62 protein-coding genes (2 of these 62 only partly in view) are annotated in these 56191 nt (G+C 65.8%); 24 read left to right on the top strand and 38 right to left on the bottom strand.

Annotation, left to right across the window (positions count from 1 at the left end; all coding sequences use genetic code 11):
- On the top strand, positions 1-320 hold the 3' end of the coding sequence (locus tag BST47_RS05535; protein ID WP_083124185.1) for an SDR family oxidoreductase. Its footprint begins 439 nt before the window's first position; the window shows 320 of its 759 coding nt (coding positions 440-759); its start codon lies beyond the left edge, outside the window; its stop codon occupies positions 318-320.
- Between the two features lie 90 nt (positions 321-410).
- Here the strand turns inward: BST47_RS05535 and BST47_RS05530 are convergent, their stop codons facing one another.
- Both BST47_RS05530 and BST47_RS05525 read right to left on the bottom strand, forming a co-directional pair.
- A complete protein-coding gene (locus BST47_RS05530) occupies positions 411-1709 on the bottom strand; it encodes a L,D-transpeptidase (protein WP_083124184.1) in 1299 nt (432 codons plus the stop codon).
- Positions 1710-1724: 15 nt separating this feature from the next.
- Entirely contained in the window at positions 1725-2780 is a 1056-nt protein-coding gene (locus BST47_RS05525; protein ID WP_083124183.1) for a UDP-N-acetylmuramate dehydrogenase, read from the bottom strand.
- Between the two features lie 26 nt (positions 2781-2806).
- On the opposite strand from BST47_RS05525, the gene BST47_RS05520 reads away from it, so the two are divergent.
- From BST47_RS05520 to BST47_RS05505, 4 genes are read left to right on the top strand one after another with little or no spacing between them, the layout of a single operon-like run.
- The gene (locus BST47_RS05520; protein WP_083124182.1) at positions 2807-3319 is read left to right on the top strand and encodes a DUF2505 domain-containing protein; all 513 of its coding nucleotides are present in this window, start codon (positions 2807-2809) and stop codon (positions 3317-3319) included.
- A 57-nt stretch (positions 3320-3376) separates the two neighbouring features.
- Entirely contained in the window at positions 3377-4168 is a 792-nt protein-coding gene (locus tag BST47_RS05515; RefSeq protein WP_083124181.1) for a class I SAM-dependent methyltransferase, read from the top strand.
- Between the two features lie 19 nt (positions 4169-4187).
- Positions 4188-5024, top strand: a complete 837-nt coding sequence (locus BST47_RS05510; RefSeq protein ID WP_083124180.1) for a carbon-nitrogen hydrolase family protein — start codon at positions 4188-4190, stop codon at positions 5022-5024.
- Complete coding sequence (locus BST47_RS05505) at positions 5021-5983, top strand: LmeA family phospholipid-binding protein (RefSeq protein ID WP_083124179.1); 963 nt, start codon at positions 5021-5023, stop codon at positions 5981-5983. The genes BST47_RS05510 and BST47_RS05505 overlap by 4 nt, the downstream gene beginning before the upstream one ends.
- Positions 5984-5986: 3 nt before the next feature.
- Here BST47_RS05505 and BST47_RS05500 read toward each other — a convergent pair whose 3' ends face one another.
- The 9 genes from BST47_RS05500 to BST47_RS05460 form a co-directional block, all read right to left on the bottom strand.
- Positions 5987-7789: an NOB1 family endonuclease gene (locus tag BST47_RS05500; RefSeq protein WP_234809577.1), complete on the bottom strand. Its 1803-nt coding sequence runs from the start codon at positions 7787-7789 to the stop codon at positions 5987-5989.
- Positions 7786-9417 (bottom strand): S53 family peptidase, encoded by a 1632-nt coding sequence (locus BST47_RS05495; protein WP_083124305.1) that lies wholly within the window; start codon positions 9415-9417, stop codon positions 7786-7788. Before BST47_RS05495 ends, BST47_RS05500 begins: the two co-directional genes overlap by 4 nt.
- The gene (locus tag BST47_RS05490; protein ID WP_083124177.1) at positions 9374-9646 is read right to left on the bottom strand and encodes a hypothetical protein; all 273 of its coding nucleotides are present in this window, start codon (positions 9644-9646) and stop codon (positions 9374-9376) included. The genes BST47_RS05495 and BST47_RS05490 overlap by 44 nt, the downstream gene beginning before the upstream one ends.
- Before the next feature lie 99 nt (positions 9647-9745).
- On the bottom strand, positions 9746-10453 hold the full coding sequence (deoC, locus tag BST47_RS05485) for a deoxyribose-phosphate aldolase (protein WP_083124176.1): 708 nt from the start codon (positions 10451-10453) through the stop codon (positions 9746-9748).
- Positions 10453-10902, bottom strand: coding sequence for a DUF2599 domain-containing protein (locus BST47_RS05480; RefSeq protein ID WP_083124175.1), 450 nt, complete (start codon positions 10900-10902; stop codon positions 10453-10455). Before BST47_RS05480 ends, deoC begins: the two co-directional genes overlap by 1 nt.
- Positions 10859-11155, bottom strand: coding sequence for a DUF2516 family protein (locus tag BST47_RS05475; RefSeq protein WP_083124174.1), 297 nt, complete (start codon positions 11153-11155; stop codon positions 10859-10861). Before BST47_RS05475 ends, BST47_RS05480 begins: the two co-directional genes overlap by 44 nt.
- A 73-nt stretch (positions 11156-11228) precedes the next feature.
- Positions 11229-11867, bottom strand: coding sequence for a heparin-binding hemagglutinin (locus tag BST47_RS05470; protein ID WP_083124304.1), 639 nt, complete (start codon positions 11865-11867; stop codon positions 11229-11231).
- 85 nt (positions 11868-11952) lie between these two features.
- The gene (locus BST47_RS05465) at positions 11953-12402 is read right to left on the bottom strand and encodes a helix-turn-helix domain-containing protein (RefSeq protein WP_083124173.1); all 450 of its coding nucleotides are present in this window, start codon (positions 12400-12402) and stop codon (positions 11953-11955) included.
- A 91-nt stretch (positions 12403-12493) separates the two neighbouring features.
- On the bottom strand, positions 12494-13810 hold the full coding sequence (locus BST47_RS05460) for a DUF445 domain-containing protein (protein ID WP_083124172.1): 1317 nt from the start codon (positions 13808-13810) through the stop codon (positions 12494-12496).
- Positions 13811-13916: 106 nt separating this feature from the next.
- Between BST47_RS05460 and BST47_RS05455 the strand changes: the two genes are divergently transcribed.
- Positions 13917-14621: a TetR/AcrR family transcriptional regulator gene (locus BST47_RS05455; RefSeq protein WP_083124171.1), complete on the top strand. Its 705-nt coding sequence runs from the start codon at positions 13917-13919 to the stop codon at positions 14619-14621.
- Positions 14622-14625: 4 nt separating this feature from the next.
- Positions 14626-15489, top strand: a complete 864-nt coding sequence (locus BST47_RS05450; protein WP_083124170.1) for a polyphosphate kinase 2 family protein — start codon at positions 14626-14628, stop codon at positions 15487-15489.
- Between the two features lie 32 nt (positions 15490-15521).
- Here BST47_RS05450 and BST47_RS05445 read toward each other — a convergent pair whose 3' ends face one another.
- The 3 genes from BST47_RS05445 to BST47_RS05435 form a co-directional block, all read right to left on the bottom strand.
- Positions 15522-16376, bottom strand: coding sequence for a 3-hydroxybutyryl-CoA dehydrogenase (locus tag BST47_RS05445; protein WP_083124303.1), 855 nt, complete (start codon positions 16374-16376; stop codon positions 15522-15524).
- A 95-nt stretch (positions 16377-16471) separates the two neighbouring features.
- A complete protein-coding gene (gene aceA, locus BST47_RS05440; protein ID WP_083124169.1) occupies positions 16472-17758 on the bottom strand; it encodes an isocitrate lyase in 1287 nt (428 codons plus the stop codon).
- Positions 17759-18015: 257 nt separating this feature from the next.
- Positions 18016-18828 (bottom strand): acyl-[acyl-carrier-protein] thioesterase, encoded by an 813-nt coding sequence (locus BST47_RS05435; protein ID WP_083124302.1) that lies wholly within the window; start codon positions 18826-18828, stop codon positions 18016-18018.
- A gap of 88 nt (positions 18829-18916) precedes the next feature.
- On the opposite strand from BST47_RS05435, the gene ramB reads away from it, so the two are divergent.
- The 4 genes from ramB to BST47_RS05415 all read left to right on the top strand — a co-directional run bounded on the left by ramB (position 18917) and on the right by BST47_RS05415 (position 22346).
- Positions 18917-20344 (top strand): acetate metabolism transcriptional regulator RamB, encoded by a 1428-nt coding sequence (gene ramB, locus BST47_RS05430; protein WP_083124168.1) that lies wholly within the window; start codon positions 18917-18919, stop codon positions 20342-20344.
- Between the two features lie 14 nt (positions 20345-20358).
- Positions 20359-20910: a carboxymuconolactone decarboxylase family protein gene (locus tag BST47_RS05425; protein ID WP_083124167.1), complete on the top strand. Its 552-nt coding sequence runs from the start codon at positions 20359-20361 to the stop codon at positions 20908-20910.
- Positions 20911-21033: 123 nt separating this feature from the next.
- The gene (locus BST47_RS05420; protein WP_083124166.1) at positions 21034-21990 is read left to right on the top strand and encodes a TerC family protein; all 957 of its coding nucleotides are present in this window, start codon (positions 21034-21036) and stop codon (positions 21988-21990) included.
- Positions 21991-22019: 29 nt separating this feature from the next.
- Positions 22020-22346 carry a winged helix-turn-helix domain-containing protein gene (locus tag BST47_RS05415; RefSeq protein WP_083124165.1) on the top strand — a complete coding sequence of 109 codons (327 nt, stop codon included), beginning with the start codon at positions 22020-22022 and terminating at the stop codon, positions 22344-22346.
- Between the two features lie 28 nt (positions 22347-22374).
- On the opposite strand, the gene BST47_RS05410 is transcribed toward BST47_RS05415, so the two are convergent.
- The 6 genes from BST47_RS05410 to adh all read right to left on the bottom strand — a co-directional run bounded on the left by BST47_RS05410 (position 22375) and on the right by adh (position 26950).
- The gene (locus BST47_RS05410) at positions 22375-22683 is read right to left on the bottom strand and encodes a hypothetical protein (RefSeq protein WP_083124164.1); all 309 of its coding nucleotides are present in this window, start codon (positions 22681-22683) and stop codon (positions 22375-22377) included.
- Positions 22644-24038 carry a dihydrolipoyl dehydrogenase gene (gene lpdA / locus BST47_RS05405; RefSeq protein WP_083124163.1) on the bottom strand — a complete coding sequence of 465 codons (1395 nt, stop codon included), beginning with the start codon at positions 24036-24038 and terminating at the stop codon, positions 22644-22646. The genes BST47_RS05410 and lpdA overlap by 40 nt, the downstream gene beginning before the upstream one ends.
- Positions 24039-24048: 10 nt before the next feature.
- Positions 24049-24555 carry a hypothetical protein gene (locus BST47_RS05400; RefSeq protein ID WP_234809576.1) on the bottom strand — a complete coding sequence of 169 codons (507 nt, stop codon included), beginning with the start codon at positions 24553-24555 and terminating at the stop codon, positions 24049-24051.
- Entirely contained in the window at positions 24545-24823 is a 279-nt protein-coding gene (locus BST47_RS05395) for a putative holin (RefSeq protein WP_083124162.1), read from the bottom strand. Before BST47_RS05395 ends, BST47_RS05400 begins: the two co-directional genes overlap by 11 nt.
- Positions 24824-24849: 26 nt before the next feature.
- Positions 24850-25341, bottom strand: a complete 492-nt coding sequence (locus BST47_RS05390) for a DUF779 domain-containing protein (RefSeq protein ID WP_083124161.1) — start codon at positions 25339-25341, stop codon at positions 24850-24852.
- 85 nt (positions 25342-25426) lie between these two features.
- A complete protein-coding gene (gene adh, locus BST47_RS05385) occupies positions 25427-26950 on the bottom strand; it encodes an aldehyde dehydrogenase (RefSeq protein ID WP_083124160.1) in 1524 nt (507 codons plus the stop codon).
- A gap of 26 nt (positions 26951-26976) precedes the next feature.
- On the opposite strand from adh, the gene BST47_RS05380 reads away from it, so the two are divergent.
- Entirely contained in the window at positions 26977-29025 is a 2049-nt protein-coding gene (locus tag BST47_RS05380) for a prolyl oligopeptidase family serine peptidase (RefSeq protein WP_083124159.1), read from the top strand.
- Here the strand turns inward: BST47_RS05380 and BST47_RS05375 are convergent.
- Together BST47_RS05375 and BST47_RS05370 are read right to left on the bottom strand one after the other, a co-directional pair.
- Positions 29018-30289 (bottom strand): Dyp-type peroxidase, encoded by a 1272-nt coding sequence (locus tag BST47_RS05375; RefSeq protein ID WP_083124158.1) that lies wholly within the window; start codon positions 30287-30289, stop codon positions 29018-29020. The two genes, BST47_RS05380 and BST47_RS05375, sit on opposite strands and share 8 nt — an antisense overlap.
- Positions 30286-31212 carry an EfeM/EfeO family lipoprotein gene (locus BST47_RS05370; RefSeq protein WP_083124157.1) on the bottom strand — a complete coding sequence of 309 codons (927 nt, stop codon included), beginning with the start codon at positions 31210-31212 and terminating at the stop codon, positions 30286-30288. The genes BST47_RS05375 and BST47_RS05370 overlap by 4 nt, the downstream gene beginning before the upstream one ends.
- A 98-nt stretch (positions 31213-31310) precedes the next feature.
- Between BST47_RS05370 and BST47_RS05365 the strand changes: the two genes are divergently transcribed.
- Positions 31311-32207, top strand: coding sequence for a crotonase/enoyl-CoA hydratase family protein (locus BST47_RS05365; protein ID WP_083124156.1), 897 nt, complete (start codon positions 31311-31313; stop codon positions 32205-32207).
- Here BST47_RS05365 and BST47_RS05360 read toward each other — a convergent pair.
- From BST47_RS05360 to BST47_RS05330, 7 genes are all read right to left on the bottom strand, one after another.
- Positions 32194-33171 (bottom strand): DUF2889 domain-containing protein, encoded by a 978-nt coding sequence (locus tag BST47_RS05360; RefSeq protein ID WP_083124155.1) that lies wholly within the window; start codon positions 33169-33171, stop codon positions 32194-32196. The two genes, BST47_RS05365 and BST47_RS05360, sit on opposite strands and share 14 nt — an antisense overlap.
- Positions 33172-33203: 32 nt before the next feature.
- On the bottom strand, positions 33204-34058 hold the full coding sequence (locus BST47_RS05355; protein WP_083124154.1) for a hypothetical protein: 855 nt from the start codon (positions 34056-34058) through the stop codon (positions 33204-33206).
- A gap of 28 nt (positions 34059-34086) precedes the next feature.
- Positions 34087-34950, bottom strand: a complete 864-nt coding sequence (gene ppk2, locus BST47_RS05350; RefSeq protein ID WP_083124153.1) for a polyphosphate kinase 2 — start codon at positions 34948-34950, stop codon at positions 34087-34089.
- A 71-nt stretch (positions 34951-35021) separates the two neighbouring features.
- A complete protein-coding gene (locus BST47_RS05345; protein WP_083124152.1) occupies positions 35022-36548 on the bottom strand; it encodes an aldehyde dehydrogenase family protein in 1527 nt (508 codons plus the stop codon).
- Between the two features lie 9 nt (positions 36549-36557).
- Positions 36558-37130 (bottom strand): phosphatase PAP2 family protein, encoded by a 573-nt coding sequence (locus BST47_RS05340; protein ID WP_207568532.1) that lies wholly within the window; start codon positions 37128-37130, stop codon positions 36558-36560.
- The gene (locus tag BST47_RS05335) at positions 37127-37654 is read right to left on the bottom strand and encodes a mycothiol transferase (RefSeq protein ID WP_083124151.1); all 528 of its coding nucleotides are present in this window, start codon (positions 37652-37654) and stop codon (positions 37127-37129) included. The genes BST47_RS05340 and BST47_RS05335 overlap by 4 nt, the downstream gene beginning before the upstream one ends.
- Before the next feature lie 18 nt (positions 37655-37672).
- Positions 37673-38062, bottom strand: coding sequence for a VOC family protein (locus BST47_RS05330; protein WP_083124299.1), 390 nt, complete (start codon positions 38060-38062; stop codon positions 37673-37675).
- A 46-nt stretch (positions 38063-38108) separates the two neighbouring features.
- On the opposite strand from BST47_RS05330, the gene BST47_RS05325 reads away from it, so the two are divergent.
- From BST47_RS05325 to BST47_RS05315, 3 genes are all read left to right on the top strand, one after another.
- A complete protein-coding gene (locus BST47_RS05325; protein ID WP_083124150.1) occupies positions 38109-39836 on the top strand; it encodes an N-acyl-D-amino-acid deacylase family protein in 1728 nt (575 codons plus the stop codon).
- Positions 39833-40207: a hypothetical protein gene (locus tag BST47_RS05320; protein WP_083124149.1), complete on the top strand. Its 375-nt coding sequence runs from the start codon at positions 39833-39835 to the stop codon at positions 40205-40207. The genes BST47_RS05325 and BST47_RS05320 overlap by 4 nt, the downstream gene beginning before the upstream one ends.
- 76 nt (positions 40208-40283) lie before the next feature.
- Entirely contained in the window at positions 40284-41111 is an 828-nt protein-coding gene (locus BST47_RS05315) for a DUF559 domain-containing protein (RefSeq protein WP_083124298.1), read from the top strand.
- 125 nt (positions 41112-41236) lie between these two features.
- On the opposite strand, the gene groL is transcribed toward BST47_RS05315, so the two are convergent.
- Together groL and BST47_RS05305 are read right to left on the bottom strand one after the other, a co-directional pair.
- Complete coding sequence (gene groL / locus BST47_RS05310; protein ID WP_083124148.1) at positions 41237-42862, bottom strand: chaperonin GroEL; 1626 nt, start codon at positions 42860-42862, stop codon at positions 41237-41239.
- A gap of 180 nt (positions 42863-43042) precedes the next feature.
- Positions 43043-43606, bottom strand: coding sequence for a TetR/AcrR family transcriptional regulator (locus tag BST47_RS05305; RefSeq protein ID WP_083124147.1), 564 nt, complete (start codon positions 43604-43606; stop codon positions 43043-43045).
- 98 nt (positions 43607-43704) lie between these two features.
- Between BST47_RS05305 and BST47_RS05300 the strand changes: the two genes are divergently transcribed.
- The 3 genes from BST47_RS05300 (at position 43705) to BST47_RS05290 (ending at position 46930) form a co-directional block, all read left to right on the top strand.
- On the top strand, positions 43705-44613 hold the full coding sequence (locus BST47_RS05300) for an SDR family NAD(P)-dependent oxidoreductase (protein WP_083124146.1): 909 nt from the start codon (positions 43705-43707) through the stop codon (positions 44611-44613).
- Between the two features lie 28 nt (positions 44614-44641).
- On the top strand, positions 44642-45151 hold the full coding sequence (locus tag BST47_RS05295) for a cupin domain-containing protein (RefSeq protein ID WP_083124145.1): 510 nt from the start codon (positions 44642-44644) through the stop codon (positions 45149-45151).
- A gap of 93 nt (positions 45152-45244) precedes the next feature.
- Complete coding sequence (locus tag BST47_RS05290; RefSeq protein ID WP_083124144.1) at positions 45245-46930, top strand: DEAD/DEAH box helicase; 1686 nt, start codon at positions 45245-45247, stop codon at positions 46928-46930.
- On the opposite strand, the gene BST47_RS05285 is transcribed toward BST47_RS05290, so the two are convergent.
- The 7 genes from BST47_RS05285 to BST47_RS05255 are packed head-to-tail and all read right to left on the bottom strand — an operon-like array spanning position 46931 to position 52254.
- Positions 46931-48064: a BTAD domain-containing putative transcriptional regulator gene (locus BST47_RS05285; protein WP_083124143.1), complete on the bottom strand. Its 1134-nt coding sequence runs from the start codon at positions 48062-48064 to the stop codon at positions 46931-46933. It lies immediately after the preceding gene.
- A gap of 31 nt (positions 48065-48095) precedes the next feature.
- Entirely contained in the window at positions 48096-48599 is a 504-nt protein-coding gene (locus BST47_RS05280) for an SRPBCC family protein (protein WP_083124142.1), read from the bottom strand.
- A 36-nt stretch (positions 48600-48635) separates the two neighbouring features.
- Positions 48636-48917, bottom strand: coding sequence for an addiction module protein (locus tag BST47_RS05275; RefSeq protein WP_234809575.1), 282 nt, complete (start codon positions 48915-48917; stop codon positions 48636-48638).
- A gap of 2 nt (positions 48918-48919) precedes the next feature.
- The gene (locus tag BST47_RS05270; protein ID WP_083124141.1) at positions 48920-49735 is read right to left on the bottom strand and encodes an HAD-IIA family hydrolase; all 816 of its coding nucleotides are present in this window, start codon (positions 49733-49735) and stop codon (positions 48920-48922) included.
- A 47-nt stretch (positions 49736-49782) separates the two neighbouring features.
- Positions 49783-51243: a PH domain-containing protein gene (locus BST47_RS05265; protein WP_083124296.1), complete on the bottom strand. Its 1461-nt coding sequence runs from the start codon at positions 51241-51243 to the stop codon at positions 49783-49785.
- A gap of 41 nt (positions 51244-51284) precedes the next feature.
- Positions 51285-51761 carry a PH domain-containing protein gene (locus BST47_RS05260; protein ID WP_107528872.1) on the bottom strand — a complete coding sequence of 159 codons (477 nt, stop codon included), beginning with the start codon at positions 51759-51761 and terminating at the stop codon, positions 51285-51287.
- Positions 51762-51780: 19 nt separating this feature from the next.
- On the bottom strand, positions 51781-52254 hold the full coding sequence (locus BST47_RS05255) for a nitroreductase family deazaflavin-dependent oxidoreductase (RefSeq protein ID WP_083124140.1): 474 nt from the start codon (positions 52252-52254) through the stop codon (positions 51781-51783).
- Between the two features lie 53 nt (positions 52255-52307).
- Between BST47_RS05255 and BST47_RS05250 the strand changes: the two genes are divergently transcribed.
- The 5 genes in view from BST47_RS05250 to BST47_RS05230 are tightly spaced (at most 40 nt apart) and all read left to right on the top strand, a layout consistent with a single transcriptional unit that may run on beyond the window.
- A complete protein-coding gene (locus BST47_RS05250) occupies positions 52308-53219 on the top strand; it encodes an SDR family NAD(P)-dependent oxidoreductase (protein WP_083124139.1) in 912 nt (303 codons plus the stop codon).
- Positions 53219-54412: a molybdopterin molybdotransferase MoeA gene (gene moeA, locus BST47_RS05245; RefSeq protein ID WP_083124138.1), complete on the top strand. Its 1194-nt coding sequence runs from the start codon at positions 53219-53221 to the stop codon at positions 54410-54412. Before BST47_RS05250 ends, moeA begins: the two co-directional genes overlap by 1 nt.
- 40 nt (positions 54413-54452) lie before the next feature.
- Entirely contained in the window at positions 54453-55190 is a 738-nt protein-coding gene (locus BST47_RS05240) for a phosphatidylserine decarboxylase (protein ID WP_083124137.1), read from the top strand.
- On the top strand, positions 55187-56038 hold the full coding sequence (pssA, locus tag BST47_RS05235; protein WP_207568531.1) for a CDP-diacylglycerol--serine O-phosphatidyltransferase: 852 nt from the start codon (positions 55187-55189) through the stop codon (positions 56036-56038). The genes BST47_RS05240 and pssA overlap by 4 nt, the downstream gene beginning before the upstream one ends.
- 1 nt (position 56039) lies before the next feature.
- Positions 56040-56191 carry the 5' end (the start) of an AAA family ATPase gene (locus BST47_RS05230; RefSeq protein ID WP_083124136.1) on the top strand. The gene runs 2068 nt beyond the window's last position, so the window shows 152 of its 2220 coding nt (coding positions 1-152); its start codon is at positions 56040-56042; its stop codon lies beyond the right edge, outside the window.

Here is a 56191-nt window from a genome sequence, read left to right as displayed (position 1 = left end):
GCGGCTACACCTCGGCCAAACACGCCCAGGGCGTACTGCATCGCACGCTGCGCAGCGAGCTGCTCGGAAAGCCGGTGCGGCTCACCGAAGTTGCGCCGGGCATGGTGAAGACCGACTTCTCACTGCGCCGGTTCGACGGTGACGAGGAGCGCGCCGCCAAGGTGTACGAAGGTGTCACACCGCTGCTGGCCGAGGACATCGCCGAGGTGATCGGATTCGTCGCGTCACGCCCGTCGCACGTCGACCTCGATCTGATCGTGGTGCGGCCGCGTGACCAGGTCAGCGGAGCGAGCGGATCGCGGTTCAACCGCCGCACCTAAGTCATCCGATCACAATGTCGGCCTGAGAGCGTCGCCGTGCACATATAGCCTCGACCGCGCTGTCAGCACGACATTGCGTCGGAGCCAGACCTAGCCGCCGGGGCGGCCTGCGCCGGCGGGCTCAGGCGCACCTGACGGCGTGGCAGGAGCGGTGCTGGGAATTCCCGCCGGTGAAGCCTGGTCCGACAGCGCGGACATTGACGTCCACTCGTCCCAGGAGACCGCCCAGTCCCAGATGTCGCCGTCGGCATAGGACAGCTGGATCCGCGTCCCGGTGACCTCGACCGGATCGCCGTAGATCGCACTGTTGAAATACTGCTGTGCGTCGGACTCGGACAGGTTGATGCAGCCGTTGGTGACGTTCGAGTTGCCCTGCGAACCGAGGCTGGCCGGATTGGCATGGATGAACTCGCCGTTGTTCGAGATCCGAACGGCGAACCGCTCGCGGATGTTGGCGTATCCGGCTGCGGGGTTGGTCATATAGAAGTCTTCGTACTTCTCGGTGACGACGTGCACGCCGCTGCGCGTCACATTGCGATCCAGGTCGCCCTCGCCGTAGCTGCACGGGAAGTCCATGATGACCGCGCCGCCGGCGTCGAGCACCTGGATGCGGTGCGACGACGCCTCGGCCTTGACCACCTGACGGCGGCCGATCTCGAACGTCAACGTCGAATCCGCCGCGCCGAACGCGCCGTCGCCGAACGGAACCCCGTAGAGCTTCGCGTCGACGTGCACCTTCGTGCCCGCAGGGTAGTAATCCTTGGTACGCCAGTGCATGCGCGAGCCGCCGACCTCGTCGGGCAGCCATGCCCAGCTGCCCTCGACGGCCGGTTCGGTGGTGACCTTGACCGCCTTCTCGACGGACGCCTTGTCGCTGATCGACGCGTCGAACTGGATGATGATCGGCGCCGCGACGCCGACGACTTGACCGTCGGCGAGCTGGAACCGGCCGCTGACCTGAGCGCTGGGGTTCACGGTGGTGAAGCTGCCTGCGACAGGTTGCGCGTTGCCGTCACGGCCGACCACCGAGCCACTCCACGTGTACTCGACGCCGTAGCCAAGCGGTTCGGTGATGTTGAAGGCGGTGCGATCGCGGTTGAGCGCACCCGCGACGGCCTTGCCGTCCGGATTCGTCAGCGCGACGCGCTGGAACCAGCCGTCGCGGACCTCGACCCCGACGGGCGCGGTCGGCACCACGTCAGCGGTGGCGTCGGTGGGTTGGAAACTCAGCGACGGTGCGGGCGGTGCGATCGCCTCACCGGCTGAGGGCAGGGACCCCCTGGAGCAGGCCGCCAGAGCGCCCGGCGCCATGACGCCGACCGCCAACGCGGTCAAGGCGCGTCGCCTGGATATAGCCGGCGCAAAGGGCACGGCATCGGCTGGGCTCACGTGGACCCAGCGTACCTAGAGAGCGGCGCCAATCAGAATTGGTTCGGGGGTGAGTTCGATCCCGAATGTCGTTCTGACACCGTCGCGTACCGCCCTGGCCAGCGTAATCACATCAGATGTCGTCGCTTTGCCCCGATTGGTCACAGCCAGCGCATGCTTGGTCGACAGCCGCGCTACAGCGTCGTTGCCCGGAAAGCCCTTGGCGAAGCCCGCACGCTCCACAAGCCATCCTGCGGCCAGCTTGACGCCGTCGGGGGCCGGATAGTTGGGCACGACTCCGTCGACGCTGCCCCTGAGCCGCTCGAAGACTTCTTGGTCGACGACGGGGTTGGTGAAGAACGAGCCGACGCTCCAGGTGTCGTGGTCGGCCTCGTCGAGCACCATGCCCTTGCCGGCCCGCAACGCCAGCACCGCGTCCCGCACACGGGCGGCGTCGATCCGCGAATTCGGTTCTGCACCAAGGGTATTGGCGAGCTCACCGTAGCGCATCGGTGCGCTGAGCCCGTCGGGGCGCAATTCGAACTCCACCTCGAGCACGATCGAGGCGCCGGAATGCTTGAGGACGCTGGTGCGGTAGCCGAACTGCAGCGTCGACGGTGCGACCCAGGAGTCCTCCCCCGTACGGCGGTCGAGCAGCCGCACCCGGCTGATCGTGTCGGCGACCTCGGCACCGTACGCGCCGACATTCTGAACCGGTGTCGCACCGGCGGAACCCGGGATACCGGACAGGCATTCCAGCCCGCCCAGCCCGTGTGCAAGCGACGTCACGACGACGTCGTCCCACGCCGCTCCGGCCTCCGCGCGCACGACGTTGCCCTCGACGGTGATCTCGGTGTTGGCGAGCAGGACGACGGTGAGGTCGGTGAGGTCGTCGGCCAGCACGACGTTGGATCCACCCGCGAGCACGAGGGCATCGCTGTCGGGGCCGAGCGCGCGCGTCACGTCGACGACCTTCTGGGTGGTGTCGCAGGTGATCAGCCGTTGCGCAACGGGTCCCACGCGCAGGGTGGTCAGCGGCGCCAACGGCACCGCCTCGGAGACGGACGCGCCGCCGATGAGCGAGGTGACCACGGGCGGTAACGGTAGCGTGGCCAGCTATGCCGCGTTCATTCGACATGGCCACCGAGTACGAGGGCTCGGTCGAACAGGTCCACCGCGCATTCCGGGAAGAGCGGTACTGGATGGCCAGGTTGACGGAGTCCGGCGCGGACGCCTACTCGCTGGACAGGCTGATCCTCGGCGACGACGGCGGTATCGACGTCGTGACCACGCAGAAGATCCTCGCCAACCGGTTGCCGGGTGTGGTTCAGCAGTTCCATCGCGGGGACCTGACGTTGATCCGCGAAGAGGTGTGGTCGCCGTTCCGCGACGGTCAGGCGGCGGCGACCGTCAATCTCAGAATTCACGATGCACCGGCAAAACTGAGTGGCAGCGCGACCTTGGTCCCGGCGAATCCCGGCACCGGCTCGAGGCTGGACTTCAATGCCACCGTCGAGGTGAACATTCCGCTCGTCGGCGGCAAGATCGAGAACTTCATCGGCAGTCAACTCGTCGACCTCCTCATCCATGAGCAGCGCTTCACCACGGTGTGGATCGCCGAGAACACCTAGGCGGCGCCTGCGGCGTGGTGCGGGGCTCGAGGCACCCACCGGCTTAAGCTTGAATTCATGGCTGCCCCGATTGGACAGCTCACGCGAGGCACCACCGGCTATAACCGGCTACGGCGCAGCGATCGCTGGTTGGTGCATTCGCGACGGGTGCGCGCCGCACTGCTGTCCGCCGCCGACCCGTTGGTCATCGACCTCGGCTACGGTGCGCTGCCGGTGACGACTCTCGAACTGGCCGAGCGACTGCGGATGGTGCGTAACGACGTTCGGGTCATCGGCCTCGAAATCCATCCCGAACGAGTCGCGTCGGCACGAGCCGCCGTCGGCGACACCGTTGAATTCGCCCTCGGCGGTTTCGAATTGGCCGGGCGGCGCCCCGCCCTGGTGCGCGCATTCAACGTGCTGCGTCAATATCCCGTCGACGCGGTGGCCGAGGCGTGGTCGACCATGCAAGCCCAGTTGGCCCCTGGCGGTCTGATCGTCGACGGCACGTGCGATGAACTCGGCAGACTCTGTTGTTGGGTGCTGCTCGACGCCGACGGTCCGCTGAGCCTCACGCTGGCCTGCGATCCGTTCGCCATCGAGCGCCCGTCCGATCTCGCCGTCCGGCTGCCCAAGGTGCTGATCCATCACAACGTCGACGGTCAGCCGATCCATGCTTTGCTCGCGGCGGCCGATCGCGCGTGGGCCAGCGTCGCGGGCCACGGAGTCTTCGGCCCGAGGGTGCGCTGGCGGGCAATGCTGGATCTCCTGCGCAACAGCGGCTTCCAGGTCGACCCGCCGCGACGACGGATGCGCGACGGCGTGCTCACGGTGCCGTGGCAGGCGGTGGCGCCGAATCCCCTCCCCTGAACGTCCTACGCTGGTGACCATGCGCGTGGCCCTGGCACAGATCCGCAGCGGCACCGACCCCGCGGCCAACCTCGCCCTGGTCGAGGACTACACCCGACGCGCAGCCGACGCGGGTGCGCGGCTGGTGTTGTTCCCGGAGGCGACGATGTGCCGGTTCGGCGCTTCGCTGGCCTCGATCGCCGAACCGCTCGACGGCCCATGGGCGACGGGAGTGCGGCAGATCGCCGAGCGCACAGGCATCGTCGTCGTCGCAGGCATGTTCGTTCCCGCCGACACCCGAGATGGGCGGACGCGGGTCACCAACACCCTGATCGCGACGGGACCGGGAGTCGACGCCCATTACGACAAGATCCATCTCTACGACGCGTTCGGGTTCACCGAGTCGAATACCGTGGCGCCGGGCCGCGAGCCCGTGGTGATCACTGTCGACGATGACTCCGGCCCCGTCACCGTCGGCCTCACCCTGTGCTACGACGTCCGCTTCCCCGAGCTGTACATCGAATTGGCCCGCCGCGGAGCACAACTCATCACCGTCCACGCATCGTGGGGCACCGGTGCCGGCAAGCTCGACCAGTGGACGCTGCTGGCCCGCGCCCGCGCGATCGACACGACGGGCTTCGTCGCCGCGGTCGATCAGGCCTATCCGGGCGACGAAATCGCGTCGCTGGGGCCCACCGGGGTGGGCGGCAGCGTCGTCGCGTCTCCGGTGGGCGAGGTCGTCGCATCGGCGGGCGACGATCCGGATCTGCTCGTCACCGATATCGACCTCGATGCGGCCCAGAAGGTCCGCGAAACCATCGCGGTCATGCACAACCGCACAGATCACCTATGGCGTAAGGCAGAATCGCGGGGATGACAGACCCTTGGGACGGCCGCAACCAGCCGCAGGGACCGCCGCAGGGCCCGCCGCAACGGCCACAGGGACCGCCCCAGTACCCGCAGGGCCGCCAGGACTACCCGCAACAGCCGCCCCAGGGGCCGCCGCCGGGTTACTCCGCGCCGCCACCCCAGGGGCCTCCTGGGCCGCAGACGTCGGCGCCGCAGCAGGAGGAGCCCACCCCCGCGAAGCGGTCGAAGGGCTTCCTTCGCGACCCGCTGTCCATCGTTCTGACGCTGGTCATCGTCGTCGCGGTGGTCGCGGCAGCGCTGATCGGCGTCGAGCTGTACGCCCGCAATGAAGGCGAGACCAGGGTCGCCTCCGCCGTCGAATGTCTTGTCGAGGACAAGGCCGAGGTGTCGTTCGCCTTCATGCCGCCCTTCCTGATACAGCACATGTCCAGGCACTATTCGAGCCTGCACATTGAAACCGCCGGCAATCAGATCGGCAGTCTGCAGGGCATGAAAGCCGACGTGACCGTCGAGAACGTCAACTTGAATGAAGACGCCGGCTCCGGTGGCGGCGGCACGATCGGGTCGCTCGTCGCGAAGATCGACTGGACATCGGCCGGCATGTCGCAGTCCATTCAGGACGCCATTCCGCTGGTCGGATCGTTGATCTCCGGCGTCACGACCAACCCGTCCGATGGCACGGTCGAGTTGGAGGCGGCGCTCGGCAGCATCGTCACCAAGCCGACGGTCAAGAACGGCGCTCTCACGCTGGAGGTGACGGAGCTGACCGGACTCGGTTTCACGTTGCCGCGGGAGACGATTCAGCCCGCACTCGACTCGCTCACCGCCCAGTTGGAGCAGGAGCTGCCGATGGACATCAAGGCCGACTCGGTGAAGGTGACGGACGCGGGCGTCGAAACCCAGTTCTCCACCCAGAACGCGACGATTCCCAGGAGCGAGCAAGACTCCTGCTTCTCGAACATCTGACGGTCAGTCCTCCGGCTCTGTCCACCGAAAACTGTTGACGTACTTGCCCATATCCATGGCAAGTTGCAGGTTCGCCGCGGATGGGTGGCCCGGTCCGTCGTCCCGGGTGAACTCGCGGTACGGTCCGATCGCGGCCGCAGCCAACGCATAGTCGTTCTTGACCGCGACCATGACGAGGAGCCGCAGCCGGGTGAACGAACCGCGGGCGTCCTGCGGATAGTCGTCATAGACGACGCCATACCCGGGCTCGTAGCCGACCATGGCGTTGGGGATCTGATAATCAACGGTCGCGTTCGGGAAGTGTTCGGCAACAAGGCTTTCCGTAATCTGCTTCGCTGTCTTACCCTCGGCGGGCTGGCCGAACAGCTCCATGGTGCCGGTGTCGCCGCCGGTGAATTTCAACTCGACGCCATCCGGCTGCAGGGTTGCCACGTAAGCCGTTCCCGGCCCCGGGTACTGGACCGAAAACGCGCCGTCTTCGGAGACGTAACGCGGATACGATTCGATCGGTTCGTAGATCGGCGGACGTCCGCAGTCGGGCGGGCATTGATAGGCGACCACCGGGGGCGTCGACGCAAACGCGGCGGCGATGCCCGCGGCCGCCGCGACGGCCGTGCCGATGGCCAGCGCCGTCATCAGACGGGCATGGCTCGGGCGACGCACCGGCGCGGTCTCGACATCGTGTGCGGTGCGTCGAACATCGCGCGAGGATTCCGATGCCGCATGCGTTGCGACCCCGCAATTGGGGCAGAACGGCATGTCGGGTTCGACGCGGTGACAGTGAAAGCAGCGCAGAAACCCGATGTGGGTTCCCGGGTCGTGATCCTTGGTCATCAGGACGAACTGGACGCCGAGCCTGAGCGCGATCACGGCGAACAGCGCGATGAACAGGTAGAGCACCAACTCCACGAATATCGGAATCGTCTTGAGATCCATCACGCCGAACAGGGCGTACAAGCCGAGGATCAGCAGCACGCTGATCGCGATGAGGGTCCGACGGCCGAACCACAGTGCCATCCCGAACAACCCGCCGAGCATCGCCGCCGTCAAAGGGACGGCGATGAGCTGAATTCCGGCCTGCACGACCAAGGTGTCGACCGCTCGGTCGCTGGCCCTGATCCCCGTCTCGAACTGAGGAGACAGCAGCGTCAGCGTCGCCGCGGAGGTGAAACTGATCGACCCGAGTGCCCCGATTACGTAGCCGTCCAACGACTCCCGCGGTCCGCGCTGGATCAGCCGAATCACCACCGTCGGAATCAGCATCAGCAGCGCGTAGAACACCGGGGTTACGATCACGAGCGCCTTGTCGAACAGCGTCTGTGTGGTGTACTCGCTTCCCAGCGTCAAGACGTAGTCGTCGGGGACGAACTCGTTGACGGCGTAGGCACAGCCGACACCCAAGACGATTCCCAGCGCGGCGGTCAGCGTCAACAAGCCGCGCGGCAGGTCGTCATCGACGTCGGACTCGCGCAGAAACAGCACGAACAGGATCAGCAGCCCGAGGGCGCCCACCGTGATCAGCGGTGCCTGCCACCGCAGCAATGCGAAACCGATTACGCCGAGGAGCGGCACCGCCAGCCCCACCCGAAAGGCAATGTGCGACCGCTGCGACAGCTGCGGGAAAAGCGACGTGACGAAGTACGGCAGCAGCGTGTGTTCGTGCGGGGCGACCGCGTATGCGCCGAGGCGCAAACGCCCCTGTCCGCCGGCCTGTTTCGCGCCGCAACGGCCACAGAAGCCCGCGTCGGGTACTTCGGTTTCGCACGCCCGACAAACCATGGTGGACGAGCCACCTGGGCTGCTCACCGAGGCGCCACCCCCTTCTGGAGTCCGAGGATATTGCGGGCGAGATTGTCGATGTTCGGGCTACCCAGTCCGGTCACCAGGTCGTAGCCGGGGTTCGAGTAGTAGACCGCGTTCCCGCCGCGGCCCACGTTACGGAATCCCGGTAGATAAGAACCGGCGGCCACGCGGTATAGCAGCGGGTTCGCGTTCCCGATCTGATGGCCGCCGCGCTCGACGAGGTACTGATTCATCAGCGCGGTCATCGCGGCCCAGATCGGCGCCGACTGCGACGTGCCGCCGCCGAGCACCTCGGTCTGCTTGTAGATGAATCTGACCCCGGTGAAGGGATCCCCGACCGCCGCGACATCGGGCACGAGGCGGCGACGCTGGGTGTCCTGCTCGATGTGCAACTGGCTCTGCCATTGCGGGCGCTCGAACAGTACCGACACACCACCGGTCGAGCCCTGCGACAGCGGTGAATCCACCCATGGGCGTTCGCCCACCCAATCGCCGCGAGGGCTCGTCGACAACGTCGTGCCACCGACCGTCGTCATCGCCGGTATCGACGAGACCGCGTCCACGCCAATGTCATCGGGACCCGGTGGGGCCGACCATGCGTCGCTGGCCTTGCACTCGAGGCCCGCGTTGTCGCCGCTCGCGTCGAACGCGGAGGTGCCACGACGCTGCGCCCTTTCGAGCGCCGCCGCCACCGGCGCCAGATCCGCCGCGGTGACCAGCTTGTCGCAACCCCATCCGATCGACAGGCTCCACACCGCCCCGGGGAACTGGCGGTCGGCCTCTTCGAACATCTTGCCGATCTTTTCGAAGGCGCCGTCGCCGGAGACCGTGGGCCGGGCGTTGACCACGACGAGCCGGGCATCCGGCGCAATCGCATGTGCCACTTGAAGATCCATCGCAGTTTCGCCGTGCTGTTGCTCGGGCTTGCCGCCGACGATCACCGGGGTGAAGCGGGGCAGTTCGGAGGTGTCGGCGAAGAGGTCCAAGTCCTCCTGGTCGGCGCTGTCGAACGCGAAGAACACGATCGTCTGGCCTTTACCGGTGATGCCCTGCTCCGCCAGCGGGTCGGCGTTGTAAACCTGCAGCAGACCGTCGGGGGTCAGCCCACCCCACCGCACATCAAGGGGCAGGAACCCGGGGCGTTTCATCTGGTGCGGGGTGTAGCTGTTGATCCGGCCCACCCCCGCCACCACGCCACGCAGGGGTGACGGTATCGACGGTTGGTGAGTGGACGCGTAGAACACCTGGCCCTTGCGGCCGCGGTAGTCATGGATGGGTACGTCGAATGCCCGTGCCACCTCAGCGGCCGGACCCTCGACGATGGCCCAGCCGTCACCGGGGCGGGTACGTACCCACAGGCCCTGATCACCGGCCCATCGGGTCAATGCCTGCGCCTGCGACGGGTCTGCGAGCGTGACGGTCAGTTGGGTGTCACCAGAACGCGACGGGCCGAGGTCGGCCGAACTCGCCAGCAGTGCTGCGTAGGGACCCGTGATCAGGTCGGGAGATTGCCGCGCGCAAGCGGCGCTGAAGCTGGTGGCGGTCAGCGCCGCTGCGGCGACGAGTGCCGAGAGCCGACGTCGCCTTTTAGCGATGGCGGCCAGGCGTGGCCTCCGGTGCCGGCGGCGCAACAACACTCGGCGAGAACGGGTTCGGTCCGCCCGGCTCGAGACGGGGGGCCTTCTCGGTCGGCTCGACCGGCGCGGCGGATGTCGTGGTCGTGGTGGTGGTGGTCGTGGTGGTTTCGGGCGCCTCTTCCTCTTCCTGGGCGCACGAGGCGGTGAAGAAGCCCATCGCGGCGATGGCCCCAATGCCCGCAACTGCTGAAACTCGACGAAGCAAACGATTGTCGGTCGTCATCTTTCCATCCTATCGGATTATCACCTGCGGAATAGGTGAGCTTGATCTAGATCTTCGCACACTTTTGGCACACTCGTAAATCGAACTCAGCAAATAATACTAGTTTGCGTCAATAACGCGGTCCGCCCCCTTCAATCCGTCCAGTACTGACCGAGTCCCAGACAGTCCCAGCCGGGTCGCGCCGGCGTCGAGCATCGACACCGCATCGGCCGTCGTACGTATACCGCCACTGGCCTTGACCTGGACACTAGGGCCGACAGCCCCGCGCATGAGCTCCACCGCGCGCACCGACGCGCCCCCCGCCGGATGGAACCCGGTGGAAGTCTTCACGAAGTCGGCGCCGGCATCCGCGGCGGTCCTGGACGCCGACACCAGCGCATCCTCTCCGACGATGCTGAGCAACGCCGCCGACTCCACGATCACCTTCAGGACGACGTCGCCGCCGATCGCCGACCGGACCGCGGCGACGTCGGCCCCTACCGCGGTGAAGTCGCCGGACACCGCGGCGCCGATGTCGATCACCATGTCGATCTCAGCGGCCCCGTCGGATACCGCAGCGCGCGCCTCCTCGGCCTTGATTGCCGAAAGATGCTTGCCCGAAGGGAATCCGACGACCGCGGCGATGGGCTTGGCGCCCGAGCCGGCTCGCTCCGCGATGGCGACCATGGACGGTGACACACAGATCGCGTACACCCCGAGTTCGGTCGCTTCCTCAACCAGTCGCGCAACGTCGTGTTCGGTGGCTTCGGGTTTGAGCAGAGTGTGATCGATCAGCGCAGCCACGTCATCGCGGCAAAAGTCGCGCACTAAAACGGTTCCTCGGTCCCGCCGGGATTACAGCCCGTCGCGATCAACGTGCCGTCATCGACCTCGGGCCGCCACGGCTCGAGATTCCAACTGGTCTTCCCGGGGCGGCCGAGTTCGGCCAACTCCCAGTGGCAGACGAACTGTTCGTACATTCCGGGCATCGCGGCGTCGGGCGACAGGGCCAGCACCTCTTGCCATGCGGCGGCCTCGGTGTCGACGGTCGCGACCAGCGACGCCTGCCGCCCCGCAGCGGTCGGATACACCCGCAGACTCGAGAGGTCGCCGAACTTCGCCCATTCGACGTGGTCGACGTAGGGCGGCGCGGGCGCCGGATTGGCCGGGGCGGCGGGCGCGAACGTGAGGGGTACGAAGACCGTCGCGACCGCAGCCGCGACGAAGCGCCGGTTAACGGGACTTCCCTTGAATTTCCAGGATCTTCGGCCGCACATCGACGAGGTAGATACCGGTCGCGACAGCAGCGATCGCAATCGCGAAAACGGAGACTCCGGCGAGGCTCGTGAGCAGGGCGAAGGCGCCTGCACCGCCGATGATCAAAAGCCAGACCGGCTTGGTGAGCTTGCCCGCGGCGGTATACGCGTCGGGCCGCTGCATGGCGGCGTGCACGAAGGCATAGAGGGTGAAGGCCAGTACGACGACCGCCAACAGTAAGAGGACGTAACCCGCCAAGTTTTGGAGCTGCACGCTCCAAGCGTATGCGGGCTACGTCCCCTGGTCGACTCTTGGTCGCCCAGCTGGGCGACCAGGTGCCGAAATGCTACTTCTGCGTGACCTTCTTGGCCGGGGCCTTCTTGGCCGGAGCCTTCTTGGCGGCGGCCTTCTTGGCGGGGGCCTTGGCCGGCACCTTCTTGGCGGCGCTCTTCGCGGGCGCCGCGGCCTTCTGGGCCTTCTTCGGCAGCTCGACACCGACCAGCTTGGCGGCGCGCTCGCCGACCGCACGGGTCTGGGTGGCGACGTTGCCCAACGCTTCCTGGGTCAGCTCGACGGCCTGGTCCGAGTAGCGCTCGACGCGACCGGCGGCCTCTTCGAGAGCCGGCTGGCTGCGCAGGCGCTCGAGGGCGGCCTCGCCACGCTCGACCAGCTTGTTGTAGGAGGTCTGCGCGGCCTCGGCGTAGGTCTCGGCGAACTTACGCAGCTCCTCGGAGCTCAGGCGCTCGCGCAGATCGCCGACCTGCGAGGGCAGCTCTTCCTGCAGCTTGGTCACCCGGGCGCGGGTCTCTTCCACGCGGGTCCCGGCGTCGCTGCGCGCGTCTTCGGCACGCTCGCGCAGGGCCGCGACGATCTCGTTGACGCGTTCGAGGGCCAGATCGGCAGCGCCGACTGCGGCAAGCAGCGGGGTCTTCAGGTCGTCAGCGGTCGGCTGGTTCTTGTTCTTGGCCGGGGTGTTCTTAGCCATCTCGGTGTTTCCTTTCACTTTCTGGAGATTTGGTGTTCAAAACTTCAAACGGACGGTTCGGTTGGACTAAATCCGGTGCGAATTTCTATTCAGTCGTCTGCTCCTCGTCCGTCTGAACGCGGGCGGCTTCGATCTGCAGGTCCTCGTTCTGCTGGCCCTCGTCGTGCTGGGCCTCGTTCTGCTGGACGAAGGACGTGTAGATCTCGAGCAGCACCTGCTTCTGCCGCTCGGTGATCGCCGAGTCGGTGATGATGACATCGCGGACTTCGTTGTTCTCGCTGGGCTCCAGGATTCCCGCCCTTATGTAGAGAACTTCCGCGGACACCCGCAACGCCTTGGCGATCTGGTTGAGCACATCGGCGGACGGTTTCCGCAATCCCCGCTCGATCTGACTGAGGTAGGGATTACTGACGCCGGCCTTCTCAGCCAACTGCCGTACCGATACCTGGGCGGCCTCGCGCTGCGTGCGAATGAAGGTGCCGATGTCCTGTGCAGCGTTGGACACCACTGCGGCGATCTTCTCATCCTGCGGCATGCGTGACCCCCTTCAAGTATCGGGTAACCGGTAACGACACGCCCAACGGTACGACGGGGTGCTAACTTTTGCAAGCACTAGTTAGCGCAGGTCAGAAGAGTAGCTGAGCTATCGAATAGATGACCAGACCCGCAAGTGAACCGACCACTGTGCCGTTGATACGGATGAACTGCAGGTCACGACCCACATGCAATTCGATGCGGCGACTGGCCTCGTCCGCGTCCCAGCGCTCGATGGTCTCGGTGATGATCGCTGTGATCTCCACCCCATATTCCGACACGAGATGCTGAGCCGCTCTGATGATCCAGCGGTCGACCTTGTCGCGGAGGTCGGCATCGTCGCGAAGCGATTCACCGATGTGCACGACCGAGTCGGTGATGCGGGTCCGCAGAGCCGACGACGGGTCGTCGACCGATTCGAGGATGATCCGCTTGGCAGCACTCCACGCCGTCTCCGCCGCCCGCGCGACCTCATCGCGGGCCATCAGTTGTTCCTTGACGTTCTCGGCGCGCTGAATCGTGGCCTCGTCGTGCTGGAGGTCGTCGGCGAACTCGAAAAGGAAGCGAGTCGCCGAGCGCCGCAGTTCGTGGTCGGGATTGCGGCGCACCTTGTCGGTGAAGTCCATGAGTTCGCGGTGGATGCGATCGCCGACGAGGTGGTCCACCCAGCGTGGCGACCAGGTGGGTGAGTCGCGTTCGATGACGCGCTCGATGATCTCGCCGGCGTTGAGCGACCACTGGAAGGCCCGGTCGGCCAGCAGCTGGATCAATGCTTCCTGCCTGCCCTCGGCGAGCAGGGTGGCCAGGACGCGGCCGATCGGCGGGCCCCACGTCGGCTCGGCGATGCGCTTGATGATCATGCGATCCAACACATGCTGGACGTCCTCGTCGCGCAGCATCTCCACCAGAACCCGCAGCACCGTTGAAGTTTCGGCCGCTACCCGCTGAGCGTGCACCGGCTCGGAGAGCCACTTGCCAAGGCGTCCGGCGACCTCCGCGTCGCGCAGTTTGGCCTCTACGACCTCGGGTGACAGGAAGTTCTCCCGAACGAACGTCCCCAGCCCCTCGCCGAGTTGGTCTTTCTTGCGCTTGATGATCGCGGTGTGCGGGATCGGGATACCCAGCGGATGCTTGAACAGCGCGGTGACAGCGAACCAGTCGGCCAGCGCGCCGATCATGCCCGCTTCGGCCGCGGCGCGGACATAACCCACCCACGGCGCCGCCCCCCGGGACTGCGCCCAGGTGCAAACGAGAAAGATCACCGTGGCGCCGAGGAGGAACGACAGCGCGACGATCTTCATCCGCCGCAGGCCGCGTTGGCGCTCGGCATCGGCGCCACTGTCGACACCCGCCAGCGACTCGGCGAAGCTACGCGGAGCCGGATTGCCGGCGCTCGGTCTGTGTGCCACACCTACATCATCCGCTACCCGCGGAGTGGCGGTTCCAGCCGACGACGCTCGAACGCAAGATCGCCCGTACTATCAAGGGGAACTAGGGAACGGGATTACGGCGATCGTGGCAGAACAAATCTCGTCCGTCGCGATCAAGACCGATGGACGCAAGAGGCGCTGGCACCAGCACAAGGTGGAACGGCGCAATGAGTTGGTCGATGGCACCCTGGAGGCGATTCGGCGCCGCGGCAGCAACGTCAGCATGGACGAGATCGCAGCCGAGATCGGTGTGTCCAAGACGGTTCTCTACCGCTACTTCGTCGACAAGAACGACCTGACGACCGCCGTGATGATGCGGTTCGCGCAGACCACCCTGATCCCGAATATGGCTGCGGCTCTCTCATCCAACCTGGACGGCTACGACCTGACGCGCAGGATCATCGGGGTCTACGTTGAAACCGTCGCCGCCGAGCCGGAGCCGTATCAATTCGTGATGGCGAACAACTCGGCCTCCAAGAGCCAAGCCGTCGCGCGCTCGGAGCAGATCATCGCTCGCATGCTCGCGGTGATGCTGCGGCGGCGCATGGCCGAGGCGGGGATGGACACCGGTGGCGTCGAGCCATGGGCCTATCACACCGTTGGCGGCGTGCAGCTGGCCACGCACTCGTGGATGTCGAACCCACGTATGACTTCCGACGAGCTGATCGACTACCTCACGATGCTGTCGTGGAGCGCGCTGTGCGGCATCGTCGAGGTCGGCGGATCGCTGGAGAGATTCAGGCAGGACCCGCATCCTTCACCGGTTTTGCCCCGGCAACTGCTTGACTGAGCTGATGAGCGAGTCACACCTGCCGTCCTTGTGGACCCACGAGCCGCATACCCATCTCGAGTTCCGTCACGGCGACAAGGTTGCTGACATCGACACCGGTGCGACACCGGGCTTTCGGGGTAAGAAGGCCGACGCCCCGGCGCTGCAGGCCGAACGCAACGCACGATTCGCCGAGCTGCAGGAGATGCTGTACGCCAACAGCCGCTCCGGGGACACCCGCTCGATTCTGCTGGTGCTGCAGGGCATGGATACCGCGGGTAAGGGCGGGATCGTCAAACATGTTGTGGGGGGCGGTAACCCGCAGGGCATCCAATACACCAGCTTCGGCAAGCCGACCGAGGAAGAGCTGGCGCACCACTATCTGTGGCGTATTCGCAATGCCCTGCCGGCCGCCGGCCACATCGGAGTCTTCGACCGCAGCCACTACGAGGACGTGTTGATCGTCCGGGTGCACAATCTCGTCGCGCCCGATGTGTGGGGGGCGCGCTATGACGAGATCAACGCCTTCGAGAAGGCGCTCGTCGATGGCGGTATGACGCTGATCAAGGTCGCGATGTTCCTCTCGCTCGAGGAGCAGAAGGCGCGGCTCGCCGAGCGATTGGAGCGCCCGGACAAGTACTGGAAGTACAACCCCGCCGACGTCGACGAGCGGCTGAAGTGGCCGCTGTACGAGGAGGCGTACCAGGCGCTGCTGGACAAGACGTCGACCGATTACGCACCATGGCACGTTATTCCGTGCGACCGAAAGTGGTACAGCAGGCTGGCGATAACCGAGCTGTTGATCGAGGCCCTCGAGTCGATGAGCTTATCTTGGCCCCCAGCCGATTTCGATGTCGAGGCGGAGAAGAAGCGACTCGCCGGGGCTTGAGATCTCGCCGCCCGGTTACCCGCGCTCGACCATCAGTACGTGTAGAAACCCCGACCTGACTTCTTGCCCAGCTGTCCCGCCTCGACCATGCGCAAGAGCAGCGGCGGCGGAGCGTAATTCGCGTCCTTGTACTCGTCGTACATCGAGTCGGCGATGAGCTTCATGGTGTCGAGCCCGATCAGATCCGACAGCCGCAGCGGGCCCATCGGATGTGACAGCCCGGCGACCACCGCGGTATCGATGTCCTCGACGGTCGCGACCCCTGCCTCCGCCATTCTGATGGCTGCCAACAGATACGGCACCAACAGCGCATTGACGATGAATCCCGACCGATCCCCGCAGCGCACCACCTTCTTACCCAGCACCTCGCTCGCGAACTGCTCGGTGCGCGCGGCGGCTTCAGGCGACGTGACCAGCGTGCTCACGAGCTCGACCAGCGGCAGCACCGGCACCGGGTTGAAGAAGTGCAGGCCCAGCACTCGGCTCGGATTCTGCGTTGCCGCAGCAATCTTCATGATCGGGATGCTCGACGTGTTCGATGCGAGTACCGCATCTGGATCGGTGATCACCCTGTCGAGCTCGGCGAAGATCTTGCCCTTGACCGCCTCGTCCTCGACGACCGCCTCGATTACCAACTGACGGTCAGCCAGGTCGGCGAGGTCGGTGGTGAACTTCAGGCGGGCCAGCGCCGCGTCGCGATCGTCCTCGCTGAGCTTGCCTTTTGCGGCTGCGCGTTCCAGCGACTGGGTGAGCCTCTGGTTTCCCGCCGTCACCAACTCGTCGGTCGGCTCGAAGACGAGCACATCCGCGCCGGCCTTGGCCGACACCTCGGCGATTCCCGAACCCATCTGCCCGGCGCCGATGACGCCGACCCGTTCAATGCTCACGTCCACACTCTCCAACAGAAGGGCGAGCAGACGCAAAAGCCCCCGACACGCCGCGCGTGAAGGGGACTTTGCGTCTGCTCGGCGGGCTTACAAGCTCAGTGGAACTGACCCTCTTCGGTCGAACCCGCGAGCGCGGTGGTCGAGCTGGTCGGGTCGACGGTGGTGGCGATCCGGTCGAAGTAGCCGGCACCGACCTCACGCTGGTGCTTGGTGGCGGTGTAACCGCGCTCTTCGGCGTCGAACTCGCGCTCCTGCAGCTCGACGTAGGCGCTCATCTGGTTGCGGGCGTAGCCGTAGGCCAGATCGAACATCGAGTAGTTCAGGGCGTGGAAGCCGGCCAGCGTGATGAACTGGAACTTGAAGCCCATCGCGCCGAGCTCCTTCTGGAACTTCGCGATGGTCGCGTCGTCGAGGTGCTTCTTCCAGTTGAACGACGGCGAGCAGTTGTACGCCAGCATCTGGTCGGGGAACTCGCTCTTGACGCCCTCGGCGAACTTCGCGGCCAGCTCGAGGTCCGGGGTGCCGGTTTCCATCCAGATCAGGTCCGAGAACGGCGCGTAGGCCTTGGCGCGCGCGATGCACGGCTCGAGACCGTTGCGGACGCGGTAGAAGCCTTCCTTGGTCCGCTCGCCCGTGATGAACGGGCGGTCCCGCTCATCGACATCGGAGGTGATGAGCGTGGCGGCCTCGGCATCGGTACGCGCGATCACGACGGTCGGCACGTCGGCGACGTCGGCAGCCAGGCGCGCCGAGGTCAGGGTGCGAATGTGCTGCTGGGTGGGGATCAGCACCTTGCCACCGAGGTGGCCGCACTTCTTCTCCGACGCCAGCTGATCTTCCCAGTGCGACCCCGCAACGCCTGCGGCGATCATCGCCTTCTGCAGCTCGTAGACGTTCAGCGCACCGCCGAAGCCGGCCTCACCGTCGGCGACGATCGGGGCGAGCCAGTTCTCCACCGAGGTGTCGCCCTCGACCTTGGCGATCTCGTCGGCGCGCAGCAGCGCGTTGTTGATGCGACGGATCACCTGCGGCACCGAGTTGGCCGGGTAGAGGCTCTGGTCCGGGTAGGTGTGACCGGACAGATTCGCGTCCCCGGCGACCTGCCAGCCCGACAGGTAGATGGCCTTCAGGCCGGCACGCACCTGCTGGACGGCCATGTTGCCGGTCAGCGCGCCGAGCGAGTTGACGAACTCCATGTCGTGCAGTTGGTTCCACAGCACCTCGGCGCCGCGGCGGGCCAAAGTGGCCTCCTCGACGACGGAACCCTGCAGTGCGACCACGTCGGCCGGGGTGTACGTACGGGTGATGCCCTTCCAGCGCGGGTTGGTATCCCAGTCGTGCTGGATCTGTTCGGGTGACTTCGGCGTGCCCACAGTGGACATGGCTGCTCCTTCGAATCGCTTTGCATAGCCGGCGGGGCTCGGCTTGCTAATACTCAACAAACTTGGCTGTTCCGCTGCTACGAGGATGCATCACGCCATACGCGCAGGTCCACCCGTTTTGATTGCCAATTTTCGCCAAGCCGCCATCCCATGTTGCAAAGGTTGCGAAGGTGGCAGTTCCCTGAAACGGTTCAGAAGCTACTTGCTGGTAACCGATTTGTGCACGTCAGTACGGTCGTACTGTTAGGGAGAGGGCGTCAGAGCGCGAAGATCGATGCGATGGCTTTGGTCTCGTCGCCAACGGCATATGTGAGCGTTGTAACAGTGCGATCCGACAGTTCGGCGCCGAATTTGTCAGTCGTGCCGGGCCGATGAACGTGGGTGATGATCTCGAGCTTGTCGCCGAGTCCTACCGGGGCGTCGTGCTCGATCGTCACCCGCAAGGGTGCCTTCAAAAGCTCGGGTGTCTTGAACAGATAGTCCTCGACCACCGACCAGTACACCGAGTTGTTCATGTGGTCGAAGATGTCGATGTCGCTGACGCGAACCGGATAGTCGCGAATCTCGTCCGCGTCCTCGCGGCTGCCGGCCTTCAGATAGGCCTTCCACCGCAGCCGATTGATATCGGTGGTGCGCTGCAGGCCTTCGAGGAAGTCGTCGGAGATGCGGGCCGGCCCCTGCGTCTCCTGGTTGATGTTGATCCAGAACGCCTCGGATTCCATCAATCCGCCCTTGCGCCCATCTACGCGGACCCGCATCTCGCACCACCGGTTGGACGTGCCCGAGCACCAGCGGCGCAGGCGCAACATGTCCTTGAACTCGATGGGCCTGATCAGGTCGACCATCGTGCGACGGACGATCCACAGCGGGTGGGTTTCCTCGTACCCCATCTCGCGCAGCTGATCTGAGCCGATGTCCTGGATGTGCCTGGTGGCGGCGTCGAATTTGAGCCGGCCGGCGCGATCGACGTCGGCGACGCGCAGGGGCCATTCGATGTCGAACACATCGGGGTGCGGATCGGGCACAGGCATCATCACCTTCGCCAGACCGGTAGTCGGCTCGCCTCCCATGACCAACGATCCTGCCATAGCGCCTGAACTGCCAACAATGCGAAGGCATGCTTCGCAACTGTGCTAGTCCGGCGTTACGCTGGTTGACGTGGCCAAAACGTTCGTCGGCTCCCGTGTCCGGCAACTCCGCGGAGAACGGGGCTACAGCCAGGCGGCACTGGCCCAGATGCTGGGAATCTCGCCGAGTTATCTCAACCAGATCGAGCACGACGTACGTCCGCTGACCGTGTCGGTCCTGTTGCGGATCACCGAGGTGTTCGGGGTGGATGCGACGTTCTTCGCCTCCGAGGACGACACCCGGCTGGTCGCCGAGCTGCGCGAGGTGACCCTCGATCGAGACGTGGCGATCGACGTCGATCTTGCCGAGATCTCGGACATGGTCAGCTCGCATCCGGCACTCGCGCACGCCATGGTGAACCTGCACCGACGCTACCGGTTGACCACCGCGCAGCTGGCCGCCGCAACCGAGGACAGGCACTCCGACAGCAGCGGCTTGAGCTCTGGGTCCGGCGCGATCACGATGCCGCACGAGGAGGTCCGCGACTACTTCTATCAGCGGCAGAACTACCTGCACGAGCTCGACACCGCCGCCGAAGACCTCACGATCCGGATGCGGATGCACCGCGCGGAGCTGACGCGCGAGCTGGCCGACCGGCTGACCAGGGTCCACGGCGTGCACATCAAGCAGCAAATCGACCTGGGCGGAACGGTGTTGCACCGATACGACCCGGTTTCCAAGACCCTGGAGATCAGCGGCCACCTGTCGTCGGGGCAGACGGTCTTCAGGATGGCCGCCGAGCTGGCGTATCTGGAGTTCGGTGGGCTGATCGACAAGCTCGTCGACGAGGGCAACTTCACCAGCGAGGAGTCGACCGTGCTCGCGCGCTTGGGTCTCGCGAACTACTTCGCGGCCGCAACTGTGTTGCCGTACCGGCAGTTTCACGAAGTTGCCGAGAAGTTCCGCTACGACGTCGAACGCCTCTCGGCTTTCTACGCCGTCTCTTTCGAGACGATTGCGCACCGACTGTCCACCCTGCAACGACCCTCGATGCGGGGGGTGCCGCTGTCATTCGTTCGAGTCGACCGCGCGGGCAACATGTCAAAGCGACAGTCCGCCACGGGCTTTCACTTCTCATCGAGCGGTGGAACCTGCCCGCTGTGGAATGTCTACGAGACGTTCGCGAGTCCCGGAAAGATCGGCGTGCAGATCGCGCAGATGCCCGATGGGCGCAACTACATGTGGGTGGCCCGCACGGTCGAGCGCCGCGCCCATCGGTACGGCCAGCCGGGTAAGACCTTCGCGATCGGCCTCGGCTGCGAGTTACGTCACGCGCACCGACTGGTCTACTCGGAGGGCCTGGATCTGTCGGGCGACAACTCGACTCCGATCGGCGCCGGCTGCCGCGTCTGCGAGCGGGACAACTGCCCGCAGCGGGCCTTCCCTGCGCTCGGCCGCGCACTGGACATCGACGAGCACCGCAGCACTGTGTCGCCCTATCTGGTCAAGCAGTCCTAGTTAGACTCGCTACGGTGAGCGCAATCGAGCCCGCGCGCATAGCGCCGGGCGGATTCAAGGAACTCGGGCCACTCAATTGGGCGATCGCCAAGCTCGGCGCCAGGGTGATCCGCGCGCCGAGGTTCAGCCTCTTCAACGTGCTTGGCCAGCACCGGCTTCTGTTCCTGGCCTGGCTGCCCTACAGCGGACTGCTGCTGGGGATGCTGTCCAAGCTGTCGAGGCGCGACTCGGAGACCGTGATCCTGCGGGTCGGCCACCTCCGCAACTGCGAGTACGAACTTCAGCAGCACCGTCGGCTGGCCCGCAGCCGCGGCATCGGTCCCGAGATCCAGGCCAAGATCTTCGAAGGTCCCGACGCCGACGGCCTGACCGAGAGACAGCGCGCACTCATCACCGCCACGGACGAGTTCGTCGTCACCCGTGGCGTCTCACCGGAGACGTGGGCGGTATTGGCCCGGCACCTGACCAAGACACAGCTCATCGAGTTCTGCATGCTGGCCGCCCAGTACGACGGGCTGGCCGCGACCATCACCACGTTGAACGTGCCGCTGGACTTTCCCGACTGAGCCGCCCCGCACGGCCCTCCGCGCTACGTCGCGCCTCCAATTGACGAAGTAGAATTCGTAATATACATTTCGTTACAAATATTACGGAGACCATGCGCGAGCCGAGGGTAGGTAATCAACACTGTGAACCAGTTGTCGTTGGACGTGCCGGTGTGGGCTTGGATCGCCTTGAGCGCCGTCATCCTGACCATGCTCGCAATCGATTTGATCCTGCACCGCGATCACCACGTCGTCGGCTTCCGCGAAGCCGCGATCTGGTCGACGGTGTGGATCGCGGCGGGGTTGGGCTTCGGCGCCGTGGTGTGGTGGACCTACGGCGGTGACGCCGCCGGCGCCTACTACGCCGGATATCTCATCGAGAAGGCGCTCTCGGTCGACAACGTATTCGTGTTCGCCATGATCTTCGCGTACTTCGCCGTCCCAGATCGCTACCAACACAAGATCTTGTTCTGGGGCGTCATCGGCGCGCTGATCTTTCGGCTGGTCTTCATCTTCGTCGGCGTGGAGTTGCTCAACACCTTCTTCTGGACGGCCTACGTGTTCGGCGCGTTCCTGGTCTACACCGCATACAAGATGGCACTTCACAACAACCAGGAAATGGACCCGGAACGCAACCTGCTGGTTCGATTGGTTCGCCGAATCGTGCCCATCGACTCTCGCTACCACGGCGCAAGGTTGTTCACCCGCATCCAGGGCAGACGAGTGGCCACGCTGCTGTTCGTCGTGTTGATCGCAGTCGAAGCAACAGACCTGATCTTCGCCATCGACTCCGTGGCTGCGGTGCTGGCCATCACCACCAGCACCTTCCTGGTGTGGACTGCCAACGCGTTCGCAGTTCTCGGTCTGCGCTCGCTCTACTTCTGCCTGGCCGGACTGCTCCGACGATTCACCAAGCTGCACTATGGCCTGGCGCTACTGCTCGCTTTCGCCGGAATCAAGCTGATCCTCTCCGAGACGCCTGTGGGCAAACTGCCCATCCCACTGACTTTGGGCGTCATCGTCATCACCCTCACCGGTTCGATCCTCTGGAGTTTGCATGCCAGCCGAAGCCGCGACGCGGAGCGGGACGTCAAGGCCTGATCCGTCGAGCCAAGCGTTAACATTCCGGCATGGCCGTGAAGTCTCGTGATCAACGGTCGATGCCCTCGAAAGCAGCGCCCGCTGCTCACCGCGGCTGGACATTTCTGACCAACCATGGACACGTTCTACTTTGCTTGGCGCGCGAAGAACCCCTTACCGCACGCGAACTCGCCGTGCGTATCGGCATCACCGAGCGCGCCGTGCAGACGATCCTCACTGATCTCACCGAGGACGGGTACCTGGTCAAGTCCAAAGACGGGCGCCGCAACATCTATGCCGTGAATGCCCATGGCCGCCTTCGTCATCCGCTTGAATCGCACCACACGGTTGCCGACCTCATCGAGGCTCTGCGCTGACGCTCGTTGGGTCACCCAGCAGGCGGAACTACAGGTACGTCACGCCGAGGACCACCAGCGAGAGCAGGACCGGTGCGATCGGCAATCCCCAGAGGAACGCCGCCCATACGTCCGACTTCCGCTGGAATGCGCGCCACCCGAGCGCACCGACGATGCCGCCGACCACGAACGAAACGGCCGCTACCAACAGCACCCACGAGCTGACGGTCGCGGTGGACGTCGCAGCCGTGATCCCGGCCAGCCACAGGACGTGACCGACCACCAACCCGCCGATCCCGGCGACCCAGATCGCCGCCGTCAAAAGTTGATCATGTGGCCGGCCAAGCCGTGGAAGCATTCCTGCAGGGCTTCCGACAGCGTCGGGTGGGTGTGCACGTTGCGTGCCAGCTCGTTGACCGTCAGATCCCACTTCTGCGCCAGAGTCAGCTCCGGCAGTAGTTCTGAGACGTCATGCCCGATCAAGTGACCGCCGAGCAGCTCGCCGTACTTCCCGTCGGCGATCAGCTTCACGAACCCACTCGGATCACCCAGACCGTGCGCCTTCGCGTTCGCGGTGAGCGGGAACTTGGCGACCTTGACGTCGTAACCCTCGTCGCGGGCCTGCTCCTCGGTGAGTCCGAAGCTGGCGACCTGCGGCTGGCAGAAAGTGGCGCGCGGCAGCATCCGGTAGTCGCCAAGCGCCAAAGTCTCTGCACCAGCGATGGTTTCGGCCGCAACCACGCCCATGGCCTCGGCGACGTGGGCCAACATCAGTTTCCCGGTGACATCGCCGATGGCGTAGATGTGCGGCACGTTGGTGCGCATGTAGTCATCGATGCCGATGGCCTTGCGATCGGTGACCTCCACGCCGGTGACGTCCAGTCCGTAGCCCTCGATGTTGGGCGCAAATCCAATGGCCTGCAACACCTTATCGGCTTTGATCTCTTCGGACTCACCGTCCTTGCTGACGGTGACGGTGACCGCCGACCCATCATCTGAGATGGCCTCGACCTTGGTCCCGGTGCGGATCTTGACACCCAGCTTCTTGAACTGCTTCTCGATCTCCTTGGATACCTCGGCGTCCTCGTTCGGCAGCGCCCGCGGCAAGAACTCGACGATGGTCACGTCGACGCCGAAGTTGTTGAGCACGTAGCCGAATTCCATGCCGATCGCCCCGGCGCCGGCGATGACGACCGAGGACGGCAACTCGCGCGTCATGATCAGCTTCTCGTACGTGACGACGTTCTCCGAGAGCGACGTACCGGGCACCAATCGGGTGCTGCTGCCGGTGGCGATGATGCAGTTGTCGAAGGTGACTTTTTCGGTGCCGCCCTCGTTGAGGTCGACCTCGAGTGTGTTGGCGTCGGAGAACTTCCCGTAGCCGTGGATCTCGGTGATCTTGTTCTTCTTCATCAGGAAGTGCACACCGGCGACACGGCCGTCGGCGACCTTGCGGCTGCGGTCGTACGCGACGCCGTAGTCCATGGTGGCTTCACCGTTGATGCCGAAGAGCTTGGCTTCCTTGGTGATGATGTGGGAAAGCTCCGCGTTGCGGAGCAGCGACTTGGACGGGATGCATCCGACGTTGAGGCACACTCCGCCCCAGTACTTGGGTTCGACGACTGCGGTGTTCAGTCCGAGTTGGGCGGCGCGGATGGCGGCGACGTATCCGCCAGGGCCGGCTCCGAGAACGACGACGTCATAGTGGGTCACACGCTCAACTCTAGTAAGGGATCAGCCCCACGAAACAGCGAGTGGCCCATTCGCAGAAGTAGAGACCGTGCAGCACGGCGGCGCCCGCCGTCGCTGCCAACGGGGCCGACGTGAATGCGATGGCCACAGCGGACGCGATCGGCCTGCTGGGCACCATTGCGACGAGCAGGCCGACCACGGTGCACAGAATCAGGAACACCAGCACCACGAACTCCGACGCCGTCTTGTCGATCGAGTGGTACCACCAGTAATAGAGTCCCCATCCCGCAGCGGCCGCGACCGCCCATATACATGCCACGACCAGCACGAAGTGCCAGCGCTTGAGGTACTGGTAGTTGCCCGGCACCACCACCGGAGGGGCCGGTACGGGCTGGTGCGAACTCCCGCTTGCGGGGGACGGCTCCGACGGCGCTGCGTCGGCGGGGTCGGGTTGCGCGTCGACTTCGCCGGTATCCCACGATGGCGTGAACTCTTGGGTGTCTTCGATCAGCAGGTCGCGGTCCACGTCAAGCACCATTCGCCGTCTGTATTGCCACCAGCGCGCCGAACCAGCCCGGGGAGATGGCGATGACGAAGGCGCCGAACGCCGTCAGCCACCGCCGGCGCGACAACAAGATCGTCAGCATGCCGATCACGCCGGGCACGCCGACGACAAGAGCGATCACTACGTCGGGCCGGATTTTGGCGGTCACCACCAGGCTTGCGCCGATACCGAGTAGCAGCCCGACCGCCGTGCCGATCAGCAGAGCGCTGGTCAGCAACCGCGGGCGCGGCAGCGGTATCACCCTTTGAGGTTAACGCCGAGAAAACGCTAGGCGTTTGAGGCACGCCCGGGAATCGAGCACGCATCGACGGCTTCCGCGACGATGTGCGTACCGGCCCGCGGTGGCCTTTTGCCCAGTGCGAAGTCCGTACCGGTCACCAGCTCCGCGGCGTTCAGCAGGTCGTTCTCGTCGCTGCTGAACGCGCGCCCGCGCGAAAGGAACCGCATCCCTTCCGGCGCTTCGACGCTGAAGCCCCCTCCCCTGCCGGGGACGACGTCGATGACCAACTGTGTGTGTTTCCACGCCTCGAACTGCGGCCCTGAGATCCACACCGGAACCCCGGCGCCGACGTCCAACACGGCGAGCAGCACGTCGCGGTCGCCGACGAGGAACTCACCCTCGGGGTAACACATGGGCGACGACCCGTCGCAGCATCCGCCCGACTGGTGGAACATCAGCGCGCCGTGTCGCCCCTGCAGCCGCGCAAGCAGATCCGCGGCCGCCTGGGTGATCAACGCGCGAGGCGGTGTCTCAGGCATCGCGTCCTCTCCGCCGAACGTGGGTTACCGTCACGCATATCGCCACTTGATGTGCGGGTAACCCACGTTCGCGCCAGTGTCAGGATCAGAAGAACCCCTGCGCCTTGTTGGAGTACGACACGAGCAGGTTCTTCGTCTGCTGGTAGTGGTCGAGCATCATCTTGTGGTTCTCGCGGCCGATACCGGACTGCTTGTAGCCGCCGAACGCCGCATGCGCCGGATAGGCGTGATAGCAGTTAGTCCACACCCGGCCGGCCTTGATGTCGCGCCCCGCGCGATACGCTGTGTTCCCGTCGCGCGACCAGACCCCGGCGCCGAGTCCGTAGAGGGTGTCGTTGGCGATGCCGATCGCGTCGTCGTAGTCCTTGAACGACGTGACCGCGACGACGGGTCCGAAGATCTCCTCCTGGAAGATGCGCATCTTGTTGTTGCCCTCGAAGATCGTCGGCTGCACGTAGTAACCACCGTTGAGATCGCCGCCGAGCTGCGCGCGCTCGCCACCGGTGACCACCCGAGCGCCCTCGTCTTTGCCAACCTCGATGTAGGACAACACCTTTTCCAGCTGATCGTTGGATGCCTGCGACCCGATCATCGTCTCGGTGTCCAGCGGATCGCCCTGACGGACCGCCTTGGTGCGAATCGCCGCGAGTTCGAGGAACTCGTCGTAGATGTCGGCCTGGATCAGGCTGCGCGACGGGCAGGTGCACACCTCGCCCTGGTTGAGGGCGAACATCGTGAAGCCCTCGAGCGCCTTGTCCTGATAGTCGTCGTTGGCGGCCATCACATCGCTGAAGAAGATGTTGGGGCTCTTGCCGCCCAGTTCCAACGTGACCGGGATCAGGTTCTGCGATGCGTATTGCATGATCAGTCGGCCGGTGGTGGTCTCGCCGGTGAACGCGATCTTGGCGATGCGGTTGCTGGACGCGAGCGGCTTGCCCGCCTCGAAACCGAAGCCGTTGACGACGTTCAAGACGCCGGCGGGCAGCAGGTCGCCGATCAGGCTCATCAGGTAGAGGATCGACGCGGGGGTCTGCTCGGCAGGCTTGAGGACGACGGCGTTGCCTGCCGCCAGCGCGGGCGCGAGCTTCCAGGTGGCCATCAGGATCGGGAAGTTCCAGGGGATGATCTGGCCGACGACGCCGAGGGGTTCATGGAAGTGATAGGCCACGGTGTCGTCGTCGATCTGACTCAGCGAGCCCTCCTGCGCGCGGATGGCGCCTGCGAAATACCGGAAGTGGTCGACGGCCAGCGGCAGGTCGGCGTTCAGGGTCTCGCGGATCGGCTTGCCGTTGTCCCACGCCTCGGCCAGCGCGAGCGATTCGAGGTTGGACTCGATGCGGTCGGCGATCTTGTTGAGGATGTTCGCGCGCTCGCCGGCGGCCGTCTTGCCCCACGCGGTCGCCGCACCGTGCGCGGCGTCGAGTGCCTTCTCGATGTCCGCCTCGTTCGAGCGCGGGATCTCGCAGAACGGCTGGCCGGTCACGGGCGTCGGATTCTCGAAGTATTCGCCTGACGCAGGCGGCACCCATTCCCCGCCGATGAAGTTGCCATATCGCGACTCGTACGACATCAGGGCGTCGGTGGAACCAGGACGGGCATAGACAGTCATCGACGACTCCCTCTCTGACAGCGCGGATGGAAGGGTGTAACGGGGCTCACATTACGCCGGGTGACCACAATGGTGTTGTGGCGCAAGACCCGTATCTGTGGCTCGAGGACATCACCGGCGACGACGCGCTGAACTGGGTGCGCGCGCACAACGAGCCGACCATCGCCAAGTTCGGCGGACCCCGCTTCGAGCAGATGCGTACCGAAGCGCTCGAGGTCCTCGACACCGAGGCGCGGATCCCGTACGTGCGGCGGCGCGGCGATCACCTCTACAACTTCTGGCGCGACGCGGCCAATCCGCGCGGGGTGTGGCGGCGCACCACGCTGGACAGCTACCGCACCGCCGAACCCGACTGGGACGTGATCCTCGACGTCGACGCGCTCTCCGACGCCGAAGATGAGAACTGGGTTTGGGCCGGCGCGGACGTCCTCGAACCCGATCACCGTCTGGCTTTGATCGAGCTGTCCAGGGGCGGCGCCGACGCCACCGTGGTGCGCGAATTCGACATGTCGACAAGGCAATTCGTTGCCGATGGGTTCGAACTACCCGAAGCCAAGTCCGGCGTCGCATGGCAGGACCAGGACACGGTGCTGGTGGGCACCGATTTCGGCCCCGATTCGATGACGGAGTCCGGCTATCCCCGGATCGCCAAACGCTGGCGTCGCGGCGAGCCGCTCGAGAATGCCCAGACCCTGTTCGAGGGTGTGGCTTCGGACGTGAGCGTCGGCGGTGGCTACGATTCGACGCCGGGTTTCGAGCGGCTGTTCATCACAAGGTCTTTCGACTTCTTCAACCGCGACCGTTTCGAGCTTCGCGACGACGACTTGATCCGTATCGAGATACCCACCGATGCCGGCATGTCGGTGCACCGCGAATGGCTGCTGATCCGCCCGCGCACCGAGTGGACGATCGACCGCACCACCTATCGTCCTGGCTCGCTGCTGGCGGTCCGTTACGACGAATTCCTCTCCGGCACCCGGGAGCTGACCGTCGTCTTCGAACCCGACGAGCATTCCAGCCTGGATAACTACGCGTGGACGCGAGACCACCTGGTGCTCGTCACGCTGGTCGACGTGTCGAGCCACGTGGAACTCGTCACGCCCGGCACGTGGGAGCGCTCGGAGATCCCCGGCATCCCGCCGAACACCAACACCGTGCTCGTGGACATCGACGAGCACGGTGACGAGATGTTCCTGGACTCAAGCGGATTCGATACACCGTCGCAGTTGCTGTGGGGGCGGGCAGGCAGCGAGGTGACGACGATCAAGAGCGCGCCCGCGTTCTTCGACGCCTCCGATATCGAAGTCACGCAGCATTTCGCGGCGTCGGCCGATGGCACGAAGATTCCGTACTTCGTGGTCGGCCACCGTGGTTCGACCGGTCCGGGACCGACATTGCTCGGCGGATACGGCGGGTTCGAGGTCGCCAATACCCCGGGTTACGCCGGTGTGCTCGGCCGGCTGTGGCTGGCCCGCGGCGGCACCTATGTGCTGGCGAACATCCGCGGCGGGGGCGAGTACGGCCCGACATGGCACACCCAGGCGATGCGTGAGAACAGGCATCTGGTGTACGAAGACTTCGCCGCGGTGGCGCGCGACCTCGTCGACCGTGGGGTCACCACCGTCGACCAGCTGGGCGCCCAGGGTGGCAGCAACGGCGGTCTCTTGATGGGCGTCATGCTGACGCGTTATCCCGAACTGTTCGGAGCGCTGGTGTGCAGTGTGCCCCTGCTGGACATGCGCCGCTTCCATCTGCTGCTCGCCGGCGCCTCATGGATGGCCGAGTACGGCGATCCGGATGACCCCGACGATTGGGCGTTCATCTCCGAATATTCGCCGTACCAGAATATTTCGGCGGACCGGCGCTACCCGCCGGTGCTGATCACGACGTCCACGCGCGACGACCGGGTGCACCCGGGGCATGCCAGGAAGATGGCGGCGGCACTGGAACAGCTAGGACATTCGGTGGACTACTACGAGAACATCGAGGGAGGGCACGCCGGTGCGGCCGACAACGCGCAGACGGCCTTCAAGTCCGCGCTGATCTACGAGTACCTGTGGTCGAAGCTCACTTGACCAGAAGATCGCCGAGGAACCGGTCCGGCCCCGTCACGCCCGGCAGGATGAAGAAGAACCCGCCGCCGACCGGCATGATGTACTCCTCCAGCGGCTCACCCTTGAGCCGGCGTTGCACGGTGAGGAAGCCCTTCTCCAGGCTCCGCTGATAGGCGACGAACGCCAGTCCCTGGTCCAGTCGCCCGGCACCGTCGAAGCCGCGTGAATAGTTGAATCCCCTTCGCAGGATGCGGTTTTCGTCCGTCTCGGGGGTGCGGGGATTGGCCAGCCGGATGTGCGCGTCGAGCGGGATCCGCTTGCCGTCGGGGTCTGACGGGTAGTCGGGATCGGTGAACTCTCCGGACAGGCCAAGCGGTGCGCCGCTGACCTTTTCCCGGCCTATGAGTTGCTCCTGTTCGATGAGTCGGGTGCGGTCCCAGAATTCGACGAAATTCCGGATGATGCGGACGGCCTGATACGAACCGCCCACCGCCCAGTCTGGTTCGCCGTCCTCGGCGCCAACCCACACGTGGCGATCCATCAACGCGGCGTCGTCGACGTCCAGGTTGGATGTCCCGTCCTTGAACCCCAACAGGTTTCGAGGAGTGACTGCTTCTGACGCCTGCCCCGCACCGATGCCGCGGGCGTAGCCGTCGATCATCCATCGCAGCACCAGGTCACTTCGCGTCCGCCTCATCAACTGGCGCAGCGCGAACTGGACGGTGTCGTTGTGACCCGCCTCGAAGATGACCGAGATGTCCCCATGCGAGATCTTGGGGTCGAGCCGGTCGTTGGCCAGGAACGGCATCGTTTCCAGCTCTTTGGGCTTGCGATCGGCAAGGCCGAACCGGTCGTCGAACAGCGAGGCCCCGACACCGACGACGATCGAAAGGTTGTCGGCAGGCGGCCTATCGCCGAGGATGCCCGAGTCCACGGGCGGATAGGCGGCATCCCGCGTTTCCGGCGGCTTGCCGGCCATCAGCCCGCGGATCTCCTCGGTGAGCTCCTCGAGCGCCGTCGTCAGCCCGGCGCGGTCCTTCGATTGGACATTGAAGGACGCCACCAGCCCCTGCTCGGGTATCGGCAACGCCGTCACGCCGGTCTGATGCACGCCTTCGAACGGAACGAAGGTCTTCTGGCTTGGGGGCCCGAGGTACTCCCGCTGCGTGGAGTCCGACAACGCGTACGCGGCGCCGGCGCCAACAGCGGCCCCCGCTCCCGCGCTCAGGGCTCCCGTGACGAATCCTCGCCGCGAGATACCCCGGCGCGACGGCGGCTCGGTCACGACAGCTTCAAGACCCCCGCGACCTGGGATACGTTCTCCGACAGACCGGCCAGCTGCGCCTTGAGCTTGTCGATGGTCGGCGGGTCAACGGTCACGCCGGTGCAGCGAGGCGACGGGTAGGGGTCGTTCTCCGTGCAGTAGAGCACCCAGCCGTCGCCGCGGCGCAGCGGCTGCAGCGTGGCGTTGATGTCGGCGAAGCCGGTCTCGATCTTGCCGAGCAGCTCCGGATCGGCTTTTTCCAGAGCCGGCTTCAGCTTGTCGACGGCGGCCTGCGAGCCCTGCAGGTTGGCGTCGAAGTCCCACAGGTCGGTCTTGGAGTAGCGGTCCTCCTCGCCGGTGATCTTGCCTTCGGAGACCTCTTCGATCAGCTCGGCCGCACCGGTCGCAACGTCGACCGGCTTCACCTCGACCGTGGGGAACTGCTCCTTGAGGGCCGCGATGTCTGCGTCGAGCTGATCGGCGAAGGGGGCGCCACCCTCGGTCGTGTTCTGCTGGAAAAGGAGATGCTCGAGGCGGTGCCAGCCGGTGAACTCCGCGTCGTCGACGCCGGCAAAGTCATCGACTCGCGCGTCGACCTTGCCGTCGATCTCCTCGACGAGGCCGGCCAGCGGCTCGATGCGCTCCCATGGAATACGGGACGGCGCGTACGCGTCCTGCGCGGCCTGCAGATTGTTCGCGCGAACAGCGTCGGTGAACACCTTGACGACGCCCACGAGTTCGTCGACCTGACCGGTGGCGTACGTCTTGTACTCCGCAGCGGCCTGCTCGGCCAGCGGATCGGGAGCGGCAGCGGCGGCACTCGAAGAGGTCGTCGTCGCGCTGGCGCTCGACGTCTCTTCGGAACTGCCCGCGTCGCTGGAGCAGCCCGAGAGGATGAGGCTCCCGGCTACGACCGGCACCGACCATGCGAAATAGCGATTCATTTGCACCCTCTAAGTTAGGAAAGCCAAAACATAGCATTCCCGCAGACCGGAGGGTAGGCACACCTAAATCGTTGGTCACCTCTGCGAGACTTTGAGCTATGCCGACGTTCGAAACCCTGCTCTACAAGACCGAGTCACACGTCGCGACCATCACCCTGAACCGGCCCGAGCAGCTCAACACCATCGTCCCGCCGATGCCCGACGAAATCGAAACGGCCATCGGGCTGGCCGAACGCGACCCCTCGATCAAGGTGATCGTGCTCCGCGGCGCCGGTCGCGCGTTCTCCGGCGGATACGACTTCGGCGGCGGGTTCCAGCACTGGGGCGAGGCGATGAACACCGACGGTCGCTGGGATCCGGGCAAGGATTTCGCGATGGTCAGCGCCCGCGAGACCGGGCCCACGCAGAAGTTCATGGCGATCTGGCGAGCGTCCAAACCCGTCATCGCCCAAGTCCACGGCTGGTGCGTCGGCGGCGCAAGCGACTACGCCCTGTGCGCGGACATCGTCATCGCCAGCGACGACGCCGTCATCGGCACGCCCTATGCCCGCATGTGGGGCGCCTACCTCACCGGCATGTGGCTGTACCGACTGAGCCTGGCGAAGGTGAAGTGGCACTCGCTGACCGGGGAGCCGTTGACGGGGAAAGAAGCCGCAGCAGTCGAACTCATCAACGAGTCCGTGCCGTTCAAGAAACTCGAGGCCCGGGTGAAAGAGATCGCCGACAAGCTCGCCAGAATCCCGCTGTCTCAGCTGCAGGCACAGAAGCTCATCGTCAACCAGGCCTACGAGAACATGGGACTGTCGTCCACCCAGACACTCGGCGGCATCCTCGACGGGCTGATGCGCAACACTCCCGACGCGCTGTCATTCATCGAAACCGCTGGCTCACAAGGTGTTCGGGCGGCCATCGAGGAACGCGACGGACCATGGGGGGACTACAGCCAGGCACCCCCGGAGCGCAGGCCCGACCCGTCGCACATCATCGAGCCCTGAGCAGATCCACCAGCGCATCGAGATCGGCGATACAGCGCAGGGTGTCGTTGAGATGCGTGCACGTGCTGGTACCCACGAATTCACCGCGTATACGTTCGCGCATGTCCGGCAGCGTCATTCCCCGAATCCGCTCCGCGCTGCCGATCGCGCCGGGACACTCCCGCCACGGCAGCACCCGCACATCCGCCCTCACCGACGTGATCGTCCGCGTCGACGTATCCACCGTGCCGACGACGGTGTACTCGTGCACGATCGTCTCGACACCTTCGCCGTCGCAATGTGAATCGCGGAAATGCGCCTGGAATCCCGCGGAATCGTCCTCCGCGGGAACAAGATCCAGACGCCGGAACCGGCGCATGCCGTGCGCGCGCAGAGCATCCACGGGGTGCAGACCATCCAGCGGCGGTGCCACCGGGCCGTGGACCGACGGAATGACGTCGTACCGCCTGGCGTAATCGATGAGCGAGGCCTCCGGCGCGAACCCCGCGCAGATGCCCGCCATGCGGTCCGCGGTGCCGGCAGGCAACTTCTCCTCGACGCCGAGAACGATCGCGGCGTGCTGCACCGCGTAGCCGGACACCAGAGCCGCGCCGACCCAGTCGTCGAGCAACAGGTGCAGCCTGCCTGCGCGCTGCGCCTCACCGGGGAGCAGCTTGCCCACCGCCGAGCGGAATCCGGGGCCGACGCGGCTGCCCAGCAACCGGTCCAGTCGCCCGTCGCGCGGGGCGGACTCGATGCTGTCGATCACCCGTTGCGACAGGTGCGCCCGAATCCGCGTCTCGCCCAGCACCTCGACGGCGTCCTGATCTGCCGTCACGTCGCGGGCTCTCAGGTCGACGTCGGAATCGCCGGTACCGGCCGGATGCGTGTCGATGGTGCTGGTGCGGCGAAAGGTACCCGGAACCAGCAGCGCCGGTGCCTGGACGGGCTGCTGAGGTCCCGCGATGTCCGACACGAATGGCATGGGCAGAACGGTACCCGGGAGGACGGCGACACCTAGTCCCGCCGGCGCAGGCCGCCCAGCATCGCCACCGCGACCCCGAACACCACGAGCACACCGCCCGCAGCCAGTGTCAGGTTCAGCCAATGGTGCGCGCTCAATTCGGCCTGGCCGACCATGACGTCCGCGATCTGCCGGATGTCGCCTGCCGTCTGGTTCAGTGCGTCGTCGACGAAACGGCGTGACGTTTCCAACGCCGCCCATCCCCCAGCTCCCACCAGCAGAGCCGAAACACCAAGCGATACAAGAGCTTTACCACGTGATCGGGCCGCCGCCAGCATCAGCAGCGCCGATATGCCCGCCAATACCGTCGACCCGACACTGACCCACGGACCCCACGTCGACAACAGCCGCAGCTGGCCTGGCCGCAGCTCCGACGATTCGGGCACCGTGATCGGCACCGTCAGAGTCTGCGGAACGTCCAGGTCGAGATTGCCGAGCGTCTCCTTGATCGACGAATCGTTGAGCATCGGCGCGATGTCGACGAGCCAACGGTCGCCCGAGCCGTCCTCGGCCCGGACCGTGTCGGTGAACATCCAGCGGTGCGCGATTCGATTGGCCTGCGCAAACTGGCCGGGGAATCCGTCATTGCCGGTGTAGGCGGTGACGACGTTTCCGACGAGTTCGGTGTTGAGGGTGCCGTACCCGTTGTTGGCGGCGAAGCTGCGGATCTGCGCCGTCAACTCCGACGCCATCGCGCGCTGAAGCTTCGGATCCTGTGCCGCGGCCGCAGACAGCGCGGCGTACCCGTCCTCGCTCACCACGTTGCGCTGCGCCCACATCGTCGGGACCGCCACAGCCAGCAGAACGGTCGTGACCAGCCACAGGAACATAGTCGCGACGAACCGCACGCATCCTCCTTAACGGGACGCGGCGGAATCAGTCAGCCAGCGCACGTCCCACGATGAGGGGGTCGGCCTCGGCGACCACCTCGCGGTCCTTGTTGTCGTAGTCGAACTTACCGAGGACGTGGCGCATGGCGTTGATGCGCGCACGCTTCTTGTCGTTGCTCTTGACGACCGTCCAGGGTGCGATGTCGGTGTCGGTGAGCTCGAACATGTCCTCCTTGGCCGCGGTGTAGGCGTCCCACTTGTCCAGCGACGCGAGGTCCGTCGGCGACAGCTTCCACTGCCGCACCGGGTCGACCTGGCGAATGGTGAAGCGGGTGCGCTGCTCCCCCCGCGTCACCGAGAACCACAGCTTGGTGAGACTGATGCCTTCGTTGACCAGCATCTGCTCGAAGAGCGGTGCCTGTCGGATGAACTCCTCGTGCTGGTCCGCCGTGCAGAAGCCCATGACGCGCTCCACGCCGGCGCGGTTGTACCAGGACCGGTCGAACATAACGATCTCCCCCGCGGCGGGCAGGTGGGCGACGTATCGCTGGAAGTACCATTGCGTGCGTTCGCGCTCGGTGGGCTTCTCGAGCGCGACGACGCGCGCGCCGCGCGGGTTGAGGTGCTCCATGAACCGTTTGATGGTGCCGCCCTTGCCCGCCGCGTCGCGGCCCTCGAACACGATGACGTGGCGCAGCCCGTTGGCCTGGCTCCACTTCTGCAGCTTCAGCAGTTCGATCTGCAGCAGCCGCTTGTGCTCCTCGTACTCCGGACGCGGCATGCGCTCGTCGTAGGGGTAGCGCTCGCGCCAGGTGTCGACCTCGGATCCGCTGGGATGGTGCACCAGCACGGGGTCGTCATCGTCGTCGTCGCGGACGGTGTAGTACTCGGTTCCCTTGAGCGCGGTCACCGGCAGAAAATATCGACCCCCCCGTAAGCGACGGTGACGCGAAGATGAACGAAAGGTGGCGCGCGGAGGCGTTACTTGGCGGTGCGCTTGGGCCGGATCAACGCGAGCTTGGTCATCATCGTGTTCATCCGCTTCAGTGCCCGCAGCGAGTTGTTGTAGTAGTTGCCGCCCGCGCCGATGTTGGTGCGCGGGGCGACGACAACCTCCTGGCGGCAAAACTTGCGCACACCGTCGGCGCCGCCGAAGCGAGCTCCGATGCCCGATGTCTTCCAGCCACCCATCGGCGCCGTGGTACACATCAGGTTCGAGATCACGTCGTTGATGTTCACGGCCCCGCAATCCAATTCCACCGCAACGTCTTTCGCGCGGTCGATGTCCTTGGAGAACACCGATGCGCTGAGGCCGTAGGGGCTGTCGTTCGCCAGCCGCACCGCTTCGGCGACGGCGGCGACCTTCATGATGGGCAGTGTCGGGCCGAACGTCTCCTCCGTCATGCAGTCCATCGTGTGGTCGACGTCGACGAGCACCGTCGGCTCGTAGAAGCTGCCGGGGCCCGTCGCGCGCTTGCCGCCGGTGAGCACCTTCGCGCCCTTGGCGACGGCGTCGGCGACATGACGCTCGGTCACTGCGAGCTGGGAGTCGTCGATCAGGGCGCCGAAGTCGTGCCCCTCGCCCGCGCCCATCTTCAGATTCTTGACGTCGCGCACGACGGCGGCGACGAACTGGTCGTAGACCGGTTCGAGCACGTACACCCGCTCGACGGACACACATGTCTGGCCGGCGTTGAAGAACGCACCCCAGACCGCAGCGTGCGCGGCCAGGTCGATGTCGGCGTCCTCGAGCACGACCATCGGGTCCTTGCCGCCGAGTTCGAGGCTCACCGGCGTGAGCCGGCGCGCCGCGCGTTCGGCGACCTTGGCGCCTGTCGCGGATGACCCGGTGAACTGGACGTAGTCGGCGTTGTCGACGACGGCCTCGACGGCCTCCCTTGCCCCTTGGACGATCGCCATGACCTCGGGCGCGCCGGAGTCCGCCCAGCCGCGCAACAACAGCTCAGCGGTCAGCGGGGTGCGCTCGGAGGGCTTGAGGAGTACCGCACAGCCCGCCGCCAACGCGGCGATGCCGTCCATCAGGAGGTTGGCCACGGGATAGTTCCAGGGTGCGACGATGGCGACGATCGGCCGCGGCCGGTAGTGGACCGTCACCTTCTTGATGTTCAGGAAGGGCAGCGACGCGGGCCGGGCCTCAGGTGCCAGCGCCTTTTCCATCGTCTTGATGTAGTACGACGCGATCATGATCAGCAGCGGCACCTCTTGGGCGGCGTCGGTCGCCGACTTACCGGTCTCCTTGATCAGCAGCTGCTCGATCTCGTCGCGGTGCTCGCCCATCCACACGGCGAAGCGGGCCAGCACCTTGGCGCGGCCCTTGGGCCCGCGGGCCTCCCATTCGCGTTGCGCCCGGCGCAAGCCCGTCGCGATGCGGGGCACGTCAGCGGGGTCGGTCCACCGCACGGTCCCGGCTACAGCGCCGGTTGCGGGATTGAGCACAGTGGCGGCTTGCGATTCCGGGGGCAGATCAACATCTGGCGTCGCGGTCATAGCTCCATGCTAGCCACCGCGTGTGACGTAGATCGCACCGGGGTTGACACGTGTCAAGTCACGGTGGGCGACGAGCGCCGCGAGGCCCACGACGGAGGTGCCGAGCAGCAACCCGCCGACAGTGTCGGTGAAGTAATGAAACGTCGAGCCCACGCCGACCATGGCGAGCGCCACGTAGGCGACCGCGGCCAGCATCGCCCACCGGGCACCACCTGCCACCAACACGAAGAGGCCCAACACGATCGTCGTCGTCGTGATGTGGCCGCTCGGGTACGCGAGGCCGTCCTCGATGTGGCGACCGAACATCGGCTTGATGAACTGCACAAGCAGGTATGTGAGCGGAGGAGACACTGCGGCGGCCAGAGCCAGCCGCCAGCACCGCCGATACAGCGCCATGCCCACGACCGTGACGCCGAGGATGACGAGTGACAGCGGCATTGCGAGGTAGGACAGGTCTTGAGCGACACCGCGATTGAGCGCCTGGAACCAGTCGTCGACCGGGGTGGATCCCTTACCGACGGCGAGTCCGAGCACGATCATCGCGGTCACCCCGACCGGTGGCCACCACCGAATCGGACTCACACGATGCCGCGCACGTAGGCCGCCTGGCCCAGGTGCTGCGCACTGTCGTCGATGATGCTCACCAGCCGCACGCCCGCAGTCACCGGCGGGTCCCAGTGATCGTCGACGACGCGGTCCAGCTCCTCGGGCGTGACTGAGGCGATGTACTCGAGCGTCGCCTTGTGCACACCGTGGTAATAGCCGGCCAGCAGGTCAGCTGACGCGCGCACCTTGGCCACCTCGTCGGGGCCGTCGCCGTACCCCATCGCATCGCGCGGTAGGTCGAGACCGAAGCGGTCGACCCAGCCGTCGCGCAACCAGACCTGTTCGGTGTCCGCGATATCCGCCAGCTGCAGGTCGTGCTGACGGGCGCTGTGCCAGATCAGCCACGAGATGCTGTTGGCATTCGCGGTGGGGCGGAAGAACGCGACCTCATCCGTAAGCCCGTCGGTGAGCCGCTCGACGTGCTCGATCAACCGGGTGAAGGCGTCCCGCAGCAGTGCACGCACCGCCAAGGAATCAGAGGAAGCATCAGAGCTAGCCATACCTTGACGTTACCCAGTTCAGTCCTGCAGCTGCGCCCCGTGGAAGACCGCCTCGATGTTGTTGCCGTCGGGGTCACGCACGAATGCCCCGAAGTAGCCGGGGTGATATTCCGGCCATATCCGCGGCGCATGCAGGGATTCGGCGCCGGCCTCGATCGCGGCGTCGTAGAACGCCTGGACGGCGTCGGTGCCGGAGGCCTGGAATGCGAAGTGCACCTCACGGTTGGGCCCGGCCGCCTCGCCCGCATTCATGTCGGCGATCCAGAAATCGGGTTTGCCCTCGGTGCCATAGCCGATGGCGACCTGATAGTCCATCTGACGGGTGTATCCGAGCACGCCGAGGACCTTGTCGTAGAAGGCCTTGGACTCATCCCAGTTCGCACAGTTGATTCCGAAGTGGTCAATCACGGCCTCATCCTGGCATCCCGGGCCGACACAGTCGTACATTCACCTCATGGCCTACGACCTGATCATCCGGAACGGCACCATCGTCGACGGCCTCGGCGGCGAACCGTACGTCGGCGACGTCGCGGTCTCCGACGGTGTGATTGCGGCCGTCGGCACCGTCGACGGCTCCGGCGCCAGAGAGGTCGACGCGACCGGGCTGCTGGTCACGCCGGGGTTCGTCGACCTGCACACGCACTACGACGGCCAGGCCATCTGGAGCGACCGCATGATCCCGTCGTCGGCGCACGGCGTCACGACCGCCGTCATGGGCAACTGCGGCGTGGGTTTTGCGCCGTGCCGGGTCGAGGACCACGACGTGCTCGTGGATGTGATGGCCGGTGTCGAAGACATCCCCGGCGTCGTGATGGTCGACGGGTTGCCGTGGACGTGGGAAACCTTCCCGGAATTCATGGACGCGCTTGAGGCGCGACACAGGGACATTGACGTGGCCGCCTTCCTTCCGCACTCCCCGCTGCGGGTGTACGTGATGGGACAACGCGGCGTGGACCGTGAACCCGCGACCGACGAAGACCTTTCCCTGATGCGCAAACTTGCGGCCGAAGCGGTGCGGGCGGGCGCGCTGGGCTTCGCATCGTCTCGCCTGACGCTGCACAAGACCATCAAGGGCCAACCCATTCCGAGCTACGACGTGGACTACGCGGAGATCGAGGCGATTGCACGCGGCATCGACGACGCCGGCGGTGGTCTGCTGCAGTTCGTGCCCGACCTGATGGCGGGTGACTACCAAGCGTCCCTTGGTGCGGTGTTCGACGTCGCGGGTGAAGTCGGACTGCCGGTGACGTTCACGCTGGCGATCGGCAACGCGGGCCCGCCGATCCACCTCGATGCCCTGGCCATGGTGGAGAAGGCCAACGCGAACGGGGGCGACGTGACGGGCCAGATCTTCCCGCGGCCAATCGGGCTGGTGCTCGGGCTGGATCTGTCAGGCAACCCGTTCGTGATGTACCCGTCCTACCAGGAGATCGCGGGGCTGCCACTCGCGGAACGGGTCGCCGAGATGCGTAAACCCGAAGTACGCGAACGCATCATGAACGACACACCGAGCAGCGACGGGCATCCCCTGATGTTCGCCGCGCAGGCGTGGGACTACATGTTCCCGCTCGGTGATCCACCGAATTACGAACCGGCTGCTTCGGATTCGATCGGCGCGCGGGCCCGGGCGCGCGGCGTGAATCCGTTGGAGGAGGCTTATGACCGTCTCCTCGACGACGACGGACACGCCATGCTGCTGGTGACCCTCGCCAACTTCCGCGACAACTCCCTGGACACCGTCGCCGAACTGATCCAGCGCGACGACGTCGTACTCGGCCTCGGCGACGGCGGTGCGCACTACGGAATGATCTGCGACGCAAGCTTTCCCACGTATCTACTGACGCACTGGGTGCGCGACCGTGAGTCTGGACGGCTGTCGATCACCCAGGTGATCAAAGAGCTCACGTCCGTACCTGCCCGGATCGGCGGCTTGGAGGATCGTGGCCGCCTGGCCGTCGGGTACAAGGCCGATATCAACATCATCGACGCCGACGCGTTGCGTCTGCACCGACCCACCGTCAAGTCCGACTTGCCCGCCGGTGGACGACGTCTGGACCAAACGGCCGACGGCTACGTGATGACGATGGTGTCCGGTCAGGTCATCTCCGAGAACGGCGAGCCCACTGCGGCCCGTCCCGGCAAGCTGATCCGTGGTCGCCAGGCCGCACCCGCCACCGCATGAGCGTCAAGGTCGATCTCAACAAACTCGCCGACGCGTTGGCGGATTTCTCGTTCGGATACTTGATCACCGTCGGCGACGATTTCCGCGCGCACACCGTCGCCGTCGAACCGGTACTCACCGAGGGCGTGTTCGAAGTGGGCCAGATGGGATCGGGCACACGCCGCAACGCCGGCGAGCATCCCAACGTCACCGTCATCTGGCCACCGGCCGACCCCGGCGGATACACGTTGATCGTCGACGGCCGGGCCGAAGTGGCCGACGGCGGACTCACCGTCACGCCCACCAAGGCGATTCTGCACCGCAGAGCCACGTCCGACTCCGTGGCGACGAGTCCCGACGGCCTGCACGACTGCCTGCCGCTCAAGGAGTAGACACAAAGCCCCGAGTTATCCACAGCTTGGGAAGGTTCCCCTTTCGACCGCCGCAGTTGTGGGATGCGATGAAGCCGTGGCCGAAATCGACCGCATCCTCGCAGCACATGGCGGAGTCGTGTCCGCGGGTCAGTTGCGCACGGCGGGGTGGTCGCAATCGCACATCAGGAAGCTGCCTTCGCAGGGTTGGCGAGCGGTGCGTCGGGGTTGGTACGCCGTTCCGTCCGCCAACCCTCAGGTCGTCCGCGCCGTTACCGCGGGAGGTGTACTGGGTTGCGCCTCGGCTCTGCGGCTACGCCGCGTCTGGGTTCCCGATTCCCGACTGCACATCCGCTACTCGACGCGAGCGCGCCAGTCGCGCCCGGGAGTTCGCTCCTGCCATCCGTATCGCCGGGATCCACCCGTCGTCGGTGCGGTCGACGCGATGGACGTCGCCGTCGCGTCCGCGGCCAACTGCTTCGGAGCGGAAGGGCTAATTGTTGTACTGGATTCGATGCTGAATAAACGGATGATCGACATGGCCGACGCGAAATCGATTGTGGCAGCGTCGCGTTTTGCACACCTGAACCTCGCGCAGCGATGCGACCCCCGAAGCGAGTCTGGTACGGAGACCATGATCAGGCTGCGACTGCGGGCTGAGGGGATCCAGCTGCGGACTCAAGTGGTGATCCCGGAAGTGGGCCGCGTCGACTTTCTCGTGGGCAATCGCCTCATCATCGAAGCCGACAGCCGTGAACATCATCTGGCGAAGTACCAAGTGGATCGGACGAGGGACCGGGTCGCGACAGGTCTGGGTTATCTGGTGATTCGGCTGACGTATGAGGACGTTGTCGAGAGCTGGGACGTCGTGATCGAGGACATTCGATCGGTGATTCGAAGGCGAGGACATCGAAGGCCGATCTAAACGTCAGTTTGAGAGCGTCTCCATGCATATATACGCGCGACGGCGCTGTCAGCGTGACATTGCGTCAGCGACACACGAAAAAGCCCCGGTGCGCGATGCGCACCGGGGCTTTTTCGTACTGGGACCTAGAAGTCCATGCCGCCCATGCCACCGGTCGGGTCGCCCGCAGGTGCGGCCGCCTTCTCCGGCTTGTCGGCGACGACGGCCTCGGTGGTCAGGAAGAGCGCCGCGATGGACGCCGCGTTCTGCAGCGCCGAACGCGTCACCTTGACCGGGTCGGCCACGCCAGCCTTGAGCAGGTCCTCGTACTCGCCGGTCGCGGCATTCAAGCCGGTGCCGGCGGGCGAGTTGGTGACCTTCTCGGCGACAACGCCGGGCTCGAGCCCACCGTTGAAGGCGATCTGCTTCAGCGGAGCCGACAGCGCCACGCGGACGATGTTGGCGCCAGTGGCCTCGTCGCCCGTGAGACCGAGGTCGTCGAGCGCCGGAGCCGACTGCAGCAGCGCCACGCCGCCACCGGCGACGATGCCCTCTTCGACGGCGGCCTTCGCGTTGCGAACGGCGTCCTCGATGCGGTGCTTGCGCTCCTTGAGCTCCACCTCGGTGGCAGCGCCGGCCTTGATGACCGCAACACCGCCGGCCAGCTTGGCCAGGCGCTCCTGCAGCTTCTCGCGGTCGTAGTCGGAGTCGCTGTTCTCGATCTCGGCGCGGATCTGGGCCACGCGGCCCGCGATCGCGTCGGAGTCGCCTGCACCCTCGATGACCGTGGTCTCGTCCTTGGTCACGACGACCTTGCGGGCCTGACCGAGCAGCGCGACGTCAGCGGTCTCGAGCGAGAGGCCGACCTCTTCGCTGATGACCTGGCCACCGGTGAGGATCGCGATGTCCTGCAGCATGGCCTTGCGGCGGTCGCCGAAGCCCGGGGCCTTGACGGCGACGGACTTGAAGGTGCCACGGATCTTGTTGACCACCAGGGTGGAAAGGGCCTCGCCCTCGACATCCTCGGCGATGATCAGCAGCGGCTTGCCGGACTGGATGACCTTCTCCAGCAGCGGCAGCAGATCCTTGACCGTCGACACCTTCGACGACACGAGCAGGATGTAGGGATCCTCGAGGACCGCTTCCTGACGCTCGGCGTCGGTGACGAAGTAACCCGAGATGTAGCCCTTGTCGAAGCGCATGCCCTCGGTGAGCTCCAGCTGCAGGCCGAAGGTGTTGGACTCCTCGACGGTGATGACACCCTCGTTGCCGACCTTGTCCATGGCCTCGGCGATGAGCTCGCCGATCTGGACGTCACCGGCGGAGATGGCGGCGGTGGCAGCGATCTGCTCCTTGGTCTCGACCTCTTTGGCCGACTTCAGCAGCGTCTCGGTGATCTTCTCGACGGCCTTCTCGATGCCGCGCTTCAGACCGAGCGGGTTGGCGCCTGCGGCCACGTTGCGCAGACCCTCGCGAACGAGTGCCTGAGCCAGGACGGTGGCGGTGGTGGTGCCGTCGCCCGCGACGTCGTCGGTCTTCTTGGCGACCTCTTTGACCAGCTCAGCGCCGATCTTCTCGTACGGGTCCTCCAGCTCGATCTCCTTGGCGATGGACACACCATCGTTGGTGATCGTGGGGGCGCCCCACTTCTTCTCCAGTACGACGTTGCGACCCTTGGGGCCCAACGTCACCTTTACGGCGTCGGCGAGGCTGTTCAGGCCCCGCTCGAGGCCACGACGGGCCTCTTCGTCATACGCAATTGTCTTGGCCATTGCGAAGTGATTCCTCCGGATTGGGGATGCACGTCTTGCGGTCGGGCGCAGTGCCCGCGACGGACGGCTGGGGATGTGCTCCGCGTGTGCGGCCCCGGCCTCACCGTCCCGACCTAGCACTCACCGGTCGCGAGTGCCAACTGCATTTTTAGCACTCAACCATGGCGAGTGCAAGATCGTTCACCGCGGGCGAAGGCCGTCCAGGACGACGTCGGTGAGCCGCTTCGCCGCCTCGTCGTCGTAGGTTTGCATGGCTTGCAGCCCGACCATGACCGCTTTGACGTCGGGTGCCGAAACATCACGGCGCACCACACCCGCCTCTTGGGCGGCACGCAGCAGGTCACCGAGCATGGCGTAGAACTCGCGCTCCGCCTCTGGCATCGCCTTCTCGACGTCGATACCGACGCCCGCGAGCGCCTCGCTGAGACCCCGATCGGTCGCCCCCCACGTCAACACCATCGACCGCAGGAACTCGAACAGCGCAGTCGCTGGATCGCCGGCCGTCAGCAGACTGCGGCCTTCGCCGATGATGCCCCGGATCCTGTCCTCCACGACCGCACGGAACAGGTCCTCTTTGGTCGGGAAGTGGCGGTACACGGTGCCCGCCCCGACGCCCGCCCGCCGGGCGATCTCGTCGATGGGCACCGAGAGCCCCTCGCCCGCGAAGGTCTCGTAAGCGACCTCGAGTACCCGGGCGCGGTTGCGGGCCGCGTCCGCACGTAACGGTCGGGCGGTCTCGGTCAACTTGTCCCCTCGGGAATGGTTTAAGCGGGGCGCTCGTTCCGTATAGTTGTCATCAACCGGGGCGTACGCTCCGCTTAACACTGTACCGAGGAGACCCCATGTCCAACTGGAATACCGCCGATATCCCCGACCAGACCGGCCGCACGGCGGTGATCACGGGCGCCAACACCGGCCTGGGGTACGAGACCGCCGCGGCGCTCGCCGCCAAGGGCGCGCACGTGGTGTTGGCCGTACGAAATCTCGACAAGGGACAGGACGCCGCACGCCGCATCGGCCAGACCACCCCCGGCGCCCGCGTCGAGGTCGCCGAGCTCGACCTGACGTCGCTGGTATCGATCCACGCCGCCGCCGAACAACTGAAGTCCACCCACCAATCCATCGACCTGCTTATCAACAATGCCGGCGTGATGTTCACCCCGAAGTCCACCACCAAGGACGGCTTCGAATTGCAGTTCGGCACAAACCATCTGGGACACTTCGCCTTCACTGGCCTACTCCTCGACCATGTGCTTGCGGCGCCTGGCTCACGTGTGGTGACCGTGAGCAGCACCGGTCATCGCATCATCGACGCGATCCGCTTCGACGATCTTCAATGGGAGCGCGGCTACAACCGGTTCCGCGCGTACGGGCAGTCCAAGCTGGCCAACCTGCTGTTCACCTACGAACTGCAGCGCCGCCTTGAGGGGACCAACACCATCGCCACGGCGGCCCATCCCGGCGGATCCAACACCGAGCTGATGCGCAATCTGCCGAGCCTGGTGCAACCGTTGACTGCGCTGGCCCGGCCGTTCTTCCAGGGCGCCGACATGGGTGCGCTGCCGACGCTGCGTGCGGCAACCGATCCGGACGTCGTCGGCGGACAGTACTTCGGCCCGGACGGTTTCGCCGAACAGCGGGGGTACGCCACCCTGGTGTCATCCAATGCAGCGTCGCACGACGTCGACGCCCAAAAGCGGCTGTGGACCGTATCCGAGGAACTGACGAAGGTCGTGTATCCAATCGGTTGATCGGCTGAATGTGGCAGGCTGACAAGCGATGTCACTCTGGGATCCTCGAAACGTCCCCCCGTACCCGCCGGCCCGCTACACCAAGGACGAGCCGGAGGTCAGCGCCAGGTTGCGCCGAGGCACTCAACCCGCGGACTACGAGTCGTTCGGCCTCGTGAAGTACCACTATCTGGCCAACCAAGAGTCCACCGACGGCGATTACGGCCTGTACCGCGTTGACATCGCCCCCAACGGCGGCGGGCCGGGTCCGCACTTTCACCGCACCATGTCAGAGGCCTTCTTCGTCCTCTCGGGGACCGTGAGGCTCTACGATGGCAACGACTGGATCGACGGCCATCCGAACGACTTTCTCTACGTGCCACCGGGCGGCATCCACGGCTTCCGCAACGAGGCCGACGCGTCCGTCTCGCTGCTGATGGTGTTTGCTCCCGGCGCACCCAGAGAGGCCTACTTCGAGGGCTTGGCGCACCTGGCCGACCTGTCCGACGAGGAGCGCGCCGAGTGGTTCATCAAGAACGACAACCACTCCGTCGAATGACACGCGGTAGCCGACACGCCGAAACGTGCGTAGGCGTAATCCGTTGCGTTAGGCTCATTCCGATCGGCGTCCCGATCAGAGAAGGAGCTTTGGGTGCGGGCTTATGCAGCGCCCGACACCCAGGCTTTGCGGGGCTGGCAGCGTCGGGCATTGGTGCGGTATCTCGCCGCTGCGCCGCGTGATTTCCTGGCGGTCGCCACCCCGGGAGCGGGCAAGACGGCGTTTGCCCTGCGGATCGCCGGAGAACTTCTTTCCGAGCGCGTCGTCGACCAGATCACCGTCGTCGTGCCGACCGAGCACCTCAAGATTCAGTGGGCGATGGCGGCCGCCGGTGTCGGCATCGCGCTCGACCCGAAGTTCTCCAACTCCTCGGCGCAGACGTCGTCGGAATACCACGGTGTCGTCGTCACCTACGCCCAGATCGCCAAGCATCCGTCGCGCCATCGCGTACGAACCGAGAACCACCGCACACTCGTCGTATTCGACGAGATCCACCACGGCGGTGACGCGAAGAGTTGGGGTGAGGCAATCCGCGAGGCGTTCGGTGACGCCACGCGACGGCTGTCGCTGACCGGCACGCCGTTCCGCAGCGACGACAGCCCGATCCCGTTCATCAACTACGAGCGCGGCGCCGACGGCCTGTTGCGCTCGCAGGCCGACCACACCTACGGCTACAGCGACGCGTTGGCTGACGGAGTGGTCCGGCCGGTGGTGTTCATGGCCTACTCGAGTGAGTCGCGATGGCGCGACAGCGCCGGCGAAGAGCACTCGGCGCGCCTCGGCGAACCGCTCAACGCCGAGCAGACGGCACGGGCCTGGCGCACCGCACTCAACCCCGCCGGTGAGTGGATGCCCGCCGTGATCGCAGCCGCCGACAAACGCCTGCAGCAGAAGCGTCAGCACGTGCCCGACGCCGGCGGCATGATCATCGCCTCCGACCAAACGGCGGCGCGGGCGTACGCCGAACTGCTGACCCGGCTCACCGGTGAGGTGCCCACCGTCGTGCTGTCGGACGACAAGGGTTCTTCCGACCGCATCTCCGCCTTCGCAATGGGCACCAGCCGCTGGCTGGTCGCGGTGCGGATGGTGTCCGAGGGCGTGGACGTACCGCGGCTGGCGGTCGGGGTCTATGCGACGAGCGCGTCCACGCCGCTGTTCTTCGCGCAGGTGATCGGTCGGTTCGTCCGGTCGCGGCAGCCCGGCGAGACAGCCAGCGTCTTCCTTCCCTCGGTGCCCAATCTGTTGCTCCTCGCCAGCGAGATGGAGGCGCAGCGCAACCACGTGCTCGGCAAGCCGCACCGCGAATCGGATGGCCTCGACGACGATCTGCTCCCGGACGCCGAGAAGCAGAAGGACGAGTCCACCGACCTGGACAACGGCTTCGAGATGCTCGGCGCCGACGCCGAGCTCGATCAGGTGATCTTCGATGGGTCCTCATTCGGCACGGCGACGCCGGCGGGCAGTGAGGAGGAGGCCGACTTTCTCGGTATCCCCGGCCTGCTCGACGCCGAACAGATGCGCGATCTGTTGCGGCGCAGGCAGGATGAGCAGCTCACCAAGCGCACGGCTTCAGGTGAGGTGCCCCGCCCCTCGAAGCACGGCCAGTTGCGCGAGCTTCGCCGCGAACTCAACGCATTGGTGTCGATCGCCCACCACCGCACCGGGAAGCCGCACGGGTGGATCCACAATGAGTTGCGCAGAATCTGTGGCGGCCCGCCGATCGCGGCGGCGACCACCGACCATCTGCTCGCCCGTATCGAGGCGGTCCGGACCCTCTGACTAGCGAGGCGACAGCTCGAAGCGGAAATCGCTTTCGCCGATGCGTACATGGCACCCGTCGCTGAGCGGGGCGCTGCCGCGAATTCGCTTGTGGTCCAGCTCGACACCGTTGGCCGAGCGCGCATCGATGAGCACGAAACTGGTACCGGTGTCGATGATCACTGCGTGGTGGCGACTGACCCTCGGATCGTTGAGGGCGATGTCGTTGTCTGATCGTCGCCCGATCCTGGTGGCCACACCCTTCACCGGATAGCACTCACCGGTAGCCGCCCGCAGTTGGGCACGCTCCTTGCCGGTGTTGATAGCGGTGCGGTTCGCCAGGCTGATGAACGTACCCGCGAGTGTCGTGTCGGGCGGGGGTTTGGCGTCCATCGGCTCCTGCCGCAGGATCCGCTCATGCAGGTCGCGCAGCGCCCGGCTCGGGTCGATTCCGAGCTCGTCGGCCAGCACGGTCTTCAGCCGCTGATACGCAGCGAGGGCATCCGACTGCCGCGCCGAGACGTAGTACGCGATCATCAACTGCTCCCAGGCCGGCTCGCGGAAGGGATGTTCGGCGACCAGCCGTTCCAGCTCTCCGGTGATCAGCTTCGCGCGCCCGCATGCGATCTCGGATTCGGCGAGGGCGATGTGGGTGGCGACCTTCTCGTCGGTCATGGCCGTGGCGAAGACCGAGACGAAGTCGAAGGCACGCAGGTCCTCGAGCACGTCACCACGCCACTGGGCCAACGCGTTCGAATAGTGACTGCTCGCCTTGTCGAACCGGCCGGCCGTCGCGGCCTGGACGCCCGCGTTCCGCTCGCGGATGAACCGCCCCAGGTCGACGCTCAACTCGTCGATGTTGAGCCGGTATCCCGGTGAGACCTTCTCGAGCATGCTTCGCCCGTCCACGCCGACCGACCCGAGCAGCCGACGCAGATTGGACACGTAGGCGTGCAGGCTCGCGCGCGCTTCGGCTGGGGCATCCTCACCCCAGACGGCGTTGATCAGGGAATCCGCCGCCACCGGCCGATTGCGGTTCATCACCAGCGACGCCAGCACCGCTCGCTGCTTCGGCGTGCCGATCGGCACCACGGTGTCGTCGACCGACATTTGCAACGGTCCGAGAAGACCAAACACTGGGCCTCTCTGCGGCATCGGCTGTCCTACCCATCAGCGTGAAGTGACGTCAGCTAACGATACGGCGCTCGGCCAGCCCGGCCAGGTTCTTCAGCGAGTTGTCCAGGTGGTCGACGTCGAACGGGGGGAACTCGATGTCGCGCATCTGCGGCGGCACCCCCGACCAGTCATAGGTCAGCGTCACCCGCGTCCGGCCAGGCCCCGCCGGTTCGAGATCGTAGCGCCAGATCCACCCGCCAAATGCGAGCTCGTTGCCACCCATCAGATATCCGCGCTGGTCCGGGCCCTGCCCGGGCTGCCAGGCGATGGCCCGCGGCGGGTCGATCACCTCGACCCGGTTGGCCATCTCGTAGTCCTTTTCGGGGTGGTTGTCGTGGTACATCGCCATCCGGAAAATCTGGCCCACGTCGGTCAGACGCTGGGGATCGAGTGCGTCGCGCACCCATCCGGTGCCGTCGATCGCCGGGTGTGTCGACGGGTCTGCCAGCACGTCGAAGACCACTTCGGCGGGCGCATTGACGGTCGTGACGGCATTCACGTGTTCATCGGTCATACCGGTACCGACCGCCGCGGCCGGCAAAACTCACCGTCAGAACAGACCGCAGCCCGCGACACCGCAGAGAAAGGACGTGGCCCACAGCAACGGCCAGGCGATGACCATCACCACCAGCGCTGCGATGTCGGAGAAAATCGGGAAGGCACCCGTGAGCGCTTGCTGCAGCTGACCCATCAGTTCGATGTGAAAAACTGTGTAGCCGACGCCGATCACGATGTACATCAACGCGATCCACAACGCGAGCTCCAGGAATGTGTTGATGCCGCGATCGAACAGCATCCGTTCGACACGCACCCACATCCCCTGCTCCGACACCGCTACAGCCCCAGCAACCGCGGTAGGTCCGCGACCGAGTCGATGACGTGGTTGGGTTGCATCGCGAACTCATCGGCCGCCCACCGGTCGAGCGTGTCCTGACGAAACTTGCCGGTGCGCACCAACACTCCGGACATGCCCACCACCTGTGCGGGCAGCACGTCGTTGTTGAGGTCGTCGCCGATCATGTACATCTCGTCGGGGTCGACACCGAGTCGGCTTGCGGCGGCGAGGAATCCCTCCGGCGCGGGCTTTCCAACCGCGGTCGCTTTCCGGCCGGAGGTCTGCTCCATACCGATCAGGTACATGCCGGTATCCACGCGCAAACCATCGGTCGTCGTCCACACCGTGCTGCGGTGCATCGCCACCACCGGAACCCCCTGTGCCATCCAGTCGTAGACCCACGACAGCGTCAGGTGGCTGTACTCCGGCCCCGCCCCGCCGAGAATTACCACGTCGGGGTGTTCCGGGGCGGTCGGCCCGCTGAAGTCGCTCGAGTACTCGATGTCGATACCGGGCATGTCCTCGGCGATCTGCCCGCTGTTGACGAGGAAACATCGCGCATCGGGGAAGTTGTGGCGGACGTATTCGGCGGTCAGCACAGCGGCGGTGATCACCTCGTCGGCGCGCACGGCCATCCCGGCGTCGTTGAGCAATTCGGCGATCTGCGCCCGCGTCCTGGTGGTGGTGTTGGTCAGGTACGAGCAGGCGACCTGATGGTCGGCCAGGGCCCGCAGCGTCTCCGCGGCACCGGCGATCGGCTTCCACGACGTCACCAGGACGCCGTCGATGTCGAACAACACACCACCGATTGCCATTGCCCGACAGTAAACGGCGATCGTCTCGACGCAACTCGGACCCGCCCCTAATCGCCGGGGCGCGCCCACCTGGTATCGGCGACCCACGGGGACGCTTCGCCGACGATCGTCCACGCCAGCCGGGCCGGTACGTCGATCACCTGATAGTGCTTGACGCCCGCCGCGGTGGCGGCGATCAGTGTGGCGACACCTGCCCGGCGCTGCATGAAGGTTTGGCGCACCGTCCATCCGATGATGCCGGGCGCCGCGATGCAGTCACGCCTGCGCTGCAGGCTCCCCGTCCGCGCGACCAACCACCCGTCGCTCACCAGATGCCCCAGCGACCGCGACCGGTCGTGGGCGAGCAACGCACAGCACACGGTGAGCGCCGCCCATGTCATCCATACCCACACCGGCACCGGCACCGGCACGACGACCAGGACGACAGCGACGATCGCAGGACACGCCAGCGCACGGGTCCACCGCCTGCGGGTCGCGGCAGGCCCGTGGCGGCGCAGCGTGCCGGTGACCGCCTCGGGTCGCGCGATCAAATCGACCAGGACCGTTTGCGCGGTCGACTTCGGACACGGCGGCAACAGCATCGACGCTTCGCCCGCGCCGCCGACACCCGTCATCACCGCGTCGAGTCGGGCACCGCCGAACAACCTGACCAGCAGCGGTTCCCGCAGCGTTCCGCCCCGTAGCCTGCGCATGTCGAACGTGTGCTCCCGCACCCGCAGCAGCCCGTGCCTGAGGTGCAGGACGTCGCCATCGCGGCGCAGGTCGAGGTTCGCGTAGCTCAGCAGGGACTGCGAGACCGACAGCACGACGGACGCTACGAGGACCATGACAGCGCCTGCGGTGATGGCGGCCGTTACGCCGAAGCGGTCGGCGATGGCCACGCCCGACTGCTCGATCCGCGAATCCCGCAGCGCCGCAGCTGCTCCCACCTGATATGCGATTCCGACGGCGGCCGCGATCATCGCCAGGCCGGTGAAACTCAGCGGGCTGTACCGCAGCCACGACGGGTGCCAACGCGCGAGCACCCTGCCAGTCCCCCGCAAGCGGGTGGGCCCACCGCTTGCGAGGGGAGTACCCCCAGTGACCGTCTGGTCCTCATCGGCTGCCAACGATCCGGCCAGCAGCACGGCGCGCAGCCTCGGCGCTTCCGCGGCTGCGACCGCGTCGAGCGCGAAAACACTGTCGCCCGTCGCTTCCTGCCCGGTGCTGACCCGTACCACGGTCAGGCCGAGCAGCCGGTGCAGCAACCTGGCGTCGGTGGATACCGAACGAATCCTGTTGCGCGGCATCGAAAGTACTTTGCGCTGCACAATTCCTTTCCGCAGCTGCACCTCACCGGGGCCGATGCGGTAGCTCGTGGTGAACCAGCGTGCGAGCCCGATACCCACCGTGACCACCAGAACCGCGACCGCGTACATCGGATTGCCGGTGGCAGAGCCCAGCACGACCGTCCCGATGATCACCGGGATCTGGCGCAGCACTTCGTGAACGGGGTGCACCAGCAGCATGCGGGCGCTCAGCCGACTCCACTCGGCGCCGGTCGGGGAATTCACGTCGCGTCCTCGGCCCCGATCGCCGCGATGTCGGTGAGTTGGGCGACGACGCGGTCCGCGACATCGACATCGAGGGCCACGATGCGCACCGCACCGGCCGACGACGCCGTCGTCACCGTCACGTTCGCGAGGCCGAACAGCCGGTCCAGGGGTCCGCGTTCGGTGTCGACGGTCTGCACTCGCGATATCGGCGCGATGCGGCGCTCCTGCACAAGCCAGCCCGAGCGCGTGTACACCGCGTCGGGGGTGACGTCCCAGCGATGAACTCGGAAGCGCCACAAGGGAACCACCACGACGAACAGGAGCACGCAAATCGCCGTGATCACCGCGGCGACTGCATGCACCCACCACGTGCGGTGGTCGACGACGAACCACGCCAGCTGAGCGAGTGCCAACAAGGCCCACGGAATCAGCGCGCCGAGCGCCCACACCAGCGGCGCCTTGCGACTCGGTGGATTCGCGGGATCCCTCATGTTCAACACGTTCACGAGGTCACGACTTTTCGAGACTCAAACACTGGCTCACCCCGAACAGCCGCAACGTGCGCAACGTGCGCACTGGGATCAACTCCTCGACATCGGCGGTCGCCACGACGGCGGGCCGTTCAACCGGCATTCGCTCTCCGCCGGACACGACGGTGGCGGAACCGGCGGCCAGCACATTGCGCAGCCAGTCGGTGCGCGCGCCGTAGGGCAGCGCGATGAGAAGCCGGGATGTGGTCTCGATGATGTCGACCGGCGTCTCATACGTCTTGCCCGAACGACGTCCGACGTGCTCGATGACCGACGTCTGCGTTCCCGCGTTCCCCGCCGTGCGCATCACCCGCGGATTCGTCAAAGAGCGGTTCATTCGTCGCACCGTGTTCACCACCGGGGAGACCTGCCAGCGCATGCCCGCCACCAGCAGCCCCAACAACACCAGGACCGCACCGAACAGCGTGCCGATGATCACCGCAACCACTCGCATAGAACGAAAGTAACCGGCGGCGCAAGGCAGCAGGGCTTCAGTATGTTGATCGCATGAGCGCCAAATGGACCGCGGCAGACATCCCCGATCAATCCGGTCGCGTAGCGATCGTCACCGGCGCGAACAGCGGGCTCGGATACGACACGGCCGCCCTCCTCGCCGGCAAGGGTGCACATGTCGTCATGGCGGTGCGCAATCTCGACAAGGGCAACGAGGCCCTTCAGCGCATCCAGGGAACACACCCCAACGCCCAGGTCGACCTGCAAGAACTCGACCTGTCGTCGCTGGACAACACCCGCAAGGCCGCCGAGGCCATCCGGTCGGCCTATCCGCGCATCGACCTGCTGATCAACAACGCGGGTGTGATGTACGTGCCGTCCCGTGAAGCCACCAGCGACGGCTTCGAAATGCAATTCGGCACCAACCACCTCGGCCACTTCGCGCTCACCGGTCTGCTGCTCGACAACCTGATCGGCGTCGACGGCTCCCGCGTGGTGACGGTCAGCAGCGTCGGTCACCGGATCATCGCCAAGATCCATTTCGACGACCTGAACTGGGAGCGCAGTTACAACCGCGTCAAGGCCTACGGCCAGTCCAAGCTCGCCAACCTGATGTTCACCTACGAGTTGCAGCGTCGGCTCGCGGCCAAGGGTGCCCCGACCGTCGCGCTCGCCGCGCACCCTGGCTTCTCCGACACCGAACTGATGCGGCACCTGCCGGGCTTCATCCCGGATTCGCTGTGGAAGGTCGTGGCCCAACCCGCTGAGATGGGCGCGTTGCCGACCCTTCGCGCGGCCACCGATCCGGGTGCACAGGGCGGCCAGTATTACGGTCCCGACGGCATCGGCGAGGCGAAGGGAAACCCCAAAGTGGTTGCCTCGAGCGCACAGTCACACGACGAGGCCATCCAGCGTCGGTTGTGGACGGTGTCCGAGGAACTGACCGGCGTGATTTTTCCCGTCTGATGCGGTCCGTCGAGGAACATCAGCGTGTCGTCGCCGGCCTGATCCGCCGCCGGGCGCCGATCACCGTCGCGCTCGCCGACTCGCTGGGGTTGGTCCTGGCCGACGACGTGGTGGCACCGCTGTCGCTGCCCGGTTTCGACAACTCCGCAATGGACGGCTATGCCGTTGTGGCCGAGGACATCTCGACCGCAACGGCGGAGCGGCCCGTGCTGCTGCCCGTCGCCGAGGACATCCCGGCCGGCCGCACCGACCCGCTCACCCTCACATCGGGGACCGCACACCGGATCATGACCGGCGCACCGCTGCCACAGGGCGCTACCGCTGTGGTGCCGGTCGAGGCCACCAACGCCGCGACCGACACCGTCGAGATCCGCGCGAGTGCCAAACCCGGCCAACACATTCGACGCGCGGGCGAGGACGTCACCTCGGGCACCACCGTGCTGCGGGCAGGGCAGGTCGTGACCCCCGCGGCGGTGGGACTGGCCGCGGCGCTCGGATTGGGTGAGCTGACGGTCATTCCCAGGCAACGGGTGCTGGTGATGTCGACCGGATCGGAACTCGTACCGCCCGGCACGCCGCTGCAGCCTGGACAGATCTACGAATCCAACGCGGTGATGCTGGCCGCGGCGCTGCACGAGGCCGGGGCCGAGGTGGTGGCGTCACCGACGACCGGAGACGACGTCGCCGCGTTTCGTGACGCGCTGACCCGTCACATGCGCGACGCCGACCTCATCATCACGACGGGCGGGGTGAGCGCCGGCGCCTATGAGGTCGTCAAGGACGCCCTGGGCGGCGAGGTGGAGTTCGTCAAGGTCGCGATGCAGCCCGGCATGCCACAGGGCTCGGGCGTCGTGGACGGCACGCCGATCATCACGCTGCCGGGCAACCCGGTCAGCGCGCTGGTGTCTTTCGAGGTGTTCCTGCGCGCTCCGGTGCGAAGTGCGATGGGGCTGCCCCATCCCGATCGGCCGCGGCGTACCGCCGTCCTGACCGAGGACCTCACGTCACCGCGCGGGAAGCGCCAATTCCGCCGCGGAGTATTCGATTCGGCAGCGGGCACGGTCACCAGTTACGGACCGCCAGCCTCACACCACCTGCGCTGGCTCGCGTCGGCGAACTGTTTGTTGGAGATCGATGAGGAAACCGGCGAACTCGCCGGTGGATCCACTGTTCACATCTGGGACTTGACATAGCTCCATTGGCGGCACGTCTCGCCCGTAGAATCGGCCCACGATGGCCAGACGCCCCGACATTCAATCCGGCCCGGCGCGGTTCGCCGCGCTGGTGCGCTCCTCCATACCTCCGATGCACCCAGCGGGCCTACCGTTCGTCGGCGCGAGCCTCGCGGTCGCCGCGCTCGGGTACCGCATCCGCTGGCTGCGGCGCGCGGGACTCACGTCCGCCGCGGCCAACGCGGCGTTCTTCCGGCACCCGCCGCGGGTGCCACCAACCCGTCCCGGCCTTGTCGTAGCGCCCGCAGACGGGCTGGTCTGCCTCATCCAGGAGGCGGTGCCCCCCGCCGAACTCGGCCTGCCCTCAACGCCATTGCCGCGGGTCAGCATCTTCTTGTCGATCTTGGACGCCCACGTGCAGCGCGCCCCCATCGGCGGTGAGGTGGTCGCGGTCTCCCACCGGCCAGGGAAGTTTCATTCGGCCGAACTGGAGGCCGCCAGCGAACTCAACGAACGAAACAGCGTCGTCATCCGCAGCCCAGAAGGTGCGCAGGTGATCGCCGTGCAGATCGCCGGCCTGGTGGCCCGCCGCATCGTGTGTGACACGAAGGTGGGCGACAAACTCGCGATGGGCGACACCTATGGCCTGATCAGGTTCGGATCTCGGCTCGACACCTACCTGCCCGCCGGCTCCAACGTCCTGGTCTCCCTCGGCCAGCGCGCCCTCGGCGGCGAAACAATATTGGCCGAGTTGCCAGCGCCTCCCGCGTCTGACGTCGCGGCCGGAGCCGCTACGTGATCAAACCCCGCGTCAAGACGCCGGTCATCAGCCTGCGCATCCTGCCCAGCGCCATGACCGTGACAGCCATCTGCCTGGGCTTGAGTTCGGTGAAGTTCGCACTCGACGGCAGACCGACAGAATCGATGGCCTTCCTGGCCGTCGCGGCGATACTCGACGCGCTCGACGGCCGCATGGCCCGGATACTCAAGGCCACGTCCCGAATGGGTGAGGAGATCGACTCGCTCGCCGATGCGGTGAATTTCGGTGTCGCACCGGCATTCATCGTCTACGCCACGCTGCTCTCGTCTTCCCGAATCGGCTGGATCGTGGTGTTGCTGTACGCGGTGTGCATCGTGTTGCGACTGGCCCGGTTCAACGCAATGCTCGACGTCGCCAAGCCCGCCTACGAGAGCAAGTACTTCGTCGGCATGCCCGCGCCCGCCGGAGCGATCGGCGCGATCGGTCCGCTGGCGGCCAAGATGCAGTTCGGCGACGGCTGGTGGACCTCTGAAGCCGCCGTCGTCATCTGGATGATCGGCGTCTCGCTCTTGACGGTCAGCACCCTGCCGATGCGCAAGATCCACACCTTCTCAGTGGCACCGAACATGGTGGCTCCGCTTCTGGTGGCGGTCGCGATCCTGGTCGCCGCGTCGATCCTCTACGGCTACCTCGTGATCCTGGCGATCATCCTCGGCTACGTCATCCACATCCCGTTCGCGATCCGAACCCGGCGCTTCCTGGCGGCCCATCCCGAGGTCTGGGACGACAAACCTCGACAACAGCGGGCGGCTCGGCGGGCGATTCGTCGTGCGCAGCCGCACCGGCGGTCGGTGATGCGACTCGGATTGCGCAGGCCGGGCTCCTGACGTGACCGGTTTCGATTCGGGGAAGTCGGCAACCGACCGTCCCGCCCTCAAGCAGCAGCTGACGCTGACCGCGCGCCTGAACACCTCAGCGTTGGACACTCGGCGTGGAGTCGTCCGTCTTCATCCGGAAGTCATTGCGGCGCTCGGCATTCG

The organism is Mycolicibacterium tusciae, from assembly GCF_002086795.1.
In the GTDB taxonomy this organism is placed as follows: domain Bacteria; phylum Actinomycetota; class Actinomycetes; order Mycobacteriales; family Mycobacteriaceae; genus Mycobacterium; species Mycobacterium tusciae.
Note: the sequence above shows the minus strand (reverse complement) of the source record. Positions and strands in the feature narration are given on the sequence as shown.

Excerpts from the sequence above, each read along its gene's own strand:
- BST47_RS05520 (WP_083124182.1), top strand. The coding sequence starts at position 2,807 with ATGCCGCGTTCATTCGACATGGCCACCGAGTACGAGGGCTCGGTCGAA.
- BST47_RS05515 (WP_083124181.1), top strand. The coding sequence starts at position 3,377 with ATGGCTGCCCCGATTGGACAGCTCACGCGAGGCACCACCGGCTATAAC.
- BST47_RS05510 (WP_083124180.1), top strand. The coding sequence starts at position 4,188 with ATGCGCGTGGCCCTGGCACAGATCCGCAGCGGCACCGACCCCGCGGCC.
- BST47_RS05505 (WP_083124179.1), top strand. The coding sequence starts at position 5,021 with ATGACAGACCCTTGGGACGGCCGCAACCAGCCGCAGGGACCGCCGCAG.
- BST47_RS05490 (WP_083124177.1), bottom strand. The coding sequence starts at position 9,646 with ATGACGACCGACAATCGTTTGCTTCGTCGAGTTTCAGCAGTTGCGGGC.
- BST47_RS05480 (WP_083124175.1), bottom strand. The coding sequence starts at position 10,902 with ATGTGCGGCCGAAGATCCTGGAAATTCAAGGGAAGTCCCGTTAACCGG.
- BST47_RS05470 (WP_083124304.1), bottom strand. The coding sequence starts at position 11,867 with ATGGCTAAGAACACCCCGGCCAAGAACAAGAACCAGCCGACCGCTGAC.
- BST47_RS05465 (WP_083124173.1), bottom strand. The coding sequence starts at position 12,402 with ATGCCGCAGGATGAGAAGATCGCCGCAGTGGTGTCCAACGCTGCACAG.
- BST47_RS05450 (WP_083124170.1), top strand. The coding sequence starts at position 14,626 with ATGAGCGAGTCACACCTGCCGTCCTTGTGGACCCACGAGCCGCATACC.
- aceA (WP_083124169.1), bottom strand. The coding sequence starts at position 17,758 with ATGTCCACTGTGGGCACGCCGAAGTCACCCGAACAGATCCAGCACGAC.
- BST47_RS05435 (WP_083124302.1), bottom strand. The coding sequence starts at position 18,828 with ATGGGAGGCGAGCCGACTACCGGTCTGGCGAAGGTGATGATGCCTGTG.
- BST47_RS05415 (WP_083124165.1), top strand. The coding sequence starts at position 22,020 with ATGGCCGTGAAGTCTCGTGATCAACGGTCGATGCCCTCGAAAGCAGCG.
- BST47_RS05410 (WP_083124164.1), bottom strand. The coding sequence starts at position 22,683 with ATGCTTCCACGGCTTGGCCGGCCACATGATCAACTTTTGACGGCGGCG.
- BST47_RS05400 (WP_234809576.1), bottom strand. The coding sequence starts at position 24,555 with ATGGTGCTTGACGTGGACCGCGACCTGCTGATCGAAGACACCCAAGAG.
- BST47_RS05390 (WP_083124161.1), bottom strand. The coding sequence starts at position 25,341 with ATGCCTGAGACACCGCCTCGCGCGTTGATCACCCAGGCGGCCGCGGAT.
- adh (WP_083124160.1), bottom strand. The coding sequence starts at position 26,950 with ATGACTGTCTATGCCCGTCCTGGTTCCACCGACGCCCTGATGTCGTAC.
- BST47_RS05380 (WP_083124159.1), top strand. The coding sequence starts at position 26,977 with ATGGAAGGGTGTAACGGGGCTCACATTACGCCGGGTGACCACAATGGT.
- BST47_RS05370 (WP_083124157.1), bottom strand. The coding sequence starts at position 31,212 with ATGAATCGCTATTTCGCATGGTCGGTGCCGGTCGTAGCCGGGAGCCTC.
- BST47_RS05365 (WP_083124156.1), top strand. The coding sequence starts at position 31,311 with ATGCCGACGTTCGAAACCCTGCTCTACAAGACCGAGTCACACGTCGCG.
- BST47_RS05360 (WP_083124155.1), bottom strand. The coding sequence starts at position 33,171 with ATGCCATTCGTGTCGGACATCGCGGGACCTCAGCAGCCCGTCCAGGCA.
- BST47_RS05345 (WP_083124152.1), bottom strand. The coding sequence starts at position 36,548 with ATGACCGCGACGCCAGATGTTGATCTGCCCCCGGAATCGCAAGCCGCC.
- BST47_RS05335 (WP_083124151.1), bottom strand. The coding sequence starts at position 37,654 with ATGGCTAGCTCTGATGCTTCCTCTGATTCCTTGGCGGTGCGTGCACTG.
- BST47_RS05325 (WP_083124150.1), top strand. The coding sequence starts at position 38,109 with ATGGCCTACGACCTGATCATCCGGAACGGCACCATCGTCGACGGCCTC.
- BST47_RS05320 (WP_083124149.1), top strand. The coding sequence starts at position 39,833 with ATGAGCGTCAAGGTCGATCTCAACAAACTCGCCGACGCGTTGGCGGAT.
- groL (WP_083124148.1), bottom strand. The coding sequence starts at position 42,862 with ATGGCCAAGACAATTGCGTATGACGAAGAGGCCCGTCGTGGCCTCGAG.
- BST47_RS05300 (WP_083124146.1), top strand. The coding sequence starts at position 43,705 with ATGTCCAACTGGAATACCGCCGATATCCCCGACCAGACCGGCCGCACG.
- BST47_RS05295 (WP_083124145.1), top strand. The coding sequence starts at position 44,642 with ATGTCACTCTGGGATCCTCGAAACGTCCCCCCGTACCCGCCGGCCCGC.
- BST47_RS05285 (WP_083124143.1), bottom strand. The coding sequence starts at position 48,064 with ATGCCGCAGAGAGGCCCAGTGTTTGGTCTTCTCGGACCGTTGCAAATG.
- BST47_RS05280 (WP_083124142.1), bottom strand. The coding sequence starts at position 48,599 with ATGACCGATGAACACGTGAATGCCGTCACGACCGTCAATGCGCCCGCC.
- BST47_RS05270 (WP_083124141.1), bottom strand. The coding sequence starts at position 49,735 with ATGGCAATCGGTGGTGTGTTGTTCGACATCGACGGCGTCCTGGTGACG.
- BST47_RS05265 (WP_083124296.1), bottom strand. The coding sequence starts at position 51,243 with ATGCTGCTGGTGCACCCCGTTCACGAAGTGCTGCGCCAGATCCCGGTG.
- BST47_RS05260 (WP_107528872.1), bottom strand. The coding sequence starts at position 51,761 with ATGAGGGATCCCGCGAATCCACCGAGTCGCAAGGCGCCGCTGGTGTGG.
- BST47_RS05255 (WP_083124140.1), bottom strand. The coding sequence starts at position 52,254 with ATGCGAGTGGTTGCGGTGATCATCGGCACGCTGTTCGGTGCGGTCCTG.
- BST47_RS05250 (WP_083124139.1), top strand. The coding sequence starts at position 52,308 with ATGAGCGCCAAATGGACCGCGGCAGACATCCCCGATCAATCCGGTCGC.
- moeA (WP_083124138.1), top strand. The coding sequence starts at position 53,219 with ATGCGGTCCGTCGAGGAACATCAGCGTGTCGTCGCCGGCCTGATCCGC.
- BST47_RS05240 (WP_083124137.1), top strand. The coding sequence starts at position 54,453 with ATGGCCAGACGCCCCGACATTCAATCCGGCCCGGCGCGGTTCGCCGCG.